General features: G+C 29.2%; 51 protein-coding genes, 1 other RNA gene, 2 pseudogenes and 1 riboswitch (1 of these 55 running past the window's edge). Of the genes and pseudogenes, 41 read left to right on the plus strand and 13 right to left on the minus strand.

Annotated elements, in window-relative coordinates:
* Positions 1–130: 130 nt before the first annotated feature.
* The 3 genes from EK368_RS08065 to ssrA all read left to right on the plus strand — a co-directional run bounded on the left by EK368_RS08065 (position 131) and on the right by ssrA (position 1,902).
* Positions 131–949 (plus strand): Cof-type HAD-IIB family hydrolase, encoded by an 819-nt coding sequence (locus EK368_RS08065; RefSeq protein ID WP_129598280.1) that lies wholly within the window; start codon positions 131–133, stop codon positions 947–949.
* Positions 950–1,069: 120 nt separating this feature from the next.
* Positions 1,070–1,537, plus strand: coding sequence for an SsrA-binding protein SmpB (gene smpB / locus EK368_RS08070; RefSeq protein WP_129598282.1), 468 nt, complete (start codon positions 1,070–1,072; stop codon positions 1,535–1,537).
* A gap of 6 nt (positions 1,538–1,543) precedes the next feature.
* Positions 1,544–1,902: a transfer-messenger RNA gene (gene ssrA / locus EK368_RS08075) on the plus strand.
* A gap of 350 nt (positions 1,903–2,252) precedes the next feature.
* Here the strand turns inward: ssrA and EK368_RS08080 are convergent.
* On the minus strand, positions 2,253–3,836 hold the full coding sequence (locus EK368_RS08080; RefSeq protein ID WP_129598284.1) for a thiol-activated cytolysin family protein: 1,584 nt from the start codon (positions 3,834–3,836) through the stop codon (positions 2,253–2,255).
* A 615-nt stretch (positions 3,837–4,451) separates the two neighbouring features.
* Between EK368_RS08080 and EK368_RS08085 the strand changes: the two genes are divergently transcribed.
* A complete protein-coding gene (locus tag EK368_RS08085) occupies positions 4,452–5,348 on the plus strand; it encodes a transposase (RefSeq protein WP_129598286.1) in 897 nt (298 codons plus the stop codon).
* Positions 5,349–5,565: 217 nt separating this feature from the next.
* Here the strand turns inward: EK368_RS08085 and EK368_RS15370 are convergent.
* Positions 5,566–5,739, minus strand: a pseudogene (locus tag EK368_RS15370) (IS701 family transposase); the annotation flags it as partial.
* An 855-nt stretch (positions 5,740–6,594) separates the two neighbouring features.
* On the opposite strand from EK368_RS15370, the gene EK368_RS08090 reads away from it, so the two are divergent.
* The 11 genes and pseudogenes from EK368_RS08090 to EK368_RS08135 all read left to right on the plus strand — a co-directional run bounded on the left by EK368_RS08090 (position 6,595) and on the right by EK368_RS08135 (position 15,723).
* Entirely contained in the window at positions 6,595–7,134 is a 540-nt protein-coding gene (locus tag EK368_RS08090; RefSeq protein ID WP_165000378.1) for a GNAT family N-acetyltransferase, read from the plus strand.
* 226 nt (positions 7,135–7,360) lie between these two features.
* On the plus strand, positions 7,361–9,268 hold the full coding sequence (locus tag EK368_RS08095; RefSeq protein WP_129598290.1) for an acyl-CoA dehydrogenase family protein: 1,908 nt from the start codon (positions 7,361–7,363) through the stop codon (positions 9,266–9,268).
* Positions 9,269–9,323: 55 nt separating this feature from the next.
* The gene (locus EK368_RS08100; protein WP_129598292.1) at positions 9,324–10,523 is read left to right on the plus strand and encodes an FprA family A-type flavoprotein; all 1,200 of its coding nucleotides are present in this window, start codon (positions 9,324–9,326) and stop codon (positions 10,521–10,523) included.
* 318 nt (positions 10,524–10,841) lie between these two features.
* Positions 10,842–10,979, plus strand: a complete 138-nt coding sequence (locus EK368_RS14865; protein WP_165000379.1) for a hypothetical protein — start codon at positions 10,842–10,844, stop codon at positions 10,977–10,979.
* A 4-nt stretch (positions 10,980–10,983) separates the two neighbouring features.
* Positions 10,984–11,604 carry a DUF488 domain-containing protein gene (locus EK368_RS08105; RefSeq protein ID WP_129598294.1) on the plus strand — a complete coding sequence of 207 codons (621 nt, stop codon included), beginning with the start codon at positions 10,984–10,986 and terminating at the stop codon, positions 11,602–11,604.
* Between the two features lie 170 nt (positions 11,605–11,774).
* A complete protein-coding gene (locus EK368_RS08110) occupies positions 11,775–12,116 on the plus strand; it encodes a zinc ribbon domain-containing protein YjdM (RefSeq protein ID WP_129598297.1) in 342 nt (113 codons plus the stop codon).
* 262 nt (positions 12,117–12,378) lie between these two features.
* On the plus strand, positions 12,379–12,645 hold the full coding sequence (locus tag EK368_RS08115) for a CD3324 family protein (protein ID WP_129598299.1): 267 nt from the start codon (positions 12,379–12,381) through the stop codon (positions 12,643–12,645).
* A gap of 244 nt (positions 12,646–12,889) precedes the next feature.
* Positions 12,890–13,609 carry an MBL fold metallo-hydrolase gene (locus EK368_RS08120; RefSeq protein WP_129598301.1) on the plus strand — a complete coding sequence of 240 codons (720 nt, stop codon included), beginning with the start codon at positions 12,890–12,892 and terminating at the stop codon, positions 13,607–13,609.
* 56 nt (positions 13,610–13,665) lie between these two features.
* Entirely contained in the window at positions 13,666–14,160 is a 495-nt protein-coding gene (locus tag EK368_RS08125; protein WP_129598303.1) for a GNAT family N-acetyltransferase, read from the plus strand.
* Positions 14,109–14,330, plus strand: a pseudogene (locus tag EK368_RS08130) (IS3 family transposase); the annotation flags it as partial. The gene EK368_RS08125 and the pseudogene EK368_RS08130, both read left to right, overlap by 52 nt.
* A gap of 51 nt (positions 14,331–14,381) precedes the next feature.
* Positions 14,382–14,442, plus strand: a riboswitch (Fluoride riboswitch).
* Between the two features lie 81 nt (positions 14,443–14,523).
* Complete coding sequence (locus EK368_RS08135; RefSeq protein ID WP_129598305.1) at positions 14,524–15,723, plus strand: cation:proton antiporter; 1,200 nt, start codon at positions 14,524–14,526, stop codon at positions 15,721–15,723.
* Positions 15,724–15,772: 49 nt separating this feature from the next.
* On the opposite strand, the gene EK368_RS08140 is transcribed toward EK368_RS08135, so the two are convergent.
* The 5 genes from EK368_RS08140 to EK368_RS08160 form a co-directional block, all read right to left on the minus strand.
* Positions 15,773–17,170: a cache domain-containing protein gene (locus tag EK368_RS08140; RefSeq protein ID WP_129598308.1), complete on the minus strand. Its 1,398-nt coding sequence runs from the start codon at positions 17,168–17,170 to the stop codon at positions 15,773–15,775.
* A 167-nt stretch (positions 17,171–17,337) separates the two neighbouring features.
* Positions 17,338–18,762: an alanine/glycine:cation symporter family protein gene (locus tag EK368_RS08145; protein ID WP_129598309.1), complete on the minus strand. Its 1,425-nt coding sequence runs from the start codon at positions 18,760–18,762 to the stop codon at positions 17,338–17,340.
* A 48-nt stretch (positions 18,763–18,810) separates the two neighbouring features.
* On the minus strand, positions 18,811–19,728 hold the full coding sequence (glsA, locus tag EK368_RS08150; protein WP_129598311.1) for a glutaminase A: 918 nt from the start codon (positions 19,726–19,728) through the stop codon (positions 18,811–18,813).
* Positions 19,729–19,955: 227 nt separating this feature from the next.
* A complete protein-coding gene (locus tag EK368_RS08155) occupies positions 19,956–21,329 on the minus strand; it encodes a sigma-54-dependent transcriptional regulator (protein WP_129598312.1) in 1,374 nt (457 codons plus the stop codon).
* A complete protein-coding gene (locus EK368_RS08160; protein ID WP_165000380.1) occupies positions 21,304–23,058 on the minus strand; it encodes a sensor histidine kinase in 1,755 nt (584 codons plus the stop codon). Before EK368_RS08160 ends, EK368_RS08155 begins: the two co-directional genes overlap by 26 nt.
* A gap of 580 nt (positions 23,059–23,638) precedes the next feature.
* Here EK368_RS08160 and EK368_RS08165 point away from each other — a divergent pair.
* Positions 23,639–24,070 (plus strand): N-acetyltransferase, encoded by a 432-nt coding sequence (locus tag EK368_RS08165; RefSeq protein ID WP_129598317.1) that lies wholly within the window; start codon positions 23,639–23,641, stop codon positions 24,068–24,070.
* Positions 24,071–24,323: 253 nt separating this feature from the next.
* Entirely contained in the window at positions 24,324–26,687 is a 2,364-nt protein-coding gene (locus tag EK368_RS08170) for an ATP-dependent DNA helicase (RefSeq protein ID WP_129598319.1), read from the plus strand.
* A 14-nt stretch (positions 26,688–26,701) separates the two neighbouring features.
* Here EK368_RS08170 and EK368_RS08175 read toward each other — a convergent pair whose 3' ends face one another.
* Positions 26,702–28,066 carry an esterase/lipase family protein gene (locus tag EK368_RS08175; protein WP_202976448.1) on the minus strand — a complete coding sequence of 455 codons (1,365 nt, stop codon included), beginning with the start codon at positions 28,064–28,066 and terminating at the stop codon, positions 26,702–26,704.
* A gap of 474 nt (positions 28,067–28,540) precedes the next feature.
* Here EK368_RS08175 and EK368_RS08180 point away from each other — a divergent pair, with 474 nt between their 5' ends.
* Positions 28,541–29,227 (plus strand): response regulator transcription factor, encoded by a 687-nt coding sequence (locus EK368_RS08180; RefSeq protein WP_129598321.1) that lies wholly within the window; start codon positions 28,541–28,543, stop codon positions 29,225–29,227.
* Entirely contained in the window at positions 29,202–31,274 is a 2,073-nt protein-coding gene (locus EK368_RS08185) for a sensor histidine kinase (protein WP_129598323.1), read from the plus strand. Before EK368_RS08180 ends, EK368_RS08185 begins: the two co-directional genes overlap by 26 nt.
* 103 nt (positions 31,275–31,377) lie before the next feature.
* On the opposite strand, the gene EK368_RS08190 is transcribed toward EK368_RS08185, so the two are convergent.
* Positions 31,378–31,836: a hypothetical protein gene (locus EK368_RS08190; RefSeq protein WP_129598325.1), complete on the minus strand. Its 459-nt coding sequence runs from the start codon at positions 31,834–31,836 to the stop codon at positions 31,378–31,380.
* A gap of 413 nt (positions 31,837–32,249) precedes the next feature.
* Here EK368_RS08190 and EK368_RS08195 point away from each other — a divergent pair, with 413 nt between their 5' ends.
* The 17 genes from EK368_RS08195 to EK368_RS08275 all read left to right on the plus strand — a co-directional run bounded on the left by EK368_RS08195 (position 32,250) and on the right by EK368_RS08275 (position 48,127).
* Positions 32,250–32,825 carry a xanthine phosphoribosyltransferase gene (locus EK368_RS08195; protein ID WP_129598327.1) on the plus strand — a complete coding sequence of 192 codons (576 nt, stop codon included), beginning with the start codon at positions 32,250–32,252 and terminating at the stop codon, positions 32,823–32,825.
* A gap of 150 nt (positions 32,826–32,975) precedes the next feature.
* Complete coding sequence (locus tag EK368_RS08200; protein ID WP_129598329.1) at positions 32,976–34,439, plus strand: amino acid permease; 1,464 nt, start codon at positions 32,976–32,978, stop codon at positions 34,437–34,439.
* Between the two features lie 333 nt (positions 34,440–34,772).
* The gene (locus EK368_RS08205) at positions 34,773–35,729 is read left to right on the plus strand and encodes a GntR family transcriptional regulator (protein WP_129598331.1); all 957 of its coding nucleotides are present in this window, start codon (positions 34,773–34,775) and stop codon (positions 35,727–35,729) included.
* Positions 35,730–35,759: 30 nt separating this feature from the next.
* Positions 35,760–36,167 carry a methylaspartate mutase subunit S gene (glmS, locus tag EK368_RS08210; RefSeq protein ID WP_129598332.1) on the plus strand — a complete coding sequence of 136 codons (408 nt, stop codon included), beginning with the start codon at positions 35,760–35,762 and terminating at the stop codon, positions 36,165–36,167.
* A 16-nt stretch (positions 36,168–36,183) separates the two neighbouring features.
* Positions 36,184–37,566: a methylaspartate mutase accessory protein GlmL gene (gene glmL, locus EK368_RS08215; protein ID WP_129598334.1), complete on the plus strand. Its 1,383-nt coding sequence runs from the start codon at positions 36,184–36,186 to the stop codon at positions 37,564–37,566.
* A gap of 14 nt (positions 37,567–37,580) precedes the next feature.
* Entirely contained in the window at positions 37,581–39,035 is a 1,455-nt protein-coding gene (locus EK368_RS08220; protein ID WP_129598336.1) for a methylaspartate mutase subunit E, read from the plus strand.
* Between the two features lie 160 nt (positions 39,036–39,195).
* The gene (locus EK368_RS08225; RefSeq protein ID WP_129598338.1) at positions 39,196–40,440 is read left to right on the plus strand and encodes a methylaspartate ammonia-lyase; all 1,245 of its coding nucleotides are present in this window, start codon (positions 39,196–39,198) and stop codon (positions 40,438–40,440) included.
* Between the two features lie 16 nt (positions 40,441–40,456).
* Complete coding sequence (locus tag EK368_RS08230; RefSeq protein WP_129598341.1) at positions 40,457–41,299, plus strand: fumarate hydratase; 843 nt, start codon at positions 40,457–40,459, stop codon at positions 41,297–41,299.
* 12 nt (positions 41,300–41,311) lie between these two features.
* Entirely contained in the window at positions 41,312–41,869 is a 558-nt protein-coding gene (locus tag EK368_RS08235; RefSeq protein WP_129598343.1) for a Fe-S-containing hydro-lyase, read from the plus strand.
* A 9-nt stretch (positions 41,870–41,878) separates the two neighbouring features.
* Entirely contained in the window at positions 41,879–42,142 is a 264-nt protein-coding gene (citD, locus tag EK368_RS08240; RefSeq protein ID WP_129598345.1) for a citrate lyase acyl carrier protein, read from the plus strand.
* 10 nt (positions 42,143–42,152) lie between these two features.
* A complete protein-coding gene (locus EK368_RS08245) occupies positions 42,153–43,025 on the plus strand; it encodes an HpcH/HpaI aldolase/citrate lyase family protein (protein WP_129598346.1) in 873 nt (290 codons plus the stop codon).
* A 13-nt stretch (positions 43,026–43,038) separates the two neighbouring features.
* Positions 43,039–44,580, plus strand: coding sequence for a citrate lyase subunit alpha (citF, locus tag EK368_RS08250; RefSeq protein WP_129598348.1), 1,542 nt, complete (start codon positions 43,039–43,041; stop codon positions 44,578–44,580).
* A gap of 4 nt (positions 44,581–44,584) precedes the next feature.
* Positions 44,585–45,622 (plus strand): [citrate (pro-3S)-lyase] ligase, encoded by a 1,038-nt coding sequence (citC, locus tag EK368_RS08255; RefSeq protein WP_129598350.1) that lies wholly within the window; start codon positions 44,585–44,587, stop codon positions 45,620–45,622.
* Positions 45,622–46,125 carry a citrate lyase holo-[acyl-carrier protein] synthase gene (citX, locus tag EK368_RS08260; RefSeq protein WP_243109386.1) on the plus strand — a complete coding sequence of 168 codons (504 nt, stop codon included), beginning with the start codon at positions 45,622–45,624 and terminating at the stop codon, positions 46,123–46,125. The genes citC and citX overlap by 1 nt, the downstream gene beginning before the upstream one ends.
* A 19-nt stretch (positions 46,126–46,144) precedes the next feature.
* Complete coding sequence (gene citG, locus EK368_RS08265) at positions 46,145–47,020, plus strand: triphosphoribosyl-dephospho-CoA synthase CitG (RefSeq protein WP_243109384.1); 876 nt, start codon at positions 46,145–46,147, stop codon at positions 47,018–47,020.
* Positions 47,021–47,110: 90 nt separating this feature from the next.
* Positions 47,111–47,878, plus strand: a complete 768-nt coding sequence (locus EK368_RS08270) for a M15 family metallopeptidase (protein WP_129598357.1) — start codon at positions 47,111–47,113, stop codon at positions 47,876–47,878.
* An 18-nt stretch (positions 47,879–47,896) separates the two neighbouring features.
* The gene (locus EK368_RS08275) at positions 47,897–48,127 is read left to right on the plus strand and encodes an integrase (RefSeq protein WP_129598359.1); all 231 of its coding nucleotides are present in this window, start codon (positions 47,897–47,899) and stop codon (positions 48,125–48,127) included.
* 20 nt (positions 48,128–48,147) lie between these two features.
* Here EK368_RS08275 and EK368_RS08280 read toward each other — a convergent pair whose 3' ends face one another.
* The gene (locus EK368_RS08280) at positions 48,148–49,383 is read right to left on the minus strand and encodes an NAD(P)/FAD-dependent oxidoreductase (protein ID WP_129598362.1); all 1,236 of its coding nucleotides are present in this window, start codon (positions 49,381–49,383) and stop codon (positions 48,148–48,150) included.
* 277 nt (positions 49,384–49,660) lie between these two features.
* Between EK368_RS08280 and EK368_RS08285 the strand changes: the two genes are divergently transcribed.
* The 5 genes from EK368_RS08285 (at position 49,661) to EK368_RS08305 (ending at position 55,562) form a co-directional block, all read left to right on the plus strand.
* Positions 49,661–50,941 (plus strand): DEAD/DEAH box helicase, encoded by a 1,281-nt coding sequence (locus tag EK368_RS08285; protein WP_202976449.1) that lies wholly within the window; start codon positions 49,661–49,663, stop codon positions 50,939–50,941.
* 141 nt (positions 50,942–51,082) lie between these two features.
* The gene (locus tag EK368_RS08290) at positions 51,083–52,246 is read left to right on the plus strand and encodes an ATP-binding protein (protein ID WP_129598366.1); all 1,164 of its coding nucleotides are present in this window, start codon (positions 51,083–51,085) and stop codon (positions 52,244–52,246) included.
* Complete coding sequence (locus EK368_RS08295; RefSeq protein ID WP_129598368.1) at positions 52,234–53,007, plus strand: response regulator; 774 nt, start codon at positions 52,234–52,236, stop codon at positions 53,005–53,007. The genes EK368_RS08290 and EK368_RS08295 overlap by 13 nt, the downstream gene beginning before the upstream one ends.
* Before the next feature lie 368 nt (positions 53,008–53,375).
* Positions 53,376–53,969, plus strand: a complete 594-nt coding sequence (locus EK368_RS08300) for a hypothetical protein (RefSeq protein ID WP_129598370.1) — start codon at positions 53,376–53,378, stop codon at positions 53,967–53,969.
* Positions 53,970–54,179: 210 nt separating this feature from the next.
* Complete coding sequence (locus tag EK368_RS08305) at positions 54,180–55,562, plus strand: MATE family efflux transporter (RefSeq protein WP_129598372.1); 1,383 nt, start codon at positions 54,180–54,182, stop codon at positions 55,560–55,562.
* A 29-nt stretch (positions 55,563–55,591) separates the two neighbouring features.
* On the opposite strand, the gene EK368_RS08310 is transcribed toward EK368_RS08305, so the two are convergent.
* The 3 genes in view from EK368_RS08310 to EK368_RS08320 are tightly spaced (at most 20 nt apart) and all read right to left on the minus strand, a layout consistent with a single transcriptional unit that may run on beyond the window.
* On the minus strand, positions 55,592–55,771 hold the full coding sequence (locus tag EK368_RS08310; RefSeq protein WP_129598374.1) for a XapX domain-containing protein: 180 nt from the start codon (positions 55,769–55,771) through the stop codon (positions 55,592–55,594).
* A 16-nt stretch (positions 55,772–55,787) separates the two neighbouring features.
* The gene (locus tag EK368_RS08315) at positions 55,788–57,068 is read right to left on the minus strand and encodes an amidohydrolase (protein WP_129598376.1); all 1,281 of its coding nucleotides are present in this window, start codon (positions 57,066–57,068) and stop codon (positions 55,788–55,790) included.
* A gap of 20 nt (positions 57,069–57,088) precedes the next feature.
* Positions 57,089–57,671, minus strand: the 3' portion of a protein-coding gene (locus EK368_RS08320; protein ID WP_129598378.1) for a pyrimidine-nucleoside phosphorylase. Its footprint extends 743 nt past the window's final position; 583 of the gene's 1,326 nt are visible here — the last part of the coding sequence; its start codon lies beyond the right edge, outside the window; the stop codon is at positions 57,089–57,091.

The raw sequence follows: 57,671 nt of genomic DNA on the forward strand, positions 1-57,671 counted from the left end.
TATTCTATATTTTCACAAATTCTCAATAATTGTTCCTTATTTTTATGACTTTGCTAAAATATAATTTATTAATGGTCTGAAGAAGATACATAAGTATCTTCTTTTTTAAAGAATAGAAAGGAAGAGCAAAATGTATAAACTAGTTGTGAGTGATATGGATGGAACTTTATTAAATAGTAAAAATGTAGTTTCTGAGGAGAATAAAATAGCACTTCAAAAACTAATAGATAAAGATATTCACATAGCTATTGCTACAGGTAGAATTTATACTTCAGCAAAGGTCTATGCAAAATATTTAGATATTGTAACACCTATTATTGCTTGTAATGGAGCTATTGTAAAAGATTTAAATACTAATGAAATTTTATATGAAAGTTATATGGAAAAAGAAGATGTTTTAAAAGTCATAGAGATTTGTAAAAAATATGGACTTTATTATCAATTTTATAATGAAGATACATTTTATACAGAAGAGTTAGCCTATAGTTCTTTAAAGTATTCTGAATGGAATAAAACATTAAAAGAAGAAGATCGTGTTCGTATCGAATTAATCAAAGATGGCTATAGTTATATTCAAAATCATAATGAAAAAATTTATAAAATGTCTTTAATGAGTGATGATCAAAAAATTTTAGTAGAAGCTAGAAAAGAATTAGAAACTATAGATTCTCTTGAAGTAAGCAAGTCATGGTATAATAATATTGAAATTATGAAAAAAGGAGTTTCAAAGGGAAGAGCTATTGAGGAACTTACAAAGTATTTAGGAGTAAAAAGAGAAGAAATTATATCCTTTGGAGATAATGAAAATGATATGAGTATGCTTAACTATGCAGGACTAGGGGTAGCCATGGGCAATTCTGAAGAAATTGTAAAAAAAAGTGCTGATTATATAACTTCCACAAATGATGAAGATGGAGTAGCAAAAGCTTTATATAAATTTGTTTTGTAGGAGCAAAGAGATAGATAGAATCTTACAGTAAACCAGAGAAGATCTTAATGCTTGACAGTATATATTTTTTATGTTAACATTATATTTGTATCTCAAGATCAATATAAAGTAGGTGTTTGCATGGGACATGGTAAATTAATTGCGAATAATAAAAAAGCAAGACATGACTATTTTATTGAAGAGACTTATGAAGCTGGCATTGAATTGACAGGAACAGAAGTTAAGTCTATTCGTATGGGTAGAATCAATTTAAAAGAGAGTCATGCAGAAATAGATCATGGAGAAATATTTGTCCACAATATGCATATTAGCCCTTATGAACAGGGAAATATCTACAATGTTGATCCTATAAGAAAAAGAAAACTTCTTTTGCACAAAAGAGAAATTACCAAGTTGTTAGGGTATACAACACAAAAGGGGTTGACCTTAGTTCCTCTTAAAGTGTATATTAATTCTAGAGGACTTGTTAAATTAGAGCTTGCCGTTGCAAAAGGAAAGAAATTGTACGACAAAAGATCTGATATTGCTCAAAAAGAATCCAATAGAAGGATTCAACAAGAATTAAGACAAAGGCAAAAAGAGTATTAATGACATGGGGGCGTACAGGTCTCGACGGGGGTTTGGAGCCTGCAGTAGCGAGTGGAGGTTTTTCCTTGGGGTCCGCCTTAAAAAACTGGGGAATTAAAGATAAACGCAAACGATAATTACGCATTAGCTGCCTAATAGCGCAGCTCGTCCTACCTAAGTTACCCACGGCTTAGACTAGGGCGTCAACTAAGTGGGGAACTGCTTTGGAGGTGTCTCGACCCAATAGCAGACTAATTGGGACTGGTCAAGAGGTTAGCCTGTCATTGGGCGAATCTTGCGATGAGAAATCAAAACAATGACTGCACTCGGAGAATCTGTTTGTGAAGGACTTTCGGACAGGGGTTCGATTCCCCTCGCCTCCACCAAATGTATCCACAATTATTTTGTGAGAAGAAAAACTATACATATTTGTATAGTTTTTTATTTTATAATAAAATTGTGGATACGTAATAGTACGGATCACCGCGGGAAGTCTTCGGATTTGATTTATAGAAAGAGGACAGTAATATGGTAGAAAAATCTAATAGAGAAATGATTTTAAATAAGCTTTTAACCTACTTCTCTGGAAAGTATTGTTGTTCTCAAGATGAAGAAATTATTAATGAAACTTAAAAATAAGAATCTTGATAAAAGGATTAAAATAAAATCCAGTAGAAAGCCTATCAATGCTTACTACTGGATTTATTTTATCAAATGAAATGCTCAAAAACTTTTTTTATTTTACAAATTCTATTTCTGTTTTTGGATGAAGTGTTGTTCCCCAAATAGAAACTTTAACTTCTTTTGTAAGAGGAACATTATATTCATCAATAACTGTTCTCCACCATTCCCATGCTAAACCTGTACACTCTTTTGCAAAAATTCTAATATTTTTTGAATTTGCTGGAATAGGAATAACTGTTGAAAAATGAGCTGTTTTGTCTGAATAGTTTCCATCCCAAGTTTTATGTGTTATGATTTCTTTTCCATTTTCATCATAAGAAAACTCATCCCAAGAAACTTCAAATTGTGCTACATAAGCTCCGCTATGATCTAAAACAATCTTTCCTTTTGAATATTCTGTAAAGTTTGTTTCAATATAATCTGTTTTATTTTGAACAGCTGCAATTGAATTATCTTTTAGAAAAACACTTGTATATGAAATTGGATATGCTGGATTTTTAGCGCTGAATTCAGAATTCTCTTTAATTACATTTCTAATTTCATCAAAATCTTTTGTAATAATCTTATTGTGCTCTTTTGAGTCTCCACCTAAAACAATGGCTGTAAATGTACTATTTTCTAAAATATCTTTATACTCAGAACTTGCTTTTACATCATTATTCTTTAAAACTGCTTTAAATGCAGATTGTACTTCTTTGCTATTTGAAGTTGTTTCTAATTTTACATAAATCGTTCTTCCATAAGATACATTAGAAATCATTAATGGTGGTGTTGAATCACTAATACCTTTTCTTTTCAAATCATTAAATGTAATGCTTTCATCAAATAAATCTGCTGGATTTTCAGGTAATTCTGCACTTACCGTATAAAAAATTTGTTTATACGCTGCAATCATGACTTTTTTTTCTCCACTTGAAACTGCGTTAAAATCAATTCCTAATGCATTATCTAAAATTTTTGCATTTACATTAAGAGCTCCTGAAATTTGAGATTTGCTATATACCATAGATTCTAAATACTGAGTTCTTGATGGCAATGTATTAGAACTTGAATATTTGTCATTCCATGTTGAAACTAAATCATCAATAGCTCCTGATACATTTCCATATGTAGGATTTTCAACTGTTATAGAGTTTGATTTTCTCATCCCTGGCAAATCAATACTAATATTAATTGGTTTTCTTTTGCACATTACAATATCTGGTTTGTTTTCTAAAAATCTTTCATTTGCCAATTGAATCGCTCCAGGATATGTTCTATCTGTTATAGAATCAATAATTGAAATATCTACAGGAGAAGTTGTTAATGATTTTTTCTTTCTCTCTACAACGATAAATTTATCTTTTGTAAAGTTTCCGTCTTTTGGAACAAAACTTTCAATATCTTCACCTTTGTTTGCTAGAATTTCCCTTGTGTCATAATCAAGGTTAGAGATTCCATCGTTAATATCTTTTGCATTTTGGGATTCAAAAGACTCTGTTTTGTTTTTTCCTTCATCTTTTGCATCTTCTTTAACATTTATTTCTTGTTTTTGACTTTCTTGAGCAAAACCTACAAGAGGTTGCGACAATAAGCAGAGAATCGTCAAAACACATAGTAAAGTTCTTGATTTTTTTGATTTTTTAAATAATTTCATAAGTATGTTTCCTCCTTTAATGAATTAAATAGAATATTCCTCCTTTTAAGATTTACATTATATTCTAATTTATTATATATTATTTTTTAAGAGAATACATCTTTTATTTGGAATATGCATAATAAGAACCAATCGTTTTAAGCTCTTTTTAGTACTTGGTATTCATTGTTTTAAAGCTATTTTTAAACACTTTTTAATTTTTACTTTTTAGTTCTTAAGTCCCATTTTTAATTTAAAATTTAGGGGGAATTTAAAATTTTTTGTTATTTTACCGAATATATGCAAGTATATAAATACATAAAAATTAAAATTTTTACTTTTGCTCCTAGTTGATTTATTATGGGATATATCATAGTACTTCACGTTATGTGTTTATAACATGATTTAGATACTGTCAAATTCCAATTATATAGAATATATATATAAGAATAAAATGGACAATGTCTATTGAATTAAGTAAGGATATTCTCTGATTAGGGATTAGTGCTTAGGTTATTTTGTTTTCATAAAATGAATAGCACATAAGCGATGGTAAGCGATGGGACAGTTAAAGATTAAGAATAATAAATCATAAAATGCAAAGACTACTCCTAAAAGAAGAAAGGAGTAGTTTTTATGCCGAGAGCAGCTCGTATAAAGAGTGAAGAAGGAATTTATCATATTATGTTTCGCAGCATAAGTGAAGTGAATTTGTTTTTAGATGATCTAGATAAAATTAAATATTTTAAGTTGGCTCAAAAATATCAACAGAAGTTTCAATTTAAGGTATATGCCTATTGTTTAATGGATAATCATGGACATATGATAATAGATTGTAATGGAGCAGACATATCTAAAATCATGCATAGTATCAATTTTTGCTATGCTCAATATTTTAATAGAAAATATAATAGGCATGGACATTTATTCCAAGATCGATTTAAAAGCAAAATAATTAAAGATGAAAAATATTTAATCACTTTATCTGCTTATATTCATAATAATCCTAAGGATTTGTTTGATTATAAAGGACAAGTAGAAAAATATAAATTTTCTAGTTTGAATGATTATATAGCAGAAAGTAATATCTTTGAAATATTAGATATATCTTTTTTAAGTGAAATACTTAATTTAAGCAATAAGAAAAATAAGAAAGCTTATATTGAACTTGTAAAAAAATGCGAGGGTGAAAATTACTCTATTGATGTAGAGTTTGAAAAAATTGAAAATTTATATAAAAGTGAAAGAAGGATTATTCCGAGACATTACACTGGAGAACAAGTGATAGAAATAGTAGCTAAATATTTAAAAACAGAGAAAAACACAGTACACATAAAATATAAAAGGCAATATGTAAAACTAAGAGCAATTAGCTGTTTCTTGATGAGCTGTTATTGTAATATGAGTCAAAATGACATATGTAAACTAATTGGAAATATTACTCAGACTCGAGTTTCTAATTTGTCTAAAATAGGTATGGATATGGTGTTAAAAGAACAAGAATTCTTAGATAGATTTTTAAAAAGTGCTTAAATTAAATAATTAAATAAAGGGATTATTTAGAGTGCCCAAAATAAAATACTATCCAATTGAACAGTCTTTTATCTAATGATGAAGGATTTTTTTATTATAAATAATTATAAAAACAATTAATTGTCCCCTAAATCCTAATAAAAAACCCCTTTAATACAATTTTATTTTTAAAAAAGGGTTTACTATATTATTTTTCCTTAACCGTCCCATACACTTATTTTTTGATAAAGTAATCATAAAGAAATTGTATAGATCGTACTTCTTCCATACACAAAATACTCATAATTAGCCAATAGAAGATATCAAAGCTACGCTTTTTAAAAATCGATCTATATTGCAATAAATATTTGTGTAATGTTTGTTTTGTTGAATTACTGGAAATACTAATCATATCAGATACCTCCTAGGTGTTGATTTTTGTAAAATTATCATTCCTAGGATTCGGGTATCTGATTTTGTTATTTTATCAAAATGAATATTCGATTACTTGCAAAGTGGTGCTTATTTTATTATATAGAAATAAATCTTTTATAAAATTCTTATTTTTGTTGAAGAAGTTCGTTTATTATAATTGAGTTTCTACATAATAACTAAATATGGATGATATTTCACTAGTGTTCAAATTTTAGATAATATTACTATTGACTTTTATAAGCTCTATGTACTTATTTAAAGAGCTATACTGTTTTTACTACAAGGAATATATTTCTGTTAAAACCAGACGCACTTATCCGCAGAAGTGTTAGCTTAATTATTTTTATGGAATTATTTATAAATTAACTTTCAAACAAAGTATTCCATCTGAATCTGATTTCATAAAATCATGGAGATCTCTCAAGCTATCTAGCTACGCTAAATGGAAATAAATTAAAGATTTAAAATGATCTTGAGCGATATAATAGTCAGCATTTAGCATATAAGCTGACTTTTTCAACGTTTTCCAATCAATGAGTTCTAAAAATTTCTGAAAAATAGTGATATAATTATCCTTAACCAATAGTCAGTACCCCTTTGCAAATATAGTTGGTGAGATAATTATATTATTGCAAAGGTTACTGGCTATTTTTATATCTAAATTTATGGTAATAAATAAATTAAATGGTACTTACGATTTGTAAATGGATGTTATATCCATTTATTGAACACTAGTGATGATATTTATTGTTTCATTAAATTAATAGAATATAATTATGATATACTGTATGTATAAATTATAATTGGCAATTAAAATATGGGGGAGAATCGTATGGAAACAAAAGACTTAATCATTAGGAACTCTATATGGGAGGATCTTGATATTTTCTACAAGTGGGAATTGACACCTGAGGTGAATGAATTTTTTAGTATTTCTGAAAATCAAAGCTATGAAATGGTTGCACGTACATATATCCATGATGATGACAATCCTAATCAGAGGCAATATACTATAGTTCTTAAAGAGACAGGAAAGCCAATAGGCAGAATTATACTTGGAGATTTAATTGAGGGCTGGAAAGTTGAAGTGTTTAGAATTTATATCGGTGATCCAGTATTGAGAAATAAAGGCTATGGCAGACAATCTATGAAGGCAATCATGAAACTTTGTTTTGAAGAGTGGAATCTTGAAAGAGTATATCTTGATCATTATAATGGGAATCCTGCTTCTTTTTTATATCAATCACTAGGTTTTAAATATGAGGGCGTTTTGAGGAATAACTGTAGAAAAAATGGAAAGTTTTATGATGTTCATTTAATGTCAATGTTAAAAGATGAATATGTACAAAAATATCAATACCATAATGTATAATGTAAAGTGTAAATAATAAAAAGAGGAATAAGTTAATATCAAATACTTTGAAAAATCTTAACTAAAAATGCAAGTGTGTTTCATTTTCTCTCAAACTTAGGTTTGGGGGAATTTTATTTGATTAGATGATTTATAAAGGGGTAAAAAAGAGTTGGAAGAGTTAACTGATGTCATTCATCAGAGAAATATATTCATGAAATGGTTTTAATTGTGAGGAGGTATATGTATGTTTTTTAAGACTACAGAACAACATGAAAATTTGAGGAAAAAAATCAGAGAGTTTGCTGAAGAAGAAGTGAAACCTATTGCATTTTTGCTAGATCAAGAAAATAAATTTCCTTCAGAAGCAATTAAAAAATTAGCTGCTATGGGTATGATGGGACTTCCATATCCAAAAAAGTATGGGGGAGCAGGTTTGGACATAATTAGCTATGCAATTGCCATTGAGGAATTATCAAGAGTAGATGGTGGTACAGGAGTAATTCTTTCTGCTCACACATCTTTAGGTGGATATCCAATTGCTGCGTATGGTACAGAAGAACAAAAAAATAAATATTTAGTTCCACTGGCAAAGGGAGAAAAAATTGGAGCATTTGGTCTTACTGAAGAAAATGCAGGTAGTGATGCTGGTGGTACTGAAACAACTGCTGTTTTAGAAGGAGATTATTATATTTTAAATGGTGAAAAAATTTTTATTACCAATGCTGGTGAGGCTGATATTTACATTATTTTTGCAGTTACTACACCAAATATTGGTATTCGTGGTATCAGTGCTTTTATTGTGGAGAAGGGTTGGAAAGGATTTATCTTTGGTAAGCATTACGATAAGATGGGTATTCGTTCCTCTGTCACTGGAGAGTTGATTTTCAATGATGTGAAAGTTCCTAAAGAAAATCTATTGGGTAAAGAGGGAGAAGGTTTTAAGATTGCTATGTCTACATTAGATGGTGGTCGTATTGGCATTGCAGCTCAAGCTCTTGGTATTGCTCAGGGTGCTTATGAGCATGCACTGGAGTATTCAAAAGAAAGAATTCAGTTTGGTAAACCTATTTGTCAGCAACAGATTGTTGCTTTTAAGTTAGCTGATATGGCTACAAAGCTTAGAGCAGCTAGAATGCTTATTTATAGTGCGGCAGAGCTTAAGGAAAATCATGAATATTATAGTATGGAAGCTGCTATGGCGAAACAATATACTTCAGACGTTTGCCTTGAGATTGTCAATGATGCTCTTCAAATATTTGGTGGAAGTGGCTATATGAAAGGTATGGAAGTTGAGCGTGCTTACAGAGATGCTAAGATTTGTACAATATATGAAGGAACCAATGAGATTCAACGTCTAGTGATCTCTTCAAACATTATAGGCAAGATGCCAAAAAACGATAGCGTGGATAAGATTTCCAAAAAACAACCTGCTACAGGTTATCGTAAAAAAGTGATTTTTAAGGAAGGAACCTCTAAAGAAAGAGTCAATGCTCTTGTAGAAGCTCTTAAGGAAGATGGTTATGATTTTACAGTTGGAATTCCTTTGGATACTCCTATTAGTAAAGCTGAAAGGGTAGTCAGCGTGGGTTTAGGAATAGGAGAAAAAGAAAATATGAAGCTTATAGAAGACTTGGCAGTTCAAGCTGGAGCAGCTATAGGTTCTTCTCGTCCGGTAGCTGAAACTCTTAAATATGTACCACTAAATCGTTATGTTGGTATGTCTGGTCAAAAATTCAAAGGAAATCTTTACGTTGCCTGCGGTATCTCAGGTGCAGCCCAACATCTAAAGGGGATAAAGGATGCTTCTACAATTGTTGCTATAAATATTAATCCTAATGCGAAGATTTTTAAGAATGCAGACTATGGTATCGTAGGCGATTTAATGGAAATATTACCATTACTCACTGCTGCTTTAGACAATGGAGAGGCAAAGAAGGAGGCGCCACCAATGAAAAAAATGAAGAGAGCAGTTCCAAAAAAAGTTGCTCCAACTTGGAAATATCATGTATGTAACGGATGCGGTTACGAATACAATCCTGGTGTGGGCGATCCAGAAGGTGAAGTAAATACAGGTACACTTTTTGAAAAGCTACCTGAAGAATGGACTTGTCCTGCTTGTGGTGAAGAAAAAGATATGTTTATAGAAGTATGATTTTTGTAAGTAAGTAAATATAATAATGTGTTCTAGTATAAAGGGGGATTTAATTATGCATTGCGTTAGAAATATAACTGAGGATCTTTATTGGGTTGGGGGCAATGATCGTCGACTTGCTCTTTTTGAAAATATTCATCCTATTCCACGAGGTGTTTCCTATAACTCTTATCTACTTTTAGATGAGAAGACAGTGCTTTTTGATACTGTGGACTGGTCAATTTGCCGTCAGTTTCTTGAGAATATTAAAGGGGTTTTAGGAGATAGGAATTTAGATTACATGGTAATTAATCATATGGAGCCAGATCATGCAGCGTGCATTGAAGAGATCATTCTTCGTTATCCTAATATAAAAGTTGTATGCACTGAAAAAGCTTTTTTGTTCATGAATCAGTTTGGTTTTTGTATCCAGGATAACGTCATAGAAGTCAAAGAAGGAGATACGGTGTCCTTTGGAAAACATAACGTTGTATTTGTGTCTGCTCCAATGGTACATTGGCCAGAAGCTATGGTCACATATGATACTACTAATGGAGTGCTATTTTCAGCTGATGCCTTCGGATCTTTTGGAGCACTAGATGGTAAGCTATTTAATGATGAGGTAAACTTTGACAGAGATTGGATTGATGAGGCAAGAAGATATTATACAAATATTGTAGGAAAGTATGGTCCTCATGTTCAATCTTTGTTAAAGAAGGCAAGTAGTATTGATATTAAGATGATCTGTCCGCTGCATGGACCAGTATGGCATAATGATTTGGGGTATTTTTTAGATAAGTATGACAAATGGAGTCGATATGAACCTGAGGAAAAGGGGGTGATGATTGTTTATGGAACAATGTATGGAAATACAGAGGCTTCTGCTAATGATTTGGCAACAAGACTAGTGAAAAAGGGAATGACTAATGTAGTTATGTATGACGTTTCAAATACTCATGTTTCATATTTGATTTCTGAGACATTCAAATATAGTCATGTGGTTCTTGCTTCGGTAACTTATAACTTAAATATTTATCCACCAATGCTTAATTATCTAATGGATATGAGGGCATTAAATCTTCAAAAACGTACTTTTTCTATTATAGAAAATGGATCATGGGCTCCTCAATCTGGTAAATTGATGCGTGAACTTTTAAGTAATATGAAAGAAATGACTATCTTAGACAATGAGATGTCAGTAAGCTCCAGTATGAAAGAAGAGGATGGAGATTTAATGGACTCTCTTGCTGATAGTATTCTTGAGTCGATGAAGTAGATTTTATGAAATACGAATTTAGGATCAGTTCATGGATAAAATCCAAGAACTGATCCTTTCAAATATTTGAAGATTATTTTAAGCAATTATACAGCTTTTTTTATGGAAAGTATATAGCACAAATGAATATACTATGTAATCTAATAACTTGTATGGTACAGGAAAATAATAAAGACTGTTTTTAAAGGGCTATATGATCCCTCAAGCAGTCATGAAATATCCAAGGTAATTTTAAGAAAATAATTATAGAAATTAATGTATAATAGGGATAATTGTGTTACGATATAATCAATATAACCAATTAGGAGTGATTTTTAGATGATTTCATTATTTGATTGGACTTTAGAATTATTATCAGCTTTGTTACCAAATTGGGATAAGTTTAAAAGGATATATAAAATGATAACATTTGTAGTCATATTAGTAATAATCATTACTTGCATATGGAGATTTTAATTTTATGAAAGATATATTTACAATTGGATATTCTGGCTTTAAAATAGATAAATTTATTGAAGTTCTTAAAAAATATAAAATAAATAGTTTGATTGATGTAAGAAGCAATCCAAATTCTAAATTTTATGAGGATTACAATCAAAGTAAATTAGAAAGCTTATTGAAGTTACATGGAATAATTTATAGAGATTATAAGGATGAATTTGGAGCACGTCAAAAAAATTTAAAGTATTATATAAATGGATATTTAGATTTTAAAGAGTATGTAAAATGCCATGCTTTCTTAGAAGGTGTTCGTAAAATTAAAGCAGGGATGAAATTAAACTACTCTTTTGTTTTTATGTGTGCAGAAAAAGATCCAAGTATGTGTCATAGAAATATAATGGTGGCTAGAGAATTTGATAAACTAGGATATAACATAAAAAATATACTTTCAGATGGTTCATATGAATCTCAAGAAAGTATTGAGCAGAGATTAGTAAATCAATATTTTCCAAATAGAAATCAATTGACATTTTTTTATGAAAAGTTAAACTGGTCAGATATGGTTAATAAAAGTTATGAATATAGAAATGGTGAAATAGGATATAGAATGGATGAAAAACATAATACGAAGAAGTTTTAAAGAGAGAGTAGAAGAAAACTTGCTATAATAACAATATTATGATAATATATAAGCCTATATGCATATTTATATATGTTTTTGTAAGTTTCAAGTGTATGAGGGGTATTCTTACAAGGATATAAAAAATTTAAAATCATTTTTGAATCATAACGAGTGGAGGAAATAAAATAATGAGTAATTTGCCAAATTGTCCAAAATGTAATTCTGAATATACTTACGAAGATGGAAGTCTTTTGATTTGTCCAGAATGTGCTTATGAGTGGACTTTAGAATCAGAAAATGAAAATAGGGAAGATCAAAAGATTATCAAAGATGCAAATGGAAATGTTTTAAAGGATGGAGATTGTGTAGCGGTTATCAAAGATCTTAAAGTAAAGGGAAGTTCATCAGTTATAAAGATAGGTACAAAAGTAAAAAATATACGCTTAGTAGATGGAGATCATGATATTGATTGCAAAATTGATGGCTTTGGAGCTATGAAGTTAAAATCTGAATTTGTTAAAAAGATATAAATGAAGAAATAAGAAAACAGAACAGTAATGAGTATAAAGTTGCTAAATTAGGAATTTTATAAATATGTTAGAGAAAGGAATATAGGTATGAAGAATAGAATAGAAATGATTATTGCAGTAGGCTCCGAGTAAAGACTGTAAAAACATTCGGAATACAATTTTTCTCGGAGCCGTATTCACAAGATATAAATACGGTTAAGGTGTTTTGTGCAGTCTTTGCTTCATTATTTACGAATGAAAAAAGTAGATAGGAGCGAAGGTTATGAAATATGAAAAGGCACAAGATATATTACCTGAAGATATTATAAAATTAATTCAACAATATATAGATGGAGGGTATTTATATATACCTAGAAAGTTCGATAATAAAAAATCGTGGGGAAGTACCACTGGATTAAGGAAAGAGTTAAAAAAAAGGAATGTGGAAATTTTTGAAAAACATATTAGAGGAATATCTGTTAAAGAACTTACTGAACAATATTACCTTACTGAAAATAGTATTAGAAGGATCATTAGACAACAAAGATAAATCATATAAATATATCAAACGATACTTTACATTATCAATATAAGTATCGTTTTTTTAAATTATAATAGGGTGGTTAACTTTTTTACAGAATTGTTTATGACCTTGTTAGATCAATTGAGAGATGATAGTCTATAAATGCGCATATCAGTAAATATAGTCAGAAGATTAGCTTCAAATAAGTATATAAAATTGAAATTTGAGAACATACTATGCCATAGAATTTAGATGAAGAGAGGATCATAACATGAATAAAGTAACATGGCTGGAAGTCAAGTTTAAGTTTAAGGGTATGATCAACACTATTTTTCCAGTTATAGTGAGTGATGATAAGGATATAATTTTGATTGACTGTGGGTATCCTAAGTTTTTATCATTAATAGAAGATAGTGCAAGAAAAAATGGAGTTGATTTAGATAGATTAACAAAAATAATTGTCACTCATCATGATTTTGATCATATAGGAGCATTAGCAGAGTTTAAGAGAAAATATCCTAAAATAAAGATATTATCATCCATTAAAGATGAGAAGTATATTAGTGGGAAAGCAAAATCTTTAAGGTTACAACAGGCAGAGTCAATATATGATCAGCTTCCAGAACAATATAAAGAAGAAGCTAAAAATTTTCATAATATGCTTGAATCTATAGAGACTGTTCATGTAGATATGTTATTAAAAGATAAACATACATTTGATTGGTGTGGGGGGATAGAGATCATTGAAACCCCAGGTCATATGCCAGGACATATATCTATTTATTTAAAAGAAAGTAAAACTTTAGTATCAGGGGATGCTTTGGTAGTAGAGAATGGAAGGCTAGCTATTGCAAATCCAGAATATACTTTAGATATGAAGAAGGCTAAAGAATCTATAAAAAAGTTACTAAACTATGATATAGATACAATTATATGTTACCATGGGGGAGTTTATACAAAAGATATTAAAGAATCTCTTATAAAGATTTAAATAATGAATACTATTTTTTCTACTATAGAAAAATAATACAGATAAGGATTGATTTCATGAATAATAAAGTCATTGTTATAATGGATACAATAAGTACGCATGAATGTACTCAAATATTAGATGTATGGGAATCATCAGTGCGATCAACACATGATTTTTTAACTGAAGAAAATATTCAATCTATTAAACCAGTGGTTAAAAGTGGATTACTACAGATGCAAAAAGTAATTTGTATGAAAGATGATGAAAATAATATTCAAGCTTTTATGGGGATAAGTGATTATAAAATTGAAATGTTATTTATAAATGATGAGTTCAGAGGTAAAGGTATTGGCAAAAAGCTAATAGAATATGCTATAAACAAATTGAATGTAAAATATGTTGATGTAAATGAACAAAATAAACAGGCAGTAGGATTTTATGTTTATTTGGGATTTAAAGAATATAGTAGATCTAAAACGGATAGTCAAGGGAATCCATTTCCCATATTAAATATGAAGTTGAGATATTCCACACTGACAGGGGTAATGAATTCAAAAATAAGATTATAGATGAAGTTCTAAAAGCTTTTAAAATAAAACGTTCCTTAAGTAAAAAGGGATGTCCATACGATAATGCAGTTGCTGAAGCTGGATACAAAATTATAAAAACAGAATTCACATTTAATAGAAATTTCAAGAATTTAGAAGAACTAAAAAGAGAATTAAAAAGTGTTGACAATCCAAAAATTCATTGATAAAAACTAATTTTAGTAGTATAATGGAAATTAAATATAAGAATAGGTGATGGAGTTCACCTTTAAACGCACTTATGCTGATGACTCCTACAAGGAATATATGTTTATTGCTTGTAGGAGTTTTTTGTATTATGGGAATTATATTAAAGACAATATTATAAAGAAGGGAAGATTTAAAATGGCTTTAAGTTTGAGTTTGATTATTATTTTGGGATTGATATTTAATAAAGTATTTGAAAAAATCAAGCTTCCAGGGCTTTTAGGAATGTTGATTTTAGGTGTGATTATAGGACCTTTTGGATTTAATTTGATTAGCAAGGATATTTTAAATATATCTTCAGATTTAAGAAAAATTGCTTTAATTGTTATTTTGCTACGTGCTGGACTTGGAATTGAAAGAGAAACTTTAAAAAAGGTTGGAATATCTGCTGTAAAAATGAGTTGTATTCCAGGATTGTGTGAAGGATTTGCCATTATGTTTGTTGCAAGTTATTTTTTGAGGATATCTAAAATTGAAGCTGGAATGTTAGGATTTATTATTGCTGCTGTATCTCCAGCCGTGATTGTACCACAGATGCTAAATTTTATAAATGAGAGAAGAGGATATGATAAAGGAATTCCAACTTTAATTTTAGCAGGAGCATCTATAGATGATGTATTTGCGATTACTTTGTTTTCTACCTTTCTAGGTCTGTATGGTGGTAAAAATATAAATGTTTTTTCAAAAATTTTTGAAATCCCAATCTCTATTTTGTTAGGGATTTTGTTAGGGATTATAGTAGGAATGATCATAGTGTTTTTATTTAAAAAGTTTTACATTAGAGATACAAAAAAAGTACTTATATTAATTGGAATAGCAATACTTATGACTGCACTAGAAGATATATTAAGAGATATTATCCCAATAGCTAGCCTTTTAGGAGTTATGACAATAGGATTTGTAATTTTAGAGAAATCTTCAAATATAGGAAAGAGATTGTCTCAAAAATTAAATAAAATCTGGGTATTTGCGGAATTACTTTTATTTATTTTAGTAGGAGCCCAAGTAAATATACATGTTGCTCTACATTCAGGGGTGATAGGCTTGGTCATTATTTTTATAGGTTTAATTGCAAGAAGTGTAGGGGTTTTTATTTCTGTAGCAGGAACGAATTTTAAATTTAAAGAAAAGCTATTTTGTATGATTGCTTATGTACCAAAAGCTACTGTACAAGCAGCTATTGGAGCACTACCTTTATCAGTAGGAGTTGAGTCAGGAGAAATTATATTGGCTATTGCTGTTTTAGCTATTATGATTACAGCACCTTTAGGAGCGGTAGGAGTAAAATTAGCAGGGGATAAATGGCTTAGTGTAGATACAATAGAGGGAATAAAATGAAAAGATAGAATACTTAGTACTGTTTTTATGACTAAGTATTCTATCTTTTTTAAGTTATTTGTTTTTCAATTTTATTTAAAATTTCATGTATCTCAGATGGAAGGTTATAATCTTTTTCTTTGATTTCTTTTATTTTTTCAAGTACTAAATATAGATGATTATTGATGTTATCCTTTTGAATTTGTTGTAGTTGTGAAGAACTTTCGTCAAGTCTATTTCTAAAGTATAATAGTTTATCTATGGAATTTTTAAGTTCTTTTAACGTATCTAAGTTATAATGATTTACTAAATTTTCATTGATAATCTGAAGAATGTTTTCTATTTCATATTCAATTTCAAATAATAAATTCATATAAGAATTAGATGAATTCATATCATTTTCATCATTCTCGGATAGAAGATTAAATTTATTGGATAAATCATGATTTGAATCTACTGGAATATTACAATTATTTTCATTTTTATTTAAAAAACTACTTAAATCTTTTACAGATTTTCTCATTTGCTTGGATATATATGCAATGCATATCATTCCTATCAGAATAATAATAAAACTACTCGTAAATATTTCGTGTATTATTTTTTTTGTTTTTTCATAAATTTTTTCTTCTTCTATCATTCCTAGTACTTTCCATCCTGTTAGAGGATTGGTTGTATAGGTGACATGATAGTTTTTATTATTTTCACTAATATAAAAATTTCCTGAATTTTTTTCGTAAATTTTATCAATCCAGTGAGACTGAATTATTTTATCAAATTGTCTATCATTGACATCTTTTGTGATAAAAACATAATGATCTTGATCTTTGTCGATTAAGAAGGCATATCCTTGATTAAATGCTTTAAAGTTATCGATTTTATTAGATAATTCATCTAAAAAAAAATCTATAGCAAGTACTCCTTTTAATTCTTGATTAGAATCTGTAATTGTTTTTGAAATAGTGATGGTTGTTTTCTGTGTTGTAGCATCTGAATAGGGTTTTGTCCATGCTATTTTCCCATTGGCGGCTACTGCATTTATATACCAAGGCCTTTCATGTGCAACCCAATCAGCATATTCTAAAGTAGTAGATGTATCAGGCCAAGTAACTAATTTTTTATTGCCTAAAATAATTTTATTAGGAGCAAAATATGCAAAAGCTGTAGATGGGTAAGACTGTTGAAAGGATTTAAATAATTCTCTCGAAGGAATATAATACTTTTGAGGATCATCAGAAATGTTTTGTATCATTTCATTTTGAGAAAACATCTCTAAAGCACTTTCAAAAGTAGAAATAAATTCAGATATAGAATGATTCAATTGTAAAATAGAACGATCAAAGGATTCAAAATATTGATTTTTTAAAATCATTCTGGAGTTATCAAAATAGAAAGTACCAATGAATAAAATTCCTATTACAAATAGTACAACAAACCATACTAAAAATTTGCGTGAAACATTCTCCATAAATTTCCTCCTTCAAAGGGTCGGTTTATTCTTAATTTATGTTAACAGATAATCAAAAAATTTAAAATATAAGAAAGACTGAAAGATAAAAAGGTGACTCTATCATAAAACCGATGAATGAGAGTCACCTTTTGAATACTAACTTTCAATTATATAAAATAGTTCGTTTAAAATTGTTTTTTTTGTGTTCCCCAGCATTCAACATTTTTCAAACCTTTAATATTGTCTACATGAAAAACTGGATCTTTTCCATCTTTCTTTTGTTTTATATAGTCTTCTAGTGCTGCAAAAGCAAATTTACCTAAAAATGCAATAGCAATTAAGTTAATTAAAGCCATGATACCCATGAATAAATCTGCCATATCCCAAACGATTTGTACTGCTGTTTGAGTTCCCCAGAAAACCATCAAAGCTACACATCCTCTAAAAATGAATAGAAATGTTTTACTTCCATTTAAAAATTCTATATTTGCTTCTCCATAATAATAGTTTCCTATGATAGAACTAAATGCGAAAAGTAAAATACAAGCTGCAATAAAAGTATTTCCCCAAGCACCCACTTCTGAACTTAAAGCTGCTTGTGTAAGTTGAATTCCTGTTAAGCCTTCTATAGTGTGTTTTCCTGAAATTAAAACAATCATGGCAGTTGCACTACAAATTATAAGAGTGTCAACAAATACTCCAAACATTTGAATTAGACCTTGTTTTACAGGATGACTTACAGTAGAGGTTGCTCCTGCATTAGGAGCACTACCCATACCAGCTTCATTAGAGTAAAGTCCTCTTTTGATACCTTGCATCATAGCTACTCCAATTCCACCACCTATAGCTTGTTCAAGTCCAAATGCACTAGTGATGATTAATTTAAATGTTTCTGGAAGAAGAGTAATATTTTTAATAAGAACAAATAAAGCAACAAGTACATAAGCTGTAGCCATGACTGGCACAATCATTTCTGCAACCTTTGCAATTCTTTTAATTCCTCCAAATATCACTAAACAAGTAAGTGCTGTTAATAAAAGTCCAGTATGTAATTTATCAAATCCAAATGCAGTTTCAAATGCAAGTGAAATTGTATTTGCTTGAACAGAGTTAAATATAAGTCCAAAAACGAAAGTAATAATGATTGAGAAAGTAAGTCCCATCCATCTTTGACCTAATGCTTTTTCCATATAATAAGCAGGACCACCACGATATCCATTTTCATCTTTTACTTTATAAATTTGTGCTAGGGTATTTTCAACAAAACTAGTTGCAGAACCAATTAAAGCAATCAACCACATCCAAAAAACTGCTCCAGGGCCTCCAACAGCTACTGCCATTGCAACTCCTGCTAAGTTACCAGTTCCAACATGTGATGCAATACTGATACAAAAAGCTTGAAAAGCAGAAACACCTTTTTGACCATCTTCGTTTTCAACACCTTTTGTTCCTTGTCCTAATAATTTGATCGTTTCTCCTAAAAGCTTAATTTGAACAAATTTTGTACTAAATGTGAAATAAACACCTAGTATTAGTAACATTCCTATTAGTACATAAGACCATAGTATAGTGTTACCCGTCGAGATTACTGAATTTAAAAAGCCTTCCATACAAACACTCTCCTTTTATTTTTTTATTTTTTAGGAAATATATATGTCCTAAAATATACTAAGCTCTAATTTTTGTGATAACTCTTCTAATACTTTTGTTCCTGCTATACTATTTCCTCTTTCATCTAGTGAAGGACCTACTACAGCGATACCCATTTTTTTAGGAACAACAGCCATAATACATCCACCTACGCCACTTTTTGATGGAACACCAATTTTTACAGCATATTCTCCAGATGCGTTATAAAGACCACAAGTCATCATGATTGCTTGAACGATTTGATTGATGTCCTTAGGGATAATTCTTTCATTTGACCAAGGGGTAACACCACCATTTGCAATTACAGAAGCTATTTTGGAAACATCTTTTACTGTAACTTCAGTAGAACATAATTTGAAATAAGCATCTAATACATCTTCTACATCTTTTTCTATAACACCTGCACCTTTTAGGTAATATGCGATGGCTCTGTTTGTATTTCCAGTTAATTTCTCTGATTTGTATACTTCATAATTCACTTGGATATTTTCATTATCTGCCATTTTTTTCATCATTCCATGAACTCTATCAAATTTTTCAATTCCATTATCACCACAAACTAATGATGTGGTAACGATTGCCCCTGCATTAATAAAAGGATTTAGGGGAGTATGACAATTGCGTGTTTCTAATTTTACCATGGAATTAAAAGGATCTGCTGAAGGTTCTGAACCTACTTTAGAGAATACGTTTTCTTTTCCTTTGTCCATAAGAGCACAAATTAAAGTAATTACCTTGGAAACGCTTTGAATTGTAAATTTCGTTTCATAATCTCCTCCATAAAAACAGTTACCTTCTAAATCGACCATATAAATTCCTAAAGCATCTGGATTTGCTTTTGCAAGTTCGGGTATATAGGTAGCTACTCCTCCTTCCTTTGTCCATATTCTGTTATTCTCAATGATTGTGTCTAATAGTTTTTGCATGTTGTCACTCCTTTGATTGAATCCTTCATATGAAATTATATATAATATCTATACAGACATTAAATATATAAGCAATATTCATGCCAAATTTATTTTTGAAATTTAAGAAATAAAAAAAGTCTAATTTCAATGATTTGAAATTATTTTTAAAATTTCAAAATACAAAAATGTTCGATTTAGCACGAAAACGAATGTGCGAAATCAATCATATGGTTCAATTTCGCACATTATTCGAAATATTTTTCCATTCTTCTTTTTAAAGCAAATCTAGAAATTCCTAATAATTTTGATGCATTTGTATGATTTCCGTTGGATTGATTTAATGCAGCCTTTATATACTTTTTTTCAATTTCAGATATAGTATCTTCTAATGAGAAGTTCTCTTCTATATGAAAATCTTCAACTATACTTAAGGGTTCTTTTTTAGAGATGCTATGTTGAAGTTCTATAGGAAGATTTTCTACATCTAAAATTTCTCCATCGTTTAATATAATCATTCTTTCGATTATATTTTTCAATTCTCTAACATTTCCAGGCCAAGAATAGTTCATCATTTGATCTTGAGCTTCTTTTGAAAAACCTATAAAATTTTTACTAAATTTAGCAGAATAAGTTTCTAAAAAATAGTTGGCAATTTTTAAAATATCATAACCTCTATCTCTTAATGGAGGAATAAAGATAGGGACTACATTTAATCTATAATATAAGTCTTGTCTAAATTCTTTTTTTTGTATGGCTTCCTCAAGATTTTTATTTGTTGCAGCGATAATTCGAAGATCTACTTCAATATATTCTAATCCACCTAATCTTTTAAATTTTTTAGTTTCTAAAAATCTCAATAATTTTGCTTGTATATCTAGAGGAATTTCTCCTAATTCATCTAAGAACAAGGTGCCTCCATCTGCAAGTTCAAGTAATCCTATTTTTCTTGAATTGGCACCACTAAAAGCATTTTTTTCAAAACCAAATAATTCACTTTCTAATAATTGACTAGGAATTGCAGCACAATTTATGCTAAGCATTACTGAATCTTTTCGGATACTATTTTGATGAATATAAGAAGCTACTACTTCTTTACCAGTGCCTGTTTCTCCTCTGATTAATACGGTAACAAAATCGTTTTTTGACAAGATGTCCATTTTTTTAAAGGTATCATTCATAATAGGATCTTGTCCAATAAATTTATGAGTTGTTTTAGATTCACGTTCTTGATACATTTCAAGCTTTCTTTTGATAGATTGACTTTTAAATGCTTTAGAAATAGATACATTGATCTCTTCTAAATCTAATGGTTTTTTAAGATAATCAATCGCCCCAATTTTTATAGCTTGTATGGCTGTTTTAATATCTCCATATGCAGTCATAATAATAATTTCAATAGTATCATTTGTTTTTTTAATATTTTTTGCAATTTCTAATCCATTTTCATTTTTCAATTTCATATCTAAAAGAACTACATCCGGTTCAAAATGATTGATTTTATCTAGGGCTTCATTTCCATCCTTTGCTGTTTCTACTTCATAATGAAAATCTTTTAAACCTTCTTGTAATGATAATCTAATAAGTTCTTCATCATCAATAATTAATACTTTTTTCTTCATGGTTTTCTCCTTTGTAGATTGGTATAGATAATTTAAATTTTGTACCTATATTCACTTGACTTTCAACTTCGATTTCTCCATGATTTGCAGTCATTAATTTATGCACAACAGAAAGTCCTAAGCCTGTTCCACTTTCATATGTTGTATAAAAAGGATCAAATATTTTAGATATATGTTCTTTTTCAATACCACATCCATTATCTTCAAAGACTACAAGAATATATTCTTTTGTGATGAATTTTTCTTTTGATATTGATATTATTAGTGTTCCTTCTTGTGACATGGCTTTTACAGCATTACCAATAATATTTAAAAATATTTGTGCCAATTGACCTTTATCAAAATATGCTAATGCATATCTATTTTTTTCTTCTTTTAAAACAGTAATATTTTTTTCAGATATGATTTTATTTGAAAATTGTAATGCATGCTCTAGAATTTCATAAATATTTACAATTTGAAACTTGGGAAGATGAGGTTTTGCGAAATCCAACAAATCTGTTATTAATCGATTTAAGCGATCAATTTCATTAATATTGGCATCAAATAATTTTGTATCTGTTTCATTTAAATATTTAGACAATCTATTTTTTAATACTTGAGTACTCATTTTCATCCCAGATAGGGGATTTCTAATTTCATGTGCTAAACCAGCAGTTACTTCACCTAATGAAGCTAAACGATCAATTCTATCTATTTTATCTTCTATTCTCTTTCTATTACTAATATCATTAAAACTACATATAACCCCTATATTTTCTCCTTTACTATTTTTCATCAAAGAAGTCGTAATATCTAAATAAATGGTGTTACCTTTTTCTTTACTATGAAAGTTTTCAACTCTATTTATAGTTTCTTCTGTTTGTAAAGTACTCATAATTTGTCTTAACAATACTTTGATCATACCAATATTTTGTTCTTTTGATTGTATTTCTTTTTCAATCATAAAAACGGCTGCTTGGTTGTATTTTATGACTTTTCCATCTATATTGGTTGTAATAATTCCAGTAGAAATGCTTCTTAAGATATCGTCATTAAAATTTTTCATTTGTATAAATTTATTTGTTCGATAGGCAATTGTATTTTTCATATCATTAAAAGCATTTCCTAATAAGCCTAACTCATCTTTTCTTTTAATATCTATTTCATTTTGAAAGTTACCTGAAATGATATCATTATATCCTTTTAAAAGTATACCTATAGGTTTGGAGATATGATCTGTAATTAAAATAATGGCTTGTAGTGAAAATAGTACAAAGAGAGTAATTAATAAAAATGTGTTTGAATTGATACGAAATGTTTGATAAGGGATTTCATTTTTATCAATTAAAACACCTATTTTCCAATTCCACTGATGATATACTCTATAATTTAGAATATATCTATCAGATAGATTATTACTATTTTGAATTGTATTTAAAATTTTATTTGCATCAATATTTTTATTTGGAATGCTATTGTATATAAAATAATCATCTTCAATAATAAACAAATTTTTTTTATTTAATTCTTTTACAAAATTAACTATAAATTCTTTGGTAGAATCAGTTTTTTCAATTTCATTTAAAAGTACTAATAAATGATGCAATTCATTATTTGCTTCGGTTTGGGTGTAATAATTGATCATTTTATGATGATTCCAATAGGTTAATATACTCAAAGCAATAATAGGTATGACCATCAAAAACAATAAGGGAAGAACAATTTTCTTTTTAATGCTTAGTTTCATATCTTTATCTCCAATAATTGATTTGTTTTTTTTGTTATATATATCTAATACCATTTAGATTTTATAACAATATAGATTATTTTCCAACCAATTTAGCTAAATCTTTGCTGAAACATAATTTGTCAACAGCCTAAAATACTTGATAGAATGATTTATTTACAGTATAATCTAAATAGATAGATTTAGAAAGTATATAAGTGAGGTGTTTGATGCGCGGAGTAGTTATTGTTCAATTTGGAAAATATTTCAAATTCATCATAAAGTAGGTGTGGTAGACACTTTAATTTGTGATGCTATTTATTCTAAATGATTATGAAGATACTAATCCACTCATCAAATACTATTTATAGATAAAATAAATATATCTATTTTCATGTAAAAAATTAGAGATATATTGTTTTTTATTTAATATAGTTATGAATTTGACTGTGGATGAATTCCGCAGTCTTTTTATATGTATTTAAAGTTACATGTAAAATATTTAAAAGAAGAGAAAAATATAAATTTTGAATCTATCTGGCAATGGATTATATCTTTATAGCCTAAATAAGAAAATACTATAAATTTGGAGGCTGTTATAATGATAAAAAACTTAAATATGAATGATGAAATCCATAAGGTTATGAAAATTTGGAAAGAGGCTACGATTCAGGCACATAAATTTATTTCAGAAGAATATTGGTTAAACAGTTACGATGTTGTAAAAGAACAATATATTCCAATGGCTGAAACCTATGTATATTTAGAGGAAAATGAAATACAGGGATTTATTAGTGTATTGGGAGAAGAACATATAGGAGCATTATTTGTTGATATAAATTGTCAAGGGGGAGGTGTTGGAAAAAAATTAATTAACCATACAAAGAAAATATATGAAAAATTAACACTAGAAGTTTATAAGAAAAATGAAAAAGCAGTCGGTTTCTATAAAAAAGTTGGATTTATTGTGAAAGAGGAGAATCTGAATGAAGAAACCAATGAGCCAACATATGTGATGACTTTTGAAAAGTAATAAAAATAAAGTATAGGTATAATAAGATAAGTTTTATCTAATATAGAAGGTTGAATAGATTAGAAAATAATTAAATATATTAAGAGTCACTATAAATAGCTCAGGTTATATAGAAAATATATGTTTTCTTATAACTTGGGTTATTATTATAATGGGAATTATGTGTAAAGTTTTATTCGTAGATGAGCATATATGTTATTATAAAGTTGGTAGAAAAAATAATCGGACTAAACTGTATTGAAGGATGATTTGTATGAGTGATACACAAGAAATAAAAATATCAGTTAGAAATTTAGTTGAATTTATACTTCGTTCTGGAGATTTAGATACAAGTTTTAAAAGTATGACAAGGGCTGTAGAGGGAACAATAGCTCATCAAAAGGTTCAAAATTCTAAAGATGAAAACTATGAAGCAGAGGTTACTCTAAAACATAAATTTGAATATAAAGATTATATATTTTTAATTGAAGGTAGAGCAGATGGAATTATAAAAGAGAATTCATCTATTTGTATAGATGAAATCAAATCTACTACAAAACCTCTTGAAATGATAGATGAAAATTATAATGAAGTTCACTGGGCACAAGCAAAATGCTATGCATATATTTACGCTATTCAAAATGAGTTAGATAAAATAGATGTGCAGTTAACTTATTTTCACTTAGAAACTGAAAAAATTAAATACATGAAAAAAAGTTTTAAAGTGAAAAACTTGGAAGATTTTTTTTATGAAATAATAGACAGATACATGATCTTTGCAAATTTTACTCATGATTGGGCTTGTATCCGTGATCTTTCAGTGAAAAATCTAACATTTCCTTTTGAAAGTTATAGGGGTGGACAAAGGGAACTCGCTATTTCAGTTTATAGAACTATTAGATATGAGAAGAAATTATTTGTACAAGCCCCTACTGGAATAGGAAAAACTATATCCACTCTTTTTCCTACTGTAAAAGCATTTGGTGAAGGTCATACTGCAAAAATTTTTTATTTGACTGCAAAGACTATTACACGTCAAGTTGCTGAAGAAGCTTTTACAAAGATGAGAGAAAAAGGATTAAGATTTAAAACCTTAACATTAACAGCGAAGGACAAAATTTGTTTTAAAGAAGAACGAATATGTGAACCAGAATATTGTGAATATGCAAAAGGACATTTTGATAGAGTGAACGATGCAATTTTTAATATACTCCAAGATGAAGATGAATTATCAAGAAAGATGATAGAAGAATATTCGAAAAAGCATTGTATTTGTCCTTTTGAATTTTCTTTGGATTTGGCTACCTGGGTAGATGCACTGATTTGTGACTATAATTATATATTTGATCCTAGAGTATATTTAAAAGGTTTATTTGAATTTCATCATAACGATTGTACTTTTTTGATAGATGAAGCACATAATTTAGTGGATAGAGCAAGAGAAATGTTTTCCGCAACTCTTTATAAAAAGCCTTTTTTAGAACTTAAAAAAATTTTTAAAGATAAAGACCCTAGGATTGGAAAAGCATTAGATAAAATAAATAGGTATATGCTAAAAATAAAAAAATTGTGTAAAGATAAAGACTACTTTGTTCAAAAAGAAATGTTTGAAGACATCTTATATTTATTAAATAGACTTATATCTGAAAGTGAAGAATTTTTAACTGAAAATAAGGGAAAGAAAGGTTATCAAGAATTATTAGAATTATTTTTTGACTGTTTGACATTTATAAAAATAGCAGATATTTATGATGATAGATATGTAACTTATGTGGAGGATCAAAATAAGGATGTATTACTAAAAATGTTTTGTCTAGATCCTTCTTATTTATTAAGTGAAGCGATCAAAAGAGGAAAATCAGCAATATTTTTTTCAGCTACCTTATCACCTATAGAATATTTTAAAGATGTTTTAGGTGGAGATGAAAAAGATAAGACAATAATATTATCTTCTCCATTTGATCAAAATAATCTTTGTTTGATGATCGCTAGTAACATTTCAACAAAATATAAAGATCGTGAAAATAGCTATGATTCTATAGTAGATTATATAAAATCGGTTGTATCTAAACGAAAGGGGAATTACTTAGTTTTTTTCCCATCCTATAAATATATGCAGGATGTTTATGAAATATTCCAAAGAAATAATCCTCAATATCAAACAATTATACAATCTAATGCCATGGATGAAGAGGAAAGAGAAACATATTTATCATCATTTGAGACAAACCCTAAAGATACATTCATTGGTTTTGCAGTAATGGGAGGAATATTTGGTGAAGGAATAGATCTAAAAGGGGAGAGATTAATAGGTGCAATTATAGTAGGAGTAGGACTGCCACAGATTTGCCTAGAGAGAAATATTATCAAAGATTATTTTAATGAAAAAAACAATAATGGATTTCATTATTCCTATACTTATCCAGGGATGAACAAAGTCCTACAAGCAGCAGGAAGGGTCATTCGTACAGAAAAGGATAAAGGAGTAGTACTTTTAATAGATGAAAGGTTTAATTATACTACTTATAAAAAAATATTTCCTAGGGAATGGAGTCATAGTATCAATATAAAATCAGAAGAAGAGATGTTTAAGATATGGAAGAAATTTTTTAATAAAACAGATACATCTACCTTATAGGGTAGATGTATCTGTTAGTTTTTTGCATAAACTGTTTCTTCAACAGTTTGATTTTGTATTTCATCAAAAATAGAATTTTCCATTGGAGTGGGTATCTCGTTATTTATTTTAATAATGGAACTTGCTATATTGTCATTAGACTGGGGTAAATTTCCTAAGATATCAGCAAAATTTCTATACCATTTGCCTTTTTTGGATATAGTTCCTATTCCTAAGATTTCCATATGATCTGTAGAATCTAATACACCCATAAAGTTCCATACACCTTTTCTAGGATTGTTATCATAATTTATAATTTTGTCATTAGAGCCTAATTTAGGTCCATTCATTGAATAAGTGTTTACGACTCCGTCATTTGGCCACCAGTTTTGGTCTATAGAGATAGAGCCGTCATCTCTAGTATGTGATCCCATAAAGACGGAAAAAGGAATTAAAGATAGATTCATGCCAATTTTAGGAATATGTTTTTTCGTAATAGGGGCCTCCTTGGTTTTTTGTGTAGACCAAGAAAAATAATAAATATCTGGTTGTGCAAAAACCCATTTGTTAAGTTCTTTGGCTCCAGCAGGTTTTAAATCCCATGCACTAATGTCTTTTGTATCTGTCCAAATAGAACTATCAAAAACACGTGATATGTATTCTTTGTACGATTCATTAGATTGTTTTTTTAATCCCCATTGATCTAGTTTAAAATCATAAATGGGGTTATTAATCATTCCATTTTGAGATGCAATTCCTGCAATAATTTGTTGAGTATGAGGAGCAATACCTGTAGCACCATCTGCCAGGGTAGTTCCATCATGAGGAGTGGAAATAGTTGTGATACTATGTATCCAAGATTTATTTCCTTCAAATAATGGAGAATAATTTTTTGTGATTGAAATTTCATTATCAGATCCTGTTTTTAATAATTGGGCTAAAACACGGACGGTTTGTCCACCCATACTATGAGAAATGAGATGGATTTTATTAATGGAACCATCCTCATTTACTTCTCCCCACTTAGGATATACACCAGGATATGTTCTTCCATATCTACTATGTCCATATTTTTTAGAATGTGCTTCTCCATAATCAACAGTACCACCTTTAATAAAAGCATAAAGCTCACAAGCTCTATCCCAATTGCTTGCATAAGGACCTACTGTAGCTGCATGAGTCTCATAGCCATAATCATTTAGTATATTTTCAAAATCTTCACTAATGCCTCCCCAATAGGGCATGTTTAGAACTTCTCCTTTACCCCATCCTCCAAAACCATGAACCAATATGATTGGATAATGATTTTGCCTTTTTAGAGTATTTGCAAAAACAAGTTGTGGAATTATAAGATTTAGTGATAATAAGATAATAAACATACGTTTTAATATTTTTTTCATACGGTTAGCCCCCTTCAGAAAGTAAAGTATTTTTATACATCATTTTTCATAAGTAATTCATTCAATTGTAGTCACCTCCGTTTATAAATTTTATCTGATGACTAACCATTCTAAGTTTCTTTTTTTCTTAAAAGATATATAAGAATGATATAGCCTCTAGAGTAGGGTATTACTTAAGGGTAAGCAGTACAAAAAATTATTATTTTAATTTATTATAATTTATACTTTGAAAAATTTATGTAGAATCCTGAAAAGAAAATACACGAAAAATGAAGAATAGAAAAAATATTTTTCTGAAAATTTTAAATTTTGGAAATATAACATCACAGAAGATTTTGATGAAGGTTGGAATCTTAAGAAAATCTTAAGATTTGTATCAAGAAATTGTTAAGATTTAGGTGATATCATATCTTTAAAGAAAAAATAAAGGGTGTGGTATAATATGTACAAAATTATATGTAGGGGTGATCCTTCTTGAATATATTAGTGTGTGATGATGATAAGGAAATACTAGATGCTATAAAAATTTATTTAACTAATGAAGGGTATAAAATTTTTAAAGCTTCTAATGGAATAGAAGCTTTAGAGATCATAGAAGAAAATGAAATTCATTTGATTATTATGGATATTATGATGCCTAAAATGGATGGATTAAGAGCTACTATGAAAATCAGAGAAGATAAGAATATACCTGTTATTATGTTATCTGCAAAATCTGAAGACACAGATAAAATAATGGGATTGAATATGGGAGCAGATGATTATATAACCAAACCATTTAATCCGTTAGAGCTTATTGCAAGGGTGAAATCTCAGCTTAGAAGATATACAGCTTTAGGAAGTCTTGAAACGAGGAGTAATGTATTTCAAACTGGAGGGCTTGAGATTGATGATGAAAGTAAGATTATAACAGTAGATAGGGAAGAAGTAAAATTGACTCCAGTACAGTACAAAATTTTAAAGCTTTTAACTCAAAATGCAGGAAGGGTATATTCTATAGATGAAATATATGAAAAGGTGTGGAAAGAAACTGCTTTCAATCCAGAAAATACAGTAGCTGTACATATAAGAAAAATAAGAGAAAAGATTGAGATCAATCCAAAAGATCCAAAATATTTAAAGGTGGTGTGGGGGATTGGATATAAAGTGGAAAAATTATAGTCATTCATGGATTACAAAAATTATTGTTTTTATGATAGTAATACTTTGTTTTAGTAGTGCAGTAACATTGATTTTAAATTTATTGGGTGTTAAAGAAATAGATATAGAGCTTGCTTTTGAAGATAATTACTATAGTGGAAAAGAATATAGGCGTCAATTAGAGTCTATAACCGATGATGCTATTGAGTTGATGAATCAATATAGAAGTGAAGAGTATATTTTAAGCGGTAGGACTGTTACAGAAGAAGATATAAAAAGAGAAGAAGAAAATTTATTTTCAGATTTTAAATATGATGAAAAACTTTATAATTATGAGTTATCTGATGTAGAAAATTATAAAAGATTTCAAGAAATATATGCAGATAAAATTTCAAAAATAAAAGATGAATTGATTCAAAAAGATTTAGAATTATATGAATCATATTTAAATAAAATAAAACAAAATAAAGATTTTATATATTATCTAAGTACTTATATAGATGATATACCAACGGTGTATACCAATAGTGAAAATATAAGTAAAGAGTATTTTAAATCTCATCCTTCTTATATTGTATTTGATTCATCTGAAAAAGAAATTTATCCACAAAATATTGAAAAAAGAATGTATCATTTGTCAATGGATGAAGTAAACCCACAAAATCAAGTGATGTATATTGCACTTAAAGAGGATTCTGCACATGACAAAATAGAAAAGTGGAAAAAAGATAAAGCAATTGTAATGGATTATTTATATAAGATTATAGTATTTGTGATTGCTACTTTAGCTAGTTTAATTTATTTAATATGGATTATAGGGGAAGATTTCTTTAAAGAAAAGCAAGTTCATTTAAATTTTGTAGATAAAATATATAATGATATCAATATAGCTATGTGTTTCTCTTTTATTATATCATGGTTTGCATTTATACGGGGTGTATTCCATAACACCCTTTATAAAATGATATTTCCAATTACTTTTTTGATAGGTACATTTGGACTTATATTGTTTTTATCGTTAGTCAAACATATTAAAAATAAAACTCTTATAAAGCATACGCTTACTTTTAAGTTATTTTATAAATTGTATTCATTTATAAAAGATATTTTTGATAGTGGAAGCACAGCAGTAAAGATTGTAGCGATTGTCATAGGGTATCCAATACTAGTTGGTTTAACATTTTTTATGGCTCCTATTACCATAGGAATAGGGGCTTGGGTGGCATTAAAGAAAGTAAAAGAATTTAATGAAATTAAAGAAGGTGTAGAAAAAATAAAAGATGGAAATATATATCATACTATCCAAATATCTAAAGATGGAGAGTTTAAAACACTTGCTTCCAATATCAATAGTATTACAGAGGGTTTAAACAAAGCAGTAGACAATGAACTAAAAAGTCAAAGATTAAAAACAGAATTGATTACAAATGTATCCCATGATATAAGGACACCCCTTACTTCTATAATTTCTTATGTAGATTTATTTAAAAAAGAAACGGATCAATCTAAGAGAGCGGAATATATAGAAATCATAGATCAAAAATCTCAAAGATTAAAAGTATTGACAGATGATTTATTTGAAGCTTCCAAAGCTTCTAGTGGAGATATGCCAGTAAATTATGAAAAAATAGATATGGTGTCTTTGATTACTCAGGGATTAGGCGAATTAAACGATAAAATAGAAGCATCCAATCTAGAATTTAAAATAAACCATCCTAAAGATAAAGTATATGTAAAAGCAGATGGAAAATTATTATGGAGATCCATTGAAAATTTATTATCCAATATATTTAAATATGCCCTTGAAGGCTCAAGGGTGTATATGGATATGGAAGAATTAGAGAATGAAGTTATATTAACCATTAAAAATATATCTGCTTATGAACTGAATATTTCATCAGACGAACTTATGGAGCGTTTTAAGAGAGGAGATGAATCTAGAACCTCTCAAGGAAGTGGACTTGGACTATCTATTGCTAAGAGCTTAGTAGATCTTCAAAGGGGAAGTTTTCGTATAGAAGTAGATGGAGATTTATTTAAAGCTATTATAAAAATGCCAAAGTATTAAAAATAGTTTATGAATAATAAATAACCAAAGGATATTCCCTTTGGTTATTTATTATTCAATAGATTTTGGTAAATCTATGTTGGTTCTTTCTTCAATATGAAAATCATTTAAAATTAGGATATTTTTCTTTTAAAGAGTCTATATTTTTTTGTGCTTCTTCTAAAGTACTGAAATATCCAGCTTCTATACAAAAAGCTCCTTTTTGATCTTTTAATATTCGAACTTCTTTTAAATCAAATAACTCTTCTTCTAGCATACCTAGAGATTCTCCAACAGGATAAGAATTACTTCGTATAGAATATATTTTTTGATGATTTTCTTCTTTTTTAGGTTTTAAAGTAAGAACAATTTGTCCAGGATTTTTGTATTCTTCTACAGTATATAAAATAGGTTGTTTTAAAGTTAATGAAAAACGTATCATGGAATCATCTAAGGTAATAAGCTCATAGGCATCTTGAATATAAGAACTTTCTTTTAAAGTTTTTAAATATTTTTGACCAGAAAAATCTCTTGCACCAGGAATAGAAAAAGTCAAAGTATAGGGATATTCGCTGTAATCCACTTTATTTTTTTTCTTTTCTTGTTTCCATTAAATATGAAAAGCTTTCAGAATCTCCTTTCATGGCCTTTTTTATTTTTATTACATCCAATTTTGCACGTCCTTTCTCAAAATATGTGTCTATGTATTAGACAAATAAGGTGCATAAAAAGTTTTAAATATATTTTTGTGCAGAGATAAATTTTTACTAATATTAATTGAATTTAAGATAAAAGTTAGAATTAAGATGAAGAGACTCGATATATATATTGTCAAGTAGATGAAGAAAAATTATCCTAGTTTATAAAAAATATGTTATAATTTCATATACAATGTAACACCTTAATTCTTGTTGAGGTGATTTTTTGTACTATTTTTGAAATAAATTTATGATAAAAAATAAATAACATATATAATAAAAAGGATGGATAATAGAAATGGAAAAATTAGAACAAAGAATTTTACAAGATGGACAAGCATTAAGTGAAACAGTATTAAAAGTAGATTCTTTTTTAAATCATCAAGTAGATCCTCAGCTTATGTATGAAATGGGAACTTATTTTAAGAGATATTTCGATAAATATAATATTACTAAAATACTAACAATTGAAAGTTCAGGCATTGCACCTGCTGTTATGACTGCTATGCAAATGAATGTACCTATGATTATATTAAAAAAAAGCAGGTCTAAAACTTTGAAGGATGATATTTATCAAACAACAATACATTCTTTTACCAAAGGAGTAGATTATGAGTTGACTCTATCTAAAAAATATATTTCATCACAAGATCGAACTTTAATTATTGATGATTTTTTAGCAAATGGAGAAGCTGCATCAGGAGCTATACGTTTAGTAGAAGAATCAGGAGCAACGGTTTGTGGAATTGGAATTGTTGTTGAAAAATCTTTTCAACCTGGACGAAAAAAACTAGAAGATCAAGGTTATGATGTATATTCTTTAGCAAGAATTTCTAAATTAGAAAAAAATTTGATTGAATTTATAAAAGAATAATAAAGATTTTATGAATGTAAGAGAAAAAAATTGAAATAAATAAAAAAAGATATATAAAAAAGCTGAAAGATATAATTCTTTCAGCTTTTTTATGATAACTAAATGTAGATTTGTAAATACTATTTAAAAAGTTCATAAGGAGGTATTTATATGAATCATAAAGGTTTATCAGCATGGCAATTAACTATGATGGCCCTTGGAACAGTTGTAGGAGGCTCATTTTTTTTAGGGTCATCTGTAGCTATTCAAGCAGCAGGTCCTTCTGTGGTCATTTCTTATATATTAGGAGGCATTTTAATATACTTTATTTTATTTGCTTTGTCTGAAATGACTGTAGCAAATCCACAACCAGGTTCTTTTCGTACATTTGCAGAAAAGATGTATGGGCGGGGAGTAGGTTTTGTTGTTGGATGGGTTTATTGGACGGGAATTGTTTTAGCCATGTCTAGTGAAGCTACTGCTGTATCTATTTTTTTAAGAACTTGGTTTCCTAAAATATCATTACCTATTATAGGCTCTAGTATAATTATTATAGTAACTCTTATCAATTTATTGGGAGCAGATAAATTAAGCAAATTAGAAAGTGGATTGGCTATTATTAAATTAGTAGCTATTGTAGGATTTATTATATTAGGAATTGGATTGATCTTTGGAGTTACTCCAAATTTACCTAAGGTAGGACTAGGTTCTCTTTATACAGAATCATTTTTTCCTGGTGGGATTGGAGGGATTGCAGGGAGCATGTTGATTGTTATGTTTACATATGCTGGATTTGAAGTCATAGGACTTGCAGCTTCTGAAACTAGTGAGCCACAGGTAATTGTACCAAAGGCAATTTCGTATACGGTATGGGTGTTAGTAGGATTATATGTTACAGCTATAGTAGTATTACTTCCGTTGATTCCTACGAATATTTTAAATTCAGAGGAAAGCCCTATGGTACTAGCTTTGACTAGATGGAGATTAGGTTGGGCAGGAAATGTAATGAATATTATACTTATTAGTGCGATTTTGTCTACTATGTTAGCGGCTATGTTTGGATTAGGGCGAATGATGAGATCTTTAGCAGATGAAGGACATGCTCCTTATTGGTTAAAAGACAAAGAAGAAATTCCTTATCGTGGAATTTTATTTTCTGGAGGAGCAATGCTAATAGGATTATTTATGGGACTTATTTTACCAGAAAAGGTGTATATATTTTTAGTAAGTTCTGGAGGTTTTTCTCTTTTGTTTACTTATCTTATCATTTTGGCTACTCATTATAAGTTTAGAAAGAATAATGGATGCCCACCCATGGGAAAATGTCAGGTAAAAGGGTATCCATTTGTATCTTGGGTAGCTATGATTAGTATTGTTTTAATTATTTTGAGTATGCCACTTGTTGAAGGACAAGGATCAGGGTTGATTGCAGGACTAAGTTTAACAATTTTTTATATAGGATTTTACTTTATGAAAAAACAATATATAAAAAAATTTAACAAAGATGAACATACTACAAAGAAGAGAAAACTTTTAAAAGGAATAAAGCCAGTTATTTCTAAGTGGCAGATAGAATTTTCAGAGGAATTTATTTTTGATCAAAAAAATAAAGGATATAGAAAGATGAAGAAATAAATTTATTTCATATAAAAGTTTAAAAAATAAAATAGTGCCAATTTTGAAATTGGCACTATGGATTTTGGAAAATATTATGAAAAAGATAAAAAATAATATAAAAAAACAAATACAAGATATAAATAAGGGATTTTAATTATTTTTAAACTAAAGAAAAATAAGTGTAAAAGTTTAAAAAACAAATAATTTCCTATCAAAACTTGTCTAAAGGTGTCGTATTCGTTAAAATGACTAAAAACAAGCATATATAGAGATAAACAAATTTTCGAAATCATGTTAAAATATTTTTAAATTGGATTAGTCCAATGAAATACAAAAGGAGATTATTTTGAAATGAAGATTCAAAGAAAAAGTGGCACACCTATTTATATACAAGTAAAAAATTATATCTTAGAAGATATCAAAAATGGCATACTCAAGATAGGTGACAAATTGCCAACAGAAAGAGAACTATCTCAAAAATTAAAAGTAAGTAGAAATACGATTTCTACAGCTTATAACTTGTTAGAACAAGAAGGAATACTAATTTCTTATCAAGGAAGAGGGACTTTTGTTGAACAAGATATAAAAATATCTAAAGACCATAATCTTTATCATAAAGTGATTCCAAACATTGATATAGCATTAGAAGAAGCTATGGAAATAGGACTTAATACAAAAGAATTTTTATGCATTGTTAAAAAAAGAGTACAAGAAAAAGAAAATTTAATTAAAAATATGAATGTAATTTTTGTAGAATGTAATATAGAACAAGCCAAAACTTTTTCTTATGAATTAAGTAAAATTACAAATACTAATGTAAAGGCCATGACGATTCAACAACTTCAAGAAAAAAATGAAGAGGTTGAACAACTAATAAATGATAGTCAAATTGTTATTACTACTTTTAATCATATTCATGAAGTGGAAGATTTGATAAAAGATTTTAAAAAAGAAATATTTGGAGTTACGATCAATCCTAATATGGAAGCTATAATAAAAATTGCTAAATATCCCCAAAGAACAAAATTTGCACAAATTAGTATTTCAAAAGAATTTTATTCTAAGGTTGAATATGCATTGAAGTTAGCAGGGCTAGAAAATATTTTTATTGAGGCTACCACTAGTAAAGACAAAGAAGAACTTTACGCAATAATTAATAAGTCAGATGTGATTATTGTTTCGCCTGGTAGAGGAGAAGAAATAAAAAAAATAGTAGGGGATTCAAAAGAGGTGATAAAATTTGATTATGTCTTGGATCAAGGTTCTGTCAATGCGATCATCTCTAATATTATAAAAAAAAGATTATAGAAAAAGAGAGAATAAGGAGAGGAAAAATTTATGAAAAAAAAGATTGTACTAGGTGTTATAGGAGCAGATTGTCATGCAGTTGGAAACAAAGTGTTAGATTTTGCTCTTACAGAAGCTGGATTTGAAGTAGTAAACATTGGAGTACTAAGTTCACAAGAAGATTTCATTAATGCAGCTATTGAGACAGATGCATCTGCAATTATTGTATCATCTCTTTATGGACATGGAGAAATTGATTGTAGAGGACTAAGGGAAAAATGTGAAGAAGCAGGACTTAAAGATATATTGCTCTATGCAGGTGGAAATCTTGTAGTAGGAAAACAAGATTGGGAGCCAGTGAGAAAAAGATTTCAAGAGATGGGATTTGACCGTGTGTATCCACCAGGAACTCCACCAGAAGTAGACATAGAGCATCTGAAAGAGGATTTGAAAATTTGATAGTAAAGGTGATTAAATGAATGCACTATTATTGATTGATTTTGGAAGTACGTATACAAAGCTTACTGCAGTTGATATGAAGAAGGAAGAAATTATTGCCAATACTAAGTCTTTAACTACTGTTCAAAGTGATATCATGATAGGATTTCAAAATGCTTATCATCAAATAAAAGAAAAATGCAAAGATATATATTTTGATGAAATACTTGCATGTAGTAGTGCTGCAGGAGGCTTAAAAATGGTAGCTGTGGGTCTTGTACCAGAGCTTACAGCAGAGGCTGCCAAAAGAGCTGCTTTAGGTGCAGGATCTAGAGTTTTAGGAGTATATAGCCATGAACTTACTCAAAGAGAAATAAAAGCTATGATACAGCAAACACCAGATATTATTTTATTAGCAGGAGGAACAGACGGAGGCAATAAAGATTGTATTATTCATAATGCTAAAATGATTGCAAAGTATATAAAAAATGTACCAGTAGTAGTATCAGGAAATATAAAAGCTAGTGATGAGATTGAAGAAATTTTTAAAGAAAATCATATATATTATGAAATCACAGATAATGTAATGCCTAAATTAAATAAACTAAATGTAGAGCCTGCAAGAGAAGCTATCAGACAAATTTTTATGAAAAAGATTGTAGAGGCAAAAGGAATGAAAAGTGCAGAGTCCATGATCAATGGAATATTGATGCCAACTCCGGCAGCAGTTTTAAATGCAGCTAAAATATTAGCAGATGGAACCAATACAGAAGAAGGAATAGGAGATTTAATTGTTATAGATATTGGAGGAGCTACAACAGATATTCATTCTATAGCTGAGGGAGAGCCTACAAAGCCAGGTGTTATGAAAATAGGATTAGAAGAGCCTTATGCAAAGAGAACCGTTGAAGGAGATCTTGGAATGCGTGTAAGTGCAGAATCTCTTTGTCATAGTGTATCTAGTAAAAAAATTATGAAGTTTGTACCCAATACAAAATATAATATTGAGGAAAGATGTAAGTATCTTACACAAAATGTCAATGAGATTCCAAATACTCTTGAGGAAATAGAATTTGATGAAGCACTAAGTATGGTTGCCACGGAGGTAGCTATGGAAAGACATGTAGGGGTGATAGAAGATGTATATACACCTATGGGAAAAATTTATTCTCAAGTAGGAAAGGATCTATTAGATGCCAAGTATGTAATAGGTACAGGAGGAGTGTTGGTTCATAGTAAGAATCCATCAAAAATATTAAGGGCGGGTTTATATAATGAAGAAAATCCAAGGTATTTAAAACCTACCGATCCTAAATTATTGATTGATAAAGATTATATTCTTTCATCAATGGGATTGATGGCAGAAAAATATCCAGACATAGCGATTCGAATACTCAAAAAAAATCTGAGCAATGTATAGTGGGAGGAAAAATAATGGAGCTTAAAAATAAAAAATGGACTGAAGAAGAGTTCTTAAAAATGAGAAAAGAAGTATTGACTCAATGGCCTACTGGAAAAGATGTAGATTTTAAAGAAGCGACAGATTATATAAAAGCACTTCCAGAACATAAAAATTTTGCTAAAAAGCTGAGAAAAGCAAGTCAAGAAGGAATTACTTTAGCACAACCTAGAGCTGGAGTAGCTTTAGTAGATGAGCATATTAAACTTTTAAGCTATCTTGAAAAAGAAGGTGGAGCAGATCTTCTTCCAAATACTATAGATAGTTATACAAGACAAAACAGATATCATGAATGTGAAGTAGGAATTAAAGAAAGTGTGAAAGAAAATCGTTCTATGTTAAATGGATTTCCAGCAGTAAACCATGGAGTGAAAAATTGTAGAAGAGTAGTAGAATCGGTAAATCTTCCACTTCAAGCAAGACATGGTACGCCTGATTCTAGACTATTATCAGAAATTATCCATGCTGGGGGCTGGACATCTAATGAAGGAGGAGGAATCTCTTATAACATTCCTTATGCAAAAAGTGTTAGCTTAGAAAAAACAATTCTAGATTGGCAATATTGTGATAGATTAGCAGGAATGTATGAAGAAATGGGTGTAGAAATTAATAGAGAGCCTTTTGGACCATTAACAGGAACTTTGGTTCCTCCAAGTATTTCCAATGTTGTAGCTATTGTTGAAGGACTTTTAGCAGCAGAGCAAGGAGTTAAAAATATTACTTTAGGATATGGACAATGTGGAAATTTGGTACAAGATGTGGCAGCCATTAGGGCTTTGGTGGAGCAAGCTGGAGAATATTTTAAATTTTATGGATATAATATAGAATTAACAACAGTTTTTCATCAATGGATGGGAGGATTCCCAGCTGATGAATCAAAAGCATTTGGAGTAATTTCTTGGGGAGCAGCTACAGCAGCTTTAGCAGGAGCTACAAAAGTAATTGTAAAAACTCCACATGAAGCGGTTGGAATTCCAACTATGGAAGCAAATGCACAAGGAATTAAGGCTACAAAACAAACTCTAAATCTATTAAAAGGTCAAAGATTACCAATGTCCAAAGAATTAGAGGCTGAAATTCAATTAATCAAAGCAGAAACAAAATGTATATTAGATAAAGTATTTGAAATCGGAAAAGGTGATTTATCAGTAGGTGCAGTAAAGGCTTTCCAAACAGGTATAATGGATATTCCTTTTGCTCCAAGTAATTACAATGCAGGGAAAATACTTCCAGCAAGGGATAACAATGGAGCTGTACGATTCTTAGAATTTGGAAATATACCAATGTCACAAGAAATTAAAGATTTTAATAGACAATTGTTAGAAGAAAGAGCAAATCTAGAAGGAAGAAAAGTTGGTTTCCAAATGGTTGTAGATGATATTTATGCAGTAGGAAAAGGAACACTAGTAGGTAGACCAGAACATAAATAGTGATTCATAATGTTTAGATGGAGTTTTTACTCCATCTAAACATTAAAAATATTTATAGTATAGGTAAGGAATATGTAAATTTTTTCACTTTAAGTTACAAGAGTGATAAGATTAAAATTATAAGTGATCCCATAATAAAATAAAACTGGAGGCTATAAAAATGAAAATTATAGATGTAGTATGCTCAAAAGGAAGAACAGGATTTTATTTTGATGATCAAAGAGCGATTAAACAAGGAGCAGGTCATGATGGATTTACTTATGTAGGAGATCCTGTTACAGAAGGATTTACAAAAATTAGACAAGCAGGAGAATCTATTTCTGTAATGTTTGTTTTAGAAGATGGTCAAGTAGCTCATGGAGATTGTGCAGCAGTACAATATTCAGGTGCAGGAGGAAGAGATCCATTATTTCTTGCAGATGAATTTATTCCAATTATACAACAAAAGATTGCACCTAAATTGATTGGAAGAGAAGTATCAAGATTTAAAGAATTGGCTGAAGAAGTAGACCATATGATAATAGAAGGACAAAGATTACATACGGCTATTCGATATGGTATCACACAAGCAATTTTAGATGCAACTTCAAAAGCAAATAAAATCACTATGGCTGAAGTGATTAGAAATGAATATGATACTACAAAAGAATGGAAAAGAATACCTATATTTACTCAATCTGGTGATGATAGATATAACAATGTAGATAAGATGATTATAAAAGGTGCAGATGTACTTCCACATGCTCTTATTAATCATGTAGAAACAAAGCTTGGAAATAATGGAGAAAAATTAAAAGAATATGTAGTTTGGTTAAAAAATAGAATACAACAATTAAGAGCCTCAGAAGAAGATGACTTTGTTTTGCACATTGATGTTTATGGAACTATTGGAATTGCTTTTAACAATGATACGCAAAAAATGACTAATTATCTTGGAGAACTTGAAAAGGCGGCATCTCCTTTTAAATTAAGAATAGAAGGACCTATGGATGTTGAAAATAGAGAAGGACAAGTAAAAGCTTTAAAAGAATTAAGAATGGCATTAAAAGAAAAAAATATAAAAGTTGAATTGGTTGCAGATGAATGGTGCAATACGTGGGAAGATATTAAATTATTTGTAGATGAAGAAGCAGCAGATATGATTCAAATCAAAACACCAGATCTTGGAGGAATTAACAACATAGTAGAATCTATTTTATATTGCAAACAAAAAGGTATTGGAGCATATAGTGGTGGAACTTGTAATGAAACAGATAGATCTGCTCAAATCTGTACAAATATAGCTATTGCCTGTGGAGCTGATCAATGTCTTGCAAAACCTGGAATGGGTGTGGATGAAGGGTTTATGATTGTATATAATGAAATGAATAGAGTATTAGCTTTGGCAAATAGAAGAAAAAAATAAATGGGAGTGCTGAATTATGAGGGAAATACATGTTTCTAAAATTGTAGAAACTACAAAAAAACTTTGTATAGATGCGAATTATTATCTTACAGATGATATGAGAGAGAGATTAGAAGAAGCAAAGGAGAAAGAGAATTTTTCTACTGCAAAAAATATTTTGAATATAATCATTGAAAATGCAGATATAGCAAAAGACGAGCAACGACCAATGTGTCAAGATACAGGAATGGCTGTAGTGTTTATAGAAATGGGACAGGATGTACATGTAGTAGGAGGAAGCTTAGAAGAAGCCATTCATGAAGGAGTAAGACAAGGTTATACACAAGGATATTTAAGAAAGTCTGTTGTAAATGATCCTATTGAAAGAATAAACACACAGGATAATACTCCTGCAGTGATTTATTATAATATTGTTGAAGGTAATGACTTTAGCATTACAGTAGCTCCAAAAGGATTTGGAAGCGAAAATATGAGTCAATTAAAAATGTTAAAGCCAGCTGATGGTATAGAGGGAGTTAAGGAATTTGTTTTAAAGGCAGTAAAAGAAGCAGGTCCAAATCCATGTCCGCCTATTGTAGTGGGTATAGGAATTGGTGGAACTTTTGATAAAGCAGCTTTTCTTGCAAAAAAGGCACTATTAAGATCAACAAATGAGAGAAATAAAAATTCTTTTTATGAAGGGCTAGAAAAAGAATTATTAGGGGAAATCAATGAATTAGGCATAGGACCACAAGGTTTTGGTGGAAAAACTACAGCACTTTCTGTAAATATAGAGACTTATGCAACTCATATTGCAGGATTGCCTGTTGCAGTCAATATCAATTGTCATGCAACTAGACATGTAAAGGCTCATATATAGGAGGTTTTTTAAATGAGTAAAAAAATAAATATGCCCCTAACAAAAGATAAAGTAAAAGATTTAAAAGCTGGAGATAATGTACTCATTACAGGAACTATTTATACAGCAAGAGACGCAGCTCATAAAAGATTGGTAGAGCTTGCAGAAGCAGGTAAGAAACTACCATTTAATATAGAGGATCAAGTGATTTATTATGCAGGTCCTGCACCATCTAAAGAAGGACAGCCTATAGGCTCAGTAGGACCTACAACTAGCTATAGAATGGACCCTTATGCTCCTATACTTTTAGAAAAAGGATTAAGGGGTATGATCGGAAAAGGAAAAAGAGACGAAAAAGTTATAGAGACTATAAAAAAGGTAGGTGCAGTTTACTTTGCAGCCATAGGTGGTGCAGCAGCACTTATGGCAAAGTGTGTAAAGTCAGCAGAAGTTATTGCATATGAAGATCTAGGAGCTGAAGCAATTAGAAAACTTTATGTAGAAGATCTTCCTGTCATTGTAGTTATTGATAAAGACGGAAATAATTATTATGAAGTAGGACAGAGTGAATATTTAAAAACATTAAGGTAGGTGGGACCTATGAATATTAAGACTCCAGCAAAAGCAGGAACTATGGAGTCCAATGACATATATGTAATGGTAAAACCAAATGACGAGGGTGGTATTGTCATTGATCTTGAAAGTATTGTAATGAAGCAGTTTGGAAAACAAATTGAGAAAGTGATTTTAAATACTTTAAAAGATTTAGGGATTGATAACATATATGTTATGGCAAAAGATAGAGGTGCGCTAGATTGTACCATTCAAGCAAGAATAGAGACAGCAGTCAAAAGAGGAATGTAGGGGTGATTTCATGGAGAGATTAAGAAGAACTATGCTTTTTATGCCAGGAAATAATCCTAGCATGTTGCAGAATTCTGGAATTTTAGGAGCTGATAGCATCATACTAGATCTTGAGGATGCAGTAAGTATTACTGAAAAGGATTCAGCAAGGATTTTGGTAAGAAATGCTGTGAAAAATATAGATTTTTATGATACGGAACTAGTTGTAAGAGTCAATCCTCTTTCCTCTGACTTTGGAATGGAGGATGTAGATGTAATAGGAAGAGCAAAGCCAGATGTATTAATGATACCAAAAGCTACAGAAGAAGATATAGAGATGGTTTGTGAAATTCTTACAAAAATTGAAGAAGAGGAAGGTTTTGAAAAGGGAAGTATTAAACTTTTTCCTTTGATTGAAACAGCCTATGGAGTAGAAAATGTATATTCTATTATACAGTCATCAACTAGAATCATAGGTATTTTATTAGGAGCAGAAGATTTAACAGCAGACCTTTCTATTAAGAGAACAAGAGAAGGAAAAGAAATTTTTTATGCAAGAAGTAAAATTGCTACTGCTTGTAGAGCTTGCAAGGTGGATGCTATAGATACACCTTTTGCAGATATGGATGATTTAGAAGGTTTTGTAGCAGATATTCAAACAGCAAAATCTTTAGGACTGACAGGAAAGGCTGCCATTAACCCACGTCAAGTAGATACTATTCACGAAGTATTTGCTCCTTCTAAAGAGGAGATTACTCATGCACAAAGAGTTATTTATGCTATGGAAGAAGCAAAAAAAGAAGGTAAAGGTGTATTTTCATTAGACGGAAAAATGGTTGACGCACCTATTATTACAAGAGCGCAAAATACAATAATAAAAGCAAAGCTTGCGGGCTTGATTTAAAGGGGTGAAGGATATGAAAAATATACTTGGTAAAGATATTCCAGAACAGATCCAAGGATATAAAGTAGTCAAACCATTTCAAGGAGCTTTTGTAGATTTAGGAGAGATAAAAAAGAAAGAGGTTTCATTAAAAAATGTAATGCCGGGAGAAGAGAAGGTATTATTATCTATTGAAGAAGCACTTAAAAAATGTGATATAAAGGATGGTATGACGATTTCGTTTCACCATCATTTAAGAAATGGTGATTACGTCCTAAACATGATTATAGAAGAAATTGCAAAAAGAGGGATTTGTGATATAAAAATTGCAGCAAGCTCTATTTTTCCTGTTCATGCTCCATTAGTTGAATATATGAAAACTAAAGTAGTAACAGGCATATATGCAAATTATATTTCAGGACCTGTAGCAGAAGCTGTTTCAAAAGGATATCTTAAACATCCAGCGATTATGCATACTCATGGAGGAAGAGCAAGGGCTATTGAATCAGGAGATCTTTCTATAGATATAGCATTTATTGCAGCGCCTACATGTGATACTTATGGAAATATCAATGGAGTAGAAGGAAAAGCTGCATGTGGAAGTTTAGGTTATGCTACCTCTGATGCCTTATACGCTGAGAAAGTAATAGCAATTACAGATAACCTTATATCTTATCCTGCATGTCCAATTGAGATTAGTCAAGAATATGTAGATTATATTGTAGAAGTAGAAAGTATAGGAGATCCAAAGGGAATTGTATCTGGAACTACAAAAGTTACAAAAGATCCAGTGGGACTTAAAATTGCAAAAATGACATCTCAAGTTATAGAGGCTTCAGGACTTTTAAAAAATGGATTTTCATTTCAGACAGGTGCAGGTGGAACGTCTCTAGCTGTTGCAGCTTATGTAAAAGAATTAATGAAAAAAAATGAAATAAAGGGAAGTTTTGCAGCAGGTGGTATTACAGGATATATGGTTGAAATGTTTGAAGAAGGATTGTTTGAAGGAATATTTGATGTACAATGCTTTGATTTAAAAGCAATAGAATCTTATAAAAATAATAAAAAGCATCAAGGAATGTCAGCTTCTATGTATGGAAACCCTCATAATAAAGGTGCAGTTGTGAATAATTTGGATGTAATGATTTTAGGAGCAACAGAGATCGATGTAGATTTTAATGTAAATGTAACTACTGGGTCAGATGGAATGATCATGGGAGGTTCAGGAGGACATAGTGATACAGCAGCTGGTGCAAAGCTTGCTATGGTAGTGACTCAACTTGTAAAGGGAAGACTCCCTATTGTTGTAGATGAGGTGACTACTGTAACTACTCCTGGAGAGACTATAGATGTAGTCGTTACAGAAAGAGGAATTGCAGTCAACCCAAAAAGAGAAGACTTGATAGAAAAATTACAAAAAACGAATTTACCGATTATTTCTATACAAGATTTAAAGAAAATAGCAGAAAATATGACAGGGATACCAAAAAAAATTCAAAAACATGATGAGATTGTAGCTATAGTAGAGTATAGAGATGGGACTATTATTGATACGGTAAAAAGAGTGAAGGATTGATGAAATGGAAAATGTAAGAATTGAAAAGATCAATTTAAATAGTTCACAAAGGTTAAAGGTTGAGAGTTTTCTTTCAACTTTTAACCTATTTTTAGATAAGGATGTAGAGTATACAATCGTAGCAAAAAAGGATGAAGAAATTGTAGGAACTTGTTCTTACTTTGGGAAAATATTAAAATGCTTTGCAGTAAAAGAAGGAATACAAGGAGAAGGTATCGCTTCAAAATTAATTACTCATATTACAAATAAGCTCTTTGATGAAGGAATTTATGAAACATTTATTTTTACAAAACCTAAAAATAAATATATATTTAAAGGGATTCATTATCATGAAGTATATGCTACAGATGAAGTGGTTTTATTAGAAGGTGGAATGGCGAGTATAGAAAAGTTTATACAAAATATGTTTAAAAAAAGTAAATTAGGAAATGAAAAAAAAGCAGCTTTAGTGATGAATTGCAATCCATTTACTTTAGGACATAGATATATCATAGAAAAAGCTTCAAAGGAAAATGATAAAGTTGTAGTATTTATTGTTGAAGAAAATCGTTCTCTTTTTCCTTTTCATGTAAGAATGGATTTAACAAAAAAGGGAATAGAAGATTTGAAAAATGTGAAGATTCTACCAGGCGGAAATTATATTATTTCATCTGCTACTTTTCCATCTTATTTTATAAGAGAAGCAGACGAAAGATTAAAAGCTTATACTAAACTAGATGCAGGAATATTTTCCAAATTTATTGCACCTATTTTTCATATACAAAGAAGATATGTAGGTACAGAGCCGTATTGTAATGTAACCAATGAATACAATCAAACACTACATGAGGTACTTCCAAAAGAAGGAATAGAAGTAATAGAAGTAGATAGAATTGGTAGAAATGATAAGGCTATTAGTGCTTCATTTGTGAGAGAACTGATCAAAGCAGAAAATTGGGAGGAGATGAGAAAGCTACTTCCAAACAGTACTTATGAATTTTTAAAATCTAATGATGCAAAAGAGATCATACAAAAAATAAAAAGGAGTGATTCTCCCCATTGATGAAAGAAATATTAGAAGATCGAGAAAAAAGATACAATAACATATTAGAGCTTATACAACAATATAAATTACCAGTAGTTTGTGGAAAAATCAATTATCCAGGAGATAATAAAAATACATCAAAAGCATATACAGCTTTTGATGTATTACAAAAATTACTTATTTTTAAATTAAATGATTTTATTGTATATAAGCAAATTATTTCTGGATATGATGGTAAGAGTATACTTATAGTATCAAATAAATCTATAGAAGAAGTAAAAAAAATAGCTGTAAATATAGAAGAAAATCATTCTTTAGGTAGAACTTTTGATATAGATGTATATAAAAAAAATGGAGCTCCAATAGATCGAAAGAACATAGGGCTAGAAAGTAGAAGTTGTATGATTTGTCACGAAGATGCTAGAGTGTGTATAAAAACAAGACGTCATAGTACACAAGAACTTATTGGTCATATAGATCAAATGATTGAGGAGTATATAAAATGCAATCAAAGGCTTTAAATAAATGGAGGAAGAAAATTTGCAAAAAGACTTTGAAATTTGTCATTACATTAGTGAATTAGCACTAAAAGCTATGTTATTTGAAGTATCTGCTACACCAAAGCCTGGGCTTGTAGATCGAAACAATTCAGGAGCTCATAAAGATATGGATTTTTATTCTTTTATGGCAAGTAGTGCATCTTTAGTACATACTTTTTATGAATGTGCTTATGAAGGATTTGTTTTTGAAGAGCAAGATCTTAAAAAATTATTAGATAAAATTCGCCCAATAGGAATAAAAGGCGAAAATAAGATGTTTTGTGCAACTAATAAAGTTAATACCCATAAGGGACTCATTTTTTCTTTAGGAATCATCTGTGCAGGTTCTGCTTATGTATATAAGAAAATACAAAAATTATCCATGGATATACAAGAGATTTGTAATATCATTAAAAAAATGAGCCAAGGAATTTCTCAAAAAGAATTAGGAGATATACAAAAAAGGGAAAATTTCACTTATGGAGAAAATTTATTTAGAAAGTATGGGACAAAAGGTATAAGAGGAGAAGTAGAATCAGGATTTTTGACAGTAAGAAAATATGCTTTACCTATATTTAAAAAACTTGTGAGAGAAAATAAAAATATCAATGATGTTTTGATACAGGTGCTATTACATCTTATGAGTGTAACAGAAGATAGTAATATTTTAGGAAGACATGATGTAAATACATTAGAGAATGTTCAAAAAAGGACAAAAGAAATATTAAATATAGGAGGAATATTTACAAAAGAAGGTAGAGAAAAAATCCTTCATATGGATACTGAGTTTATAAGTGAAAATATTAGTCCAGGAGGATCAGCAGATCTTTTGGCAGTAACTATGATGTTTTATTTTTTAGAAAATACAAATTCATAAAATATAATTTTTCAATAGTTGGGAGAGCGTGTGTATACACTCTCTTTGTATGTTATAATGAATTATTAAGAATAAGGATAGAGGTGAAGTATGAAAAATAAAAAATGTCTATCTCTTTTTAATAAAAGTATGTTGATTATGGTGAGTATTGCTATTTTAAGTAGTTTTACTTATTCAAAAGATATACAACAAAAAATAAAATTGGAGGATCAAATGGAGATTATGAATGAATATAATGGAGAAAATATAATAGAGGAGAAAAATTCTATAGAAGATATCCATCAATTTACATATGAGCCTTTGCCTGATTTTATTAAACAAAAAATACAAGGGATATCATGGAAGGAAAACCCTTTTGTATCTTTAGATGATTTGGCTTATGTAAAAATTTGTTATGTTGGATTTGATGATCAAGATCATCAAGGGGAATTAATTGTACATAAAAAAGTTGCAAAAGAAGTAGTAGAAATTTTTGAAGAATTATATAAAGCTAAATTTCCTATAGAAAAAATTAAATTAATTGATAAATATGGTGCTAGTGATGAGTTATCTATGCAAGATAATAACACATCTGCATTTTGTTTTAGAGAAGTTACAGGAAGTAGTAAAAATTTATCTAAACACAGCTATGGAATAGCTATTGATATTAATCCTATTCAAAATCCTTATATAAAAGGGAAAAAAATATCTCCATTACAAGGAAAACAATATATTAACAGATTGAATATGCAAAAGGGAATGATTTTTAAAAATGATGTTTGTTATAATGCCTTTAAGAGTAGAGGATGGACCTGGGGCGGAGATTGGAAGTCTTTAAAGGATTATCAACATTTTGAGAAAAATATTTCTTTAAAGTAAAGAAAGAGGAGTATAAAAATGACGATTCAAATTGAAAAAGAAAATGAGAAAATTTTAGCTATAAGTTTTTCCTATAGCTTTGATCGAGTGAAAAAAATGAAATCTATAGAAGGCAGCTATTGGAATGAAAAGAAAAAAAGCTGGATCATTCCTTATAATAAAGAAAAGCTACTTAAATTTTTATCATTGTTCTCTGATGAAGAGATTATTACAAAAGATGCATTAGATTGTTTTATGATGATGAGATAAAGTACAAGAAACCACAAATATTAAATTTTGTGGTTTCTTTGTAGATTTAAAAATGGGCGAGTTTGAAGATATAGATCCAAGTCTTGATGAGATCCTTTTGTGATAACTTGAGAAATTATTTTTGCTAAAGCCATACTATAGACGGTACCATTATCTCCATAACCCATTAAAAAATAGCAATTAGGAAATTCTTCATACTTACCGATAATAGGAAGACCATCATGAGTACCACCATAAAAGGCAGATATATAAAATTCAGGATGAACATGTATATTTGGAAAAAGCTTTTGAAATTCTTTGATCAATAGATTTTTTTTATGAGTAAGTTTCATATCTCTTTCTTTAGGAGATGTTATATTTTCATCTAAACCTCCAATAATAATTCGGTCATCAGGGGTAGTTCTCATATAAACATAAGGACGTGCACTTTCCCAAATAAGAGATCTTTTATACCAAGAAGAAAAATCCTTTATTGGATTTGTAACTACTGCATAAGAACTTACCATTACAGTATTTTTTTCATTTTTAAAATCGAGACATTCATATCCTGCAGCCATAATGACGTGTTTAGCATGAATAACATTTCCTTTGTCTGTATGAAAAATGTTTTTATCTTTTTCAAATTTTTTTCCTTTTATTTCTGTTTGTTCAAAGATACGAACACCTTTCTTTTTTGATTTTTCCAGCAGGCCAATTGTAAACTTATAAGGGTTAAGTTCTGCATCGTTAATGTAATATAAGGCTGCATATTTTTGAAAAGGATATTTTTTACTGATTTCTTTCTCAGTCCAAAATTCAACAGAAAAATTATATTTTTTTAATAAATCATATTCTTGTCTTAGTTTAGACACATCTTCTTTACAGCTTGCATAATAAAGACTATCTCTACGAGTAAAATCTGGACTTATTTCTAAAGAAGAAGATATCTTCTCAATTTCATTGATAGCTTCTTTGCATAATAAAAAATGTCTTAAAGCATAATCTCCTCCAAAACTATTGATTAATTGCAAAAAGGTTTTTTCTCCTGCATATTGAATGAGAGCTGTATTAGATCTAGTACTTCCATATCCTATTTTATTTTTTTCTACTAAAACCACATCTAAACCGTATTCACTTAAGTAATGTGCGCATTGAGTCCCAGAACCTCCACCTCCAACAATCAATACATCACAAGATATATCTTCTTGTAAAGGAGGATAAGTAGGAGGATTTTGTAGTGTAGTATCCCAATAAAATTTTCCAGTTTGTAAATCCATAATATAACCACCTCGTATATTATATTTTTAGTAGTATAACCAAATCAATGAGTTATATTATATATAAAGAAAAGATGATTTAGAGAATATATAGAGTAATCAAGATGAATAATAATATAAAAAATTATTTTTTTATTTAAACTAGCAAGTTAATGATATAATGGTAAGAATTGAATTGTTGGGAATATTATTAGAGAAGAAGCTTTTATTACCTTTTAGTATACTAATAAGTTTTATTCTATTTTATGAAAAAAGAGAGGAAGACAAGAATATGACAATGGATTTTAAAAAACTTGGAATACAAGAAGAATTAGTAAATGTATTAAATAATAATGGAATTATAAAGCCTACCCCTATACAACAAAAGGCTATTCCAGAGCTTTTAAAAGGACAAGATATAATTGGCCAGGCTCAAACAGGAACAGGAAAAACTCTTGCTTTTATACTACCTACTATGGAGAAAATAGACACAAGTAAACCTTATATACAAGCACTTATTGTAACACCAACTCGAGAACTAGCTATTCAAGTTACAGAGGAAGCCAAAAAACTTATTCATGCAAAAAATGTACATCTATTAGCGGCATATGGGGGTCAAGATGTAGAGAGACAAATAAAAAAATTAAAAAGTGGTATTCATATGGTAATTGGTACTCCAGGAAGATTATTAGATCATTTAAGAAGAAAAACGATTAACTTTAGTAAATTAAATACCCTTATATTAGATGAAGCAGATCAAATGCTACATATGGGATTTTTAAAAGAAGTAGAAGATATTATTTATCATACACCAAAGACAAGACAAACAATGCTTTTTTCTGCTACTATGCCATCAAAAGTACAATCTCTTGCTAAAAAGTATATGAAAGAGCCTAAAGTAATTAAGATCGAAGGAGAAAGAATTACTTTAGATGAAATTAAGCAAATTGTTATTGAAACTACTGATAGAGCTAAGCAAGATGCTCTTTGTAGTGCTATTGATGCATATAAGCCTTTTATGGCAATGATATTTTGTCGTACGAAAAGAAGAGCCAAGGCATTAAATGAAGCTTTACAAAATTTAGGATATAAGTCTGACGAACTTCATGGAGATCTTAGCCAAGCAAAAAGAGAAAAGGTCATGAAAGCATTTAGAAAATTTGAAATACAATATTTAGTAGCAACAGATGTAGCAGCTCGAGGACTAGATATTGAAGGAATTACCCATGTTTTTAATTATGATATTGCACAAGATGCAGAAAGCTATATTCATAGAATTGGCCGTACAGGCAGAGCAGGACAAGCTGGTATTGCTATTACATTTGTAACCCCAAAAGATAGAGAAGCTCTTCAGATTATTGAAAAAGGAATAAAGATGAATTTAACTAACAAGAGAAATACTCAAAAAAAAGATGTAGATTATAAGAAATCAAGAGAGATGAAAAATAAGAAAAGAGATGATTTTAAGAAAAAGGATTCTGCAAAAGGAAGAAAATCTAAAACTGAAAGAAATACTACTAAAATGAAAACGGGGAGTTCGTCTAATAGAAATAAAAATACAAAAGGTAAAAAGTATTAAAGATAAAATAATATTTAAAAAAGAAAGTATAAATTATAAAATACTAGAAAAAACACCCATTTGATTCATTGACGAATGGGTGTTTCTTGAATACAATAAAGGGATAATAATTTATTTTATGATATAAAAGGAGGAAATATTTTGAATGAAAATTTTGAATTATTTAACGATGGTTTAAATCATATAAAAGATCCAATAAGTTCTATGAATCAATCTTTAGATTTTACTATAGAGATAGAAGGAAAGATAGAAAATCATCAATTGAAATGTTATGTAAATAATATGAATAGCTCTTATATTAATTACTTAAAAGTAAAAAGAAGTGATATAATAGGTAAAAATATTGTCCATATATATGATGGTTTTGCCAATATATATTATGAAATAGGAGATTACTTGTTTAAAAATCCTATAAAAGAAAGTATTAGTATATATGTAAGAAAAAAAAATGATAAGTTAGAGATTGTAGATTTTAAAGAAATTATGCAAGAGGACTGCGATTTTTGGGAGGTAATGGCATATCCTTTTAGGAGAGAAACGGAGCTTATCAAATTGTTTATTGTAATAAAGGATATGAGTAAAAATTTTAATAATATGAAAGAAAAAAGGACTATACAAGATATCGAAATTTATAATGATAAAATCATGAGTATGTCTGATATGATTTCAAATCTATCTCATGCATGGAGACAACCCTTAAATAGCCTTAACTTTTCTATTATTAATCTTATAGATGAAATAGAAAACGAGCCACAAGATGGTGGAATTTTAGATGAATATTATCAAGAAATATGGCAAATTATCAAAAATTTATCTAGAAAAATAGAAAAATTCAAATCATTTTTTGAAATGAACTATAAAAAAGAGCTTTTTAATATAACAAAATATATAGATTTAGTTTTTGAAATTATGGAAGAGAAGATTAAAAAAGAAAATATAAAAATGAATATATTGACAAAAGAAGATATAAAAATGTATGGTTCACCCAATGAATTTGTACAATTTATGTATTATATATTTTGGGATATTATAGAATATTGTAAGGAAGTTTTTGATCTTTACGATAGATGTTTAAATATTCGAATTGAAGAAAATAAAGATCATATATATCTTACTATTGAAAATGAATATGATAAAGAAAAATATACGGATTTTAAAATAAATTTAAATCACTTATCCATGCTTGATAATATTATAAGGAAAAACATGAATGGTGCCATTAAATTAAAAAATGATGAAAATCATAACAAGATAATGATACGGTTTCCTTTAGATATAAGGGGGAATGATATATGGAAGGACTAAATGCATTAAAAAATATAAAAGTTTTATATGTAGAGGATGAACCTATTACAAGAAATCAAGTTTTTAGATTTTTAAAAAAGAGAATTGGAAAAGTAATTACAGCAGAAAATGGAGAAGACGGTATTAAAAAGTTTATAGAGCATCAACCAGATGTGATCATTACAGATTTAGTTATGCCAGATATGAGTGGTATTGAGATGATGAAAAAAATAAGAGGTGACGGTCATCGTTGTCCTGTAATTATTACTTCTGCTTTGTCAGATTCTAATACAATTTTAGAAACAGTAGATTTAAAAATAGAAAAGTACTTAATTAAACCAATTGATATCAATATATTGATGAGTAATTTAATAGAGATTGCTATTGACGAATTAGAGGATAAAGAAGATTTGTTAGTAGTAAATCATGAATTTATATTAACAGATGATAAAAAGATGGAAATAGAACTTGAAATTAGAAACTTATATTCAAAGTATTTAAAACAGGTTACAGGAAAAGGAGCAAAATTGATTCAAGTTTTTATAAAGGGCAAAGAAATTGAAATTCTTTTAAAAGAAAATTTAACTACATTAGAAGAATATCTATTAAGGGCAGGAGATCATTTTAAAACTATAGAAGTCATTCGAAAAACCATTTATGAACATACAATAAAAGAAGTTGAAAAAGAAATAGAGAATTTAATCAATAGAAAAGTACATGTAACAAAAATAGAAATATATCCAAGGGAAAAATATGAAAGACTTTTATTAAATATATATTAGTATACAAGAAATATTTGACATAATATCATATAATATGATATTATATTTACATAAAGATAGTACATCTTAATGAATAGAGATAGATATATGTATATATAAGCTATTTTTATCTTAAGAGAATGATCAATTCTATAAAAATAAAATAAGTTAGGTTATGGAACAACTATTTGAATCAAATAATATATTTGCAATTTAAATGGTCCATAATAAAAGATTTTTAGATCTTTTATTGTGGGCCATTTTTGTTTTTTTAGAAAATATATAGATAAAAATAATCTCCGGAGATGAAATGATAAATACTTTTATAATACTTAAGGATCATATAGAAATGATAAAAACTATGATTAGGGATTAAAGGGGGAAGAAATATGGCATATAAAAAATGGACACAAGAAGAAATAGAATATTTAATTTGTAACTATAGTAAAAAAAGTATTATGGATATTGCAAAGGATCTAGATAGAACAAAAGACTCTGTATTTAAAAAAGCCAAAAGAATAGGTCTTACAACAGAATTGAGATATTGGTCAGAGGCAGAAGTAGAGTTTTTATTAGACAAATGGGGAAAAAAGACTGCAGAGTTTATTGCAGATGAACTCGATCGAAGTATTGTTTCTATTAGAAAAAAAGCTATTGAATTAAAGTTAGGACCAGAAATTATTGCAAACGGAGAGTTTTTGACTACAGGAGATATTGGATATCTTTTAAATAAGAATCCAAGTTTAATTTATAGATGGATTAGAGAAGGATTTATGAAAGGAAGAAGATTTGGAAAAAAGAAAGTATTTCAAATCAAGCCTGATCAATTTATAAAATTTTTACAAAGCCACCCAGAAAAATGGGATGGAGAAAGAGCTAGGACTGATTTAATCAAACCTTATTTTTATTGTTCAAGCTGTGCAGATGTGCCAGATTGGTTTATAAATAAAATTGAAAATGATTTATACTCAGATGCAGTATAAGTTTGTATATAGCATAGAACCCGTAAGGGTTCTTTTTATATAAAGGATTTTAAAATAATGAATTGACAAATTTATCAATTATTAGTAAAATATAATTTAGTATATACAAAAATTTTCTATTACCTATAGACAAGTGAAGAAGCTAACCACTTTGAAAAAACTTCAAGGTGGTTTTATTTTTAGGGATTATTAAGAAGGGAGTAAATAAGAATGACAAAAATAATTCAAAATTTATACAAGTATCTATTTCAAGACAAGAAGTTTTATCAAAATTTATATAAAATTGCTTTACCTATTATTATTCAAAACTTTATTGCTTCTTCCCTAAATATGGTAGATACCATGATGATCGGAAGGGTAGGAGAAATCCAAATTGCAGCAGTAGGTATTGCAAATCAATACTTTTTTTTATTTAATTTATTGCTTATAGGAATATGTAGTGGTTGTGGTATTTTTATTTCTCAGTTTTGGGGAAAAAGAGACATTGTAAATATAAAGAAAGTATTAGGAATGGGTATGATTGCAGGGGCAGTTCTGGCTACTATCTTTACAGTAATAGCTTTATATATACCTAATCAAATTATCAATATTTTTAATACAGATCCAAAAGTTATATCAGAAGGAGTAAAATACTTAAAAATTGTTTGTATAAGCTATATATTTACTGCCATTACTTTTAATTTTGGATTTGCATCAAGATGTATAGAAAATGCAATTTTACCAATGATCGTAAGCAGTTTTGCTCTTTTGTTTAATACTTTTTTTAACTATGTATTTATTTTTGGAAATTTTGGATCAAAGGCTATGGGTGTTGAAGGAGCAGCTTTAGCAACACTTCTTGCAAGAATTATTGAGGCAAGTCTTTTAGTAGGTTATATTTATTTTTCAAAAGGAGTATTAGCAGCTAAATGTAGTGAAATGTTTTCTTTAAGTAAAGATTTTATTAAAAAAGTATTGGATACAGTGATTCCTGTAGTTTTAAATGAAGGATGTTGGGGGCTTGGATTTGTTGTATATTCAGTGGCATATGGAAGAATAGGGATGCAGGCAATGGCTGCAGTTCAAATTTGTAATACAGTACAAAATGTATTTATGGTATTTATATTTGGGATGTCTAATGCATCTGTAGTTATGATTGGAAATCAAATAGGAGCAGGACATGAAGATCAAGCTAAAATATATGCAAAAAGATTTTCTTTATTGGCATGTTTAGTCGGAATTTGTTTGGCTTCTATTTTGGCAATAAGTGCCCCATTTATTTTATCTTTCTTTAATATATCTGATACGGTATATCATAGTGCTCTTATGATCTTATATATTAATGCAGGAATTTTACTCATAAGAGTGTTTAATTGTCTTTTAATAGTAGGGATTTTAAGAGCAGGAGGAGATGCTAAACGTGCTCTTTTTATAGAAGCTTTTACTATGTGGTGTATTGGTGTTCCATTGGCATTTTTAGGAGCATTTTATTTTAAATTACCTGTACACTATGTAGTAGCATTAGTAACTGTAGAAGAACTGTTTAAATTTATTCTTGGTATTCCAAGATTATTGTCTAATAAATGGATAAGGAATATAACTGAAAATATGTGATTCTATGAAAAATAGCCAAGTGAAATATTTTACTTGGCTATTTTAGTTAAAATTTGTATCAAGTATTCAGTTCCTTTGAATCCAAGAAAAAGACCAATGATACCTGCTATTCCTGCCAAAGTAGGAGGAGCTGGTAATGGAAGTTTAAGATATGAAAAAATACTTCCTGTAATTGCTCCTGTTAATAGTGCCATGAAAACAAGCTTCATGATATTGCCCCCAAGTTTACTGTATTAGTTTTTTACAGCATTTCTCCACATTTTCATAGACTAAATTTAAATCAATAGTTGTAAGTTTTCTATTTTCTAATAATATATTCCCATCTACAATAACTGTGTCTACATCAGATGGATAAACAGAATAAGCAAGAGCAGAAATTAAGTTATGTTTAGGAAATAAATGAGGACTATTTAAGTTGATTAAAATTAAATCTGCACATTTTCCAACTTCTATAGATCCAACTTGATCATCTATTCCTAAAGCGTATGCCCCATTTATAGTTGCCATCTTAAGAGCAGTGTGAGAAGGTAAGACAGTACTATTATTTGTAACAGCTTTATTAAGAATACATGCTAATTTTATTTCTTCAAACATATTTAAATTGTTATTACTACAAGAGCTATCTGTTCCTAAAGCTACATTTACACCTGTATCTAAAAGTTTATGTATAGGAGCAAATCCATTTGCAAGCTTTAAATTGCTTACAGGATTATTGAGTACATGAACATTTTTTTCTTTTAAAATTTGTATATCTTCTTCAGATAAATGAACGCAATGAGCAGCTAAAGTTCTTACGTCAAATATACCTATGTCATAAAGATGTTTTACAGGAGATGTAGAGTATTTTTTAAAACTATCTTCTACTTCTTTTTTACTTTCACTTAAATGAATATGAATCCCAGTATTTAATTCTTTGGCAATAGGAATCATTTTTTTTAAGTAATCAGAAGAACAAGTATAAGGAGCATGAGGGGCAATCAAAGTTTTGATTCTATTGTTATTAGATCCATGCCATTTTTTATATAAAGATTTACTTTTTTTAAAAGTGTCATCTTTTGAATGATCAAACAATGTTTCACAAATAAATCCTCTCATCTTTGAATCTTTTGCAGCATTTCCTACAGCATCTGCAAAATTATACATATCATTAAAACAAGTAACTCCTGATAAGATAAGCTCTGCAATGCTTAGTAAACTTCCCCAATATACTATTTCATGGGTCAAATTTTTTTCAATAGGCCATACTTTTTTTGTAAGCCATTCCCAAAGAGGAAGATCATCTGCATAATTTCTTACTAAAGACATAGGTAGATGAGTATGAGTATTGATAAGGCCTGGCATAATGATTTTATTCGATCCATCTATAACTTTATCATAGTAAGAAATTTCTTCTACATCTCCAATGCTTGAAATAATACCATCTTCTATTCCAATATCTTTTTTTTGTATAGATACTTCTTCATTTTGAAATAATAGTAAAGATCCATTTTGAATTAATATTTTCATAAAATTACGCTCCTTGTACGTTAATAACGAATGGAATCATTTTGTGTTATGATTCCTTTAATGAGTGGTTTTTTATATACTTTTTCTTTGATAATATCATAAGCATCTATAATCATAGATTCAGCTTGTGCTTGTTTATCAATGCTATTTGCATAAATGGTAGCAATTTTTTCTCCCTTTTTTATAAAGTCTCCTATTTTTTTATGAAGAACAATTCCAACAGATAAATCAATAGGACTTTCCTTTGTTTCTCTACCTGCTCCCAGTATAAGGGATGCTATTCCTATTAAATCTGCATGAATACGATTTATATATCCTTCATAAGAAGAGGAAATAGGAGTAATAAATTTTGGTATAGGAAAAAGATTAGGATCATCTACAAATTTTTCATCTCCACCCTGTATACGCACCCATTCTTTTAATTTATCAATTCCTTTTTTAGAAGAAATGATGTCTTGAAGAATAGTTTTAGCTTCTTGTACGTCTTTCGCTTGTTTTCCTAATACAAGCATATGAGAACCTAAGGTTAAGCAAAGCTCTGTTAAATCATCAGGACCATTTCCATTTAATGTATCAATCGCTTCTTTTACTTCTAATATATTT

The sequence above is a fragment of the Anaerophilus nitritigenes genome, assembly GCF_004138215.1.
GTDB lineage: Bacteria > Bacillota > Clostridia > Peptostreptococcales > Thermotaleaceae > Anaerophilus > Anaerophilus nitritogenes.

Coding starts and splice junctions, on each gene's coding strand:
- EK368_RS08065 (WP_129598280.1), top strand. CDS start 131: ATGTATAAACTAGTTGTGAGTGATATGGATGGAACTTTATTAAATAGT.
- smpB (WP_129598282.1), top strand. CDS start 1,070: ATGGGACATGGTAAATTAATTGCGAATAATAAAAAAGCAAGACATGAC.
- EK368_RS08080 (WP_129598284.1), bottom strand. CDS start 3,836: ATGAAATTATTTAAAAAATCAAAAAAATCAAGAACTTTACTATGTGTT.
- EK368_RS08085 (WP_129598286.1), top strand. CDS start 4,452: ATGCCGAGAGCAGCTCGTATAAAGAGTGAAGAAGGAATTTATCATATT.
- EK368_RS08090 (WP_165000378.1), top strand. CDS start 6,595: ATGGAAACAAAAGACTTAATCATTAGGAACTCTATATGGGAGGATCTT.
- EK368_RS08095 (WP_129598290.1), top strand. CDS start 7,361: ATGTTTTTTAAGACTACAGAACAACATGAAAATTTGAGGAAAAAAATC.
- EK368_RS08100 (WP_129598292.1), top strand. CDS start 9,324: ATGCATTGCGTTAGAAATATAACTGAGGATCTTTATTGGGTTGGGGGC.
- EK368_RS14865 (WP_165000379.1), top strand. CDS start 10,842: ATGATTTCATTATTTGATTGGACTTTAGAATTATTATCAGCTTTGTTA.
- EK368_RS08105 (WP_129598294.1), top strand. CDS start 10,984: ATGAAAGATATATTTACAATTGGATATTCTGGCTTTAAAATAGATAAA.
- EK368_RS08110 (WP_129598297.1), top strand. CDS start 11,775: ATGAGTAATTTGCCAAATTGTCCAAAATGTAATTCTGAATATACTTAC.
- EK368_RS08115 (WP_129598299.1), top strand. CDS start 12,379: ATGAAATATGAAAAGGCACAAGATATATTACCTGAAGATATTATAAAA.
- EK368_RS08120 (WP_129598301.1), top strand. CDS start 12,890: ATGAATAAAGTAACATGGCTGGAAGTCAAGTTTAAGTTTAAGGGTATG.
- EK368_RS08125 (WP_129598303.1), top strand. CDS start 13,666: ATGAATAATAAAGTCATTGTTATAATGGATACAATAAGTACGCATGAA.
- EK368_RS08135 (WP_129598305.1), top strand. CDS start 14,524: ATGGCTTTAAGTTTGAGTTTGATTATTATTTTGGGATTGATATTTAAT.
- EK368_RS08140 (WP_129598308.1), bottom strand. CDS start 17,170: ATGGAGAATGTTTCACGCAAATTTTTAGTATGGTTTGTTGTACTATTT.
- EK368_RS08145 (WP_129598309.1), bottom strand. CDS start 18,762: ATGGAAGGCTTTTTAAATTCAGTAATCTCGACGGGTAACACTATACTA.
- glsA (WP_129598311.1), bottom strand. CDS start 19,728: ATGCAAAAACTATTAGACACAATCATTGAGAATAACAGAATATGGACA.
- EK368_RS08155 (WP_129598312.1), bottom strand. CDS start 21,329: ATGAAGAAAAAAGTATTAATTATTGATGATGAAGAACTTATTAGATTA.
- EK368_RS08160 (WP_165000380.1), bottom strand. CDS start 23,058: ATGAAACTAAGCATTAAAAAGAAAATTGTTCTTCCCTTATTGTTTTTG.
- EK368_RS08165 (WP_129598317.1), top strand. CDS start 23,639: ATGATAAAAAACTTAAATATGAATGATGAAATCCATAAGGTTATGAAA.
- EK368_RS08170 (WP_129598319.1), top strand. CDS start 24,324: ATGAGTGATACACAAGAAATAAAAATATCAGTTAGAAATTTAGTTGAA.
- EK368_RS08175 (WP_202976448.1), bottom strand. CDS start 28,066: ATGAAAAAAATATTAAAACGTATGTTTATTATCTTATTATCACTAAAT.
- EK368_RS08195 (WP_129598327.1), top strand. CDS start 32,250: ATGGAAAAATTAGAACAAAGAATTTTACAAGATGGACAAGCATTAAGT.
- EK368_RS08200 (WP_129598329.1), top strand. CDS start 32,976: ATGAATCATAAAGGTTTATCAGCATGGCAATTAACTATGATGGCCCTT.
- EK368_RS08205 (WP_129598331.1), top strand. CDS start 34,773: ATGAAGATTCAAAGAAAAAGTGGCACACCTATTTATATACAAGTAAAA.
- glmS (WP_129598332.1), top strand. CDS start 35,760: ATGAAAAAAAAGATTGTACTAGGTGTTATAGGAGCAGATTGTCATGCA.
- glmL (WP_129598334.1), top strand. CDS start 36,184: ATGAATGCACTATTATTGATTGATTTTGGAAGTACGTATACAAAGCTT.
- EK368_RS08220 (WP_129598336.1), top strand. CDS start 37,581: ATGGAGCTTAAAAATAAAAAATGGACTGAAGAAGAGTTCTTAAAAATG.
- EK368_RS08225 (WP_129598338.1), top strand. CDS start 39,196: ATGAAAATTATAGATGTAGTATGCTCAAAAGGAAGAACAGGATTTTAT.
- EK368_RS08230 (WP_129598341.1), top strand. CDS start 40,457: ATGAGGGAAATACATGTTTCTAAAATTGTAGAAACTACAAAAAAACTT.
- EK368_RS08235 (WP_129598343.1), top strand. CDS start 41,312: ATGAGTAAAAAAATAAATATGCCCCTAACAAAAGATAAAGTAAAAGAT.
- citD (WP_129598345.1), top strand. CDS start 41,879: ATGAATATTAAGACTCCAGCAAAAGCAGGAACTATGGAGTCCAATGAC.
- EK368_RS08245 (WP_129598346.1), top strand. CDS start 42,153: ATGGAGAGATTAAGAAGAACTATGCTTTTTATGCCAGGAAATAATCCT.
- citF (WP_129598348.1), top strand. CDS start 43,039: ATGAAAAATATACTTGGTAAAGATATTCCAGAACAGATCCAAGGATAT.
- citC (WP_129598350.1), top strand. CDS start 44,585: ATGGAAAATGTAAGAATTGAAAAGATCAATTTAAATAGTTCACAAAGG.
- citX (WP_243109386.1), top strand. CDS start 45,622: ATGAAAGAAATATTAGAAGATCGAGAAAAAAGATACAATAACATATTA.
- EK368_RS08270 (WP_129598357.1), top strand. CDS start 47,111: ATGAAAAATAAAAAATGTCTATCTCTTTTTAATAAAAGTATGTTGATT.
- EK368_RS08275 (WP_129598359.1), top strand. CDS start 47,897: ATGACGATTCAAATTGAAAAAGAAAATGAGAAAATTTTAGCTATAAGT.
- EK368_RS08280 (WP_129598362.1), bottom strand. CDS start 49,383: ATGGATTTACAAACTGGAAAATTTTATTGGGATACTACACTACAAAAT.
- EK368_RS08285 (WP_202976449.1), top strand. CDS start 49,661: ATGGATTTTAAAAAACTTGGAATACAAGAAGAATTAGTAAATGTATTA.
- EK368_RS08295 (WP_129598368.1), top strand. CDS start 52,234: ATGGAAGGACTAAATGCATTAAAAAATATAAAAGTTTTATATGTAGAG.
- EK368_RS08300 (WP_129598370.1), top strand. CDS start 53,376: ATGGCATATAAAAAATGGACACAAGAAGAAATAGAATATTTAATTTGT.
- EK368_RS08305 (WP_129598372.1), top strand. CDS start 54,180: ATGACAAAAATAATTCAAAATTTATACAAGTATCTATTTCAAGACAAG.
- EK368_RS08310 (WP_129598374.1), bottom strand. CDS start 55,771: ATGAAGCTTGTTTTCATGGCACTATTAACAGGAGCAATTACAGGAAGT.
- EK368_RS08315 (WP_129598376.1), bottom strand. CDS start 57,068: ATGAAAATATTAATTCAAAATGGATCTTTACTATTATTTCAAAATGAA.